Here is a 55074-nt window from a genome sequence, read left to right on the forward strand (position 1 = left end):
GCATGTATTAGGCACGCCGCCAGCGTTCGTCCTGAGCCAGGATCAAACTCTCCAAATTGGTGTTTGACTTGCTCAAAAACTTTTATCGCTTTTTTCGCTCATCCCGAAGGATTTGCGAGGCAGTTTGTTACTCGTTGTTCAGTTTTCAAAGAGCAATCTTTGTTGCTTGTTTTTCTCGTGTGCGCCGTGTGTCTCAGTGGCGACTTAAATAATATATCACAGGGGCCCAAATAAATGCAACCCCTTTTTAAAAGTTTTTTTAAAAAAGTTTTCAACGGTAAGAACGAGCGTTAAGTGTATACCGGGACAGCTCTTTCGGAGAGGCAATTCGGGCGTACATGCGGAAGATGGTTTTGTATCTTCTTGTGATGGCTTCCTTGATATCTCCATCTAATCTAGAGTCACTCAGATCAAGCAGCATTTCATCCAGTTCTTTGCGAAGGACGTAGTCGAGTTCTTTGCATTCTTTATCATTGAATAGTATTCCGAGCATAACAGTGAGCGACCTCCTTTTTATGTAAAGCGCAACTAGATCGTTTTAAAACGAACAAAAAAGCAACGTCTCACGCAAATGCGTTACGACACTGCTTTACTGTTATGCTCAAATATTGGAAATTTTATTACATCGAAAGCAGCCAACCTGTAATTGTGCTTTCAATTACAGACGCAATCAGCAATGTCACGGTTATAATGACCATCACCGGAACGCTCCTAATTATAAAGTGTTTGATTTCATAACCGATCTCATTAAGCTTTGATCTTGCAAATAGGGCAGAGAATAAACCTTTCGTTGTAAGTAAGCCAAACCGCATGCCATAAGCGCAAGCGATGACGATTGCAGGGATCTCAAGTATCCCGTGCGGCAGAAGCCCTTTAAAGATCAATTCTGCTACATAGGCCCCGCCTTGTGCCTCTCCGACATAAGTAAGCAGGAATCCAATAAGCATACCGTTCACAACCAAGAAGAATATAGGCATTAACCCAAAGAACGCGCCTATGTAAATAACGAGTATCGATTTTATCGCATTATTCATGAAAATAACGATGATCATGGTCAAGGTTGGATTTTTGGAATCATCAATAATAGAAGTAAGTCCCTTCAGCGCTTCCATTTGCCCTACAAGAAATTGTTTGAAAGCAGGGTTTGTACCTCCAATTACCATACCCGCAAAAAATAATATAAATCCAAAAATAATATAACCATTCATTTGTTTAAAATGATCCCCAATGGCTCTCCATTTAAACATCATATCTCCTCCTTTATTAGTAAGTTGTCAGCTTGGACGAATATCTTCGTTGTACGAGCATAGATTGTACTACAAGAGTAAATGGCTGTCGCCAAAACCCGTTTTCATTTAGAGAGGAGCGCCCTTCCCATGAACGTTTTTTATGTATTGAACGGTCGTAAGCTGAAAAGGTATTTTTTAATTGCTGTTGGAATTGTTTTTTCAATTGGTATTATTTACGCTGAACGCGACAACATCACCGTTTTCTCCCCACAGCAGCCGGCTGCGATCTACAGTGTGCCAACGAATAAGAATGTCGTCGCTCTAACATTCGATATTAGCTGGGGTGATAAAAGAACAGAACCTATCCTTAATGTACTAAAAGAAAAGAATGTGAAACAGGCCACTTTCTTCTTATCTTCGCCTTGGAGCCAATCACATCCTGAAATTGTTAAGAAAATTCAAGATGCAGGCTATGAAATTGGAAGTCACGGACATAAGCATGATAACTACAGCAAGCTGAGTGACGAAGAAATTCGCAAACAAATTACAACGGCTCATACCATCTTATCTGATATCACAGGAAAACAACCTAATTTAATTCGACTGCCTAACGGAGATTTTGATAAAAGAGTGCTGCGGATCGCAGAGGATCTTCAGTATAAGGTTATTCAGTGGGATACTGATTCTCTTGATTGGATGAACATCGGTACAGAAAAAATTATTAACCGCGTCGTAACAAGAGCTCATCCTGGAGATATTATTTTGTTCCATGCGAGCGACTCAGTCAAGCAGACGCATGAGGCACTTCCAGTCGTCATCGACCAGCTGCGGGCTAAAGGCTATGATTTCGTTACAGTAACCGATCTTATCACTCAAACGGAAATCGACGGCAAAGCCGTGCAGGATAAGGCAACATCTACCTTCCCGCAGCTGCATGCCGCCGATTTGGAGTATTAATTCATTTATACAACCGGCTTTGCAGCGATTGCTGACGAGTCGGTTGTTTCTTTTTTTACTATACGGTGCATCATCATAATTTGGTATGCATTGCAAACAAAGAGCGGAACCATCATAAATACGATTGCAGGTACGTTTGTGTCACCTTTCAGAGCAGGCCATGACTCAATGAATGTAATAACAAACATTAGGAACATCGTAGATACGAAAGCTGTTTTGTTTGTTTGTTTTACTTTTAGCCAAGTAATTAAACCTGAGAAAACGAGCAACAGCAGCGGTAACAACCAGAATAACCAATTGTTAATGCTCTTTTCATAAAGCAGATATCCAAAACCGAGTACAACAAAAATAGTTGTGTAGCCTTGCAGGGCGTTCCACAAATATTTTTTTCTAAATACACTTAAGGCAATGTAATTCAAAGTCAGATATGCAAAGAAGCCCATTTGACTAAAAGCTCCAATCATCAAACCAACCATCGCCATCATAAGCGCGTTAAAACCGACTGCCTCTAATCCCAAGAAACCGAATTCTGGGTCCACCCATGACATGATCGCTCCATTAACCACACATGTAAGTGCTCCCACGGCCATGCAACTCCAAAATAAGAAGAAGAACTTTTTTAAATTCACGCTTGATATCCTCCCGATAGTAATATTCTTTATCTTACCATGTTCGTAACAAAAAGCTAATAACTCTCCATGATAATACGGTGAACAATGTGCATAATAAGCTCATGAGTCATCATTCTCAAAAAATGAGCGGTTCATTTCCCATGACTAGATGAGTACTGACATAGAAGGGAGCAAGCCAAGAATGCGTAAGAAATGGGCTTTAATTATGGTTGCTGCAGCTTTAGTGCTTGTCATGACAGGCTGTGGCTCAGAGTCCTCAGGTGGCGGCAGCAATCAACAAGCGAGCTACAAAGACCTCAAGTCGATGGTCATTGATATTTTGAAAACGGAGGACGCTCAGAAGGCGCTTCAAGAGTCTTCACAAAGCCTATCCGGGTATAACGCACAATCCTCTAAGCTCCTATCCATTCAGGACCAAGAAGAGGTTCGCTTAGCTGTTAAGGATGTATTGATCTCTCCAGAATACGATAAGGTCATTAAGAAGCTTATGTCCGACACTCGCTTCGCTGGTGAATTCGCTAAGGCTGTTAATAAACAAAACAAAGAAATCCATAAAGAGCTCATCAAAGACCCTAGTTATCAAGCAGAAATGGTTAAAGTAATGAAAACACCAGAGATGGATAAAATGATCCTTGAGGTGCTTCAAAGCTCGCAATACCGCAAAGAGGTCATGTCGCTTATGCAGGAGTCTATGCAAAATCCATTATTCCGTTTAGAAGTGCTTGATCTCATGAAAACAGCGGTACAGGAAGAACTGAAACCAAAGCCAGATGAGAAAGTCGATAAAAAGAAAGACGATAAATCATCGGATGAGCAAGATAAATCCTCCGAGGAGGATAAATCATCTGAAGAAGACAGCTCAAGCGGGCAATAATTCACTTTTAAAGAGAGCTGCGTAGTATTTACTTTAATTAACATGAAAGCCCGAACAGATTCGTCTACAGAGGCAGCTTCACTGCTTCAACCGACAATTCGTTCGGGCTTTTGTTGTGTTGCTTTAATTAGTCATTAAAGATTTATTATATAAATCAATATTGTTCTTTAGTTAGCCTTCGCATTTGCTAAGAACACTGTCTGCCAGCTCTAAGTAAAGCTTGCCTGTCTCGGAATCCTCACTGTATACAGAAGGTGCAAAATCGGGATCTGTCGGCAGGTTGTCCGGCGCGCCAAGCGGAATTTGGGCCAGCAAATCAGCATGCAAGTTTTCTGCAAGGCGAGCGCCGCCTCCGCGTCCGAATACATATTCCTTCTCTCCCGTAGAGGTAGACACGTAATAGGACATATTTTCAACGATACCAATAATCTCATGTTCTGTTTTGATCGCCATTGCCCCTGCTCTTGCTGCTACGAAAGCTGCAGTTGCATGAGGCGTTGTTACGATGATTTCTTTGCTCTGAGGAATGATTTGATGCACATCAAGCGCTACATCCCCCGTGCCTGGCGGCAGATCAAGCAATAGGTAGTCCAGCTCGCCCCATTCAATCTCTTGGAAAAAGTTGCGAAGCATTTTGCCGAGCATAGGGCCGCGCCATACGATCGGACTGTTATCTTCAACGAAGAAGCCCATCGACATGACTTTTACACCGAATTTCTCAATTGGGATTACTCGTTCATTCACAACGTCAGGGCGCTCTTCAATGCCCATCATGTCAGGCACACTAAAGCCGTAAATATCAGCGTCGATAATGCCGACGCGCTTGCCTCTGCGGGCTAACGCGACCGCAAGATTGACGGTCACTGTCGATTTGCCGACGCCGCCCTTGCCGCTCGCGACGGCGATGAACTGCACGCCGCTGCTAGGATCCAGCAGCGGGTTTGCGAGCCCGGCCCCGTGGCCTTGCACGGGTGCGGGGCCGCCAGCTTTACCGGCACCGGCGCTAGCCGCAGCCGGTGCTGCAGCTGCCGCTGGCGTAGGCGAAGCCTCGCCTGCGGATGGCGCGCCCTCGGTACGAAACCGGCAATGCACGGTTTCGGCGCCTATGCGCGTCAGCGCCTCGCGAAGCGAGGCTTCAAGCGCGGGCTGCGCAGCCGCGCCAGCACCAAGGACCGTCATAGAAACTTGGCGGTCCCGAACCATAACATCGCGGATGGTGATTCCTTCCGCTTTATGTGCTGTCGTCACAGAATCGACGACCTCGATTACTTGTTCTCTTGTTAGCATTATATATGTCCCACCTTTATGTAATTACGATTATTTAATAGTTATTATAACACAGTCAGCATGGTGCCACTATTCAAATGCTCCCATTCAACTGTACGCATTCAAAGTTGCGCCTACTCTACATTCATTTCCTGAAGGACACCGCCGCTTAATTTTTCCCCTGAGCTAAAGCGCAAAATACCCTCATAAATGGATGCGGCAACCTGTCGTTGGTATTCCGTATCTGCAAGTCGCTTCGATTCCCCTTCATTCGATAGAAAGCCTACCTCAACGAGTGCAGTAGGAATATTCTCAATTTCCTTCAACAAATATACATTCGTAACAGTAGCAGCGACACGGGTTGTATTCTCTAAGTTACGTTTGATTTCGTCCTGAATAAAAGTTGCTAACATAAGATTATCTGCGTGAGTCGATGGATGATAAAAGGTTTGTGCGCCTGACCACTTGGCTGAAGGAATACTATTCATATGTATACTGATAAGCGCAGATGGATTGCTTGCTTCAATAACAGCTACACGCTTCTTGAGATCCTCTGTCTTGCGCTTGCTGTATGCTCTGGCGTCGCCTGTCGCAAGGTCATAATCCCCTTCTCTAGTCATAACGACGACAGCACCAGCCTGCTGTAAATAATCTCTCAAATATAGAGCGATTGCCAAGTTCAAATCCTTTTCAATAATACCCTGCTTACTGACTGCCCCTCCATCCACTCCCCCATGACCAGCATCAATCGCGATTGTCTTCCCCGAGAGCGGTGTCGACCAATAGGACCAAGCTCGCTTGGTGGGCATGGACTGTGTTAATAAAATACCGGTTAGCGTAATAACCATTAGACCAATTCCAATTCGAATTGCTCCTTTATACGTCATCCAAATGACAATATGCTTGCTAATTCGCCGCATAAAAAAACCACCCCGTCTTCCATCAAATGAATAAGCAGTTCAAATGGCTATTTGATCTTTAAGCCATATGCTCTCATTCATTTATATGGGACGAGATGGTTGTTTATGAGACAAACCTCTATTAAAGCTTTACGAACTAGCCTACGGGCTGTTCGGACATGCCTTCAATCAAGATTTTAGCAACCTCAGGACGAGAAAACTCAGGAGGCGGGCAAACGCCGTCACGCAGCAAGGCACGAACTTTTGTACCAGACAACGTCAAATGGTTCTCCTTATCATGTGGACATGTTTTGGAAGTCGCCATGTTGCCGCAAACCTTACAGAAGAAGCTATGCTCGAAGTATAGCGGTGTAATGCCTAGATCCTCTACAGGAATCGTTTTTAGCAGATCCTGTGCCTCATAGGTGCCATAATAATCGCCTACGCCAGCGTGATCACGGCCCACGATGAAATGCGAGCAGCCGTAGTTTTTGCGAACAAGTGCATGGAAAATCGCTTCACGAGGTCCCGCATAACGCATAGCGGCAGGGAATACACCAAGAAACACGCGATCCTTCGGATAGTAGTTTTCAAGCAAAGCCAGATAACTCTTCATCCGAACGTTGGCAGGAACATCATCGGATTTGGTTTCGCCAACAAGAGGATTGAGGAACAAAGCATCTACAATTTCCATTGCCGTTTTTTGAATATACTCATGTGCGCGATGAACAGGATTGCGAGTTTGGAAGCCAACAATGGTTTTCCAGCCGTTTTCTGCAAAGATACGACGAGTTTCAGATGGATCAAAATAGAAGTCTTGAAATTTCTCAGGCTGAGGACGGTTCAATACTATAATTTCTCCGCCGAACTGAATGGAAGAGCGTTCAAACAGCTTCTGAACACCCGGGTGCTCCACGTCATCGGTTTTGAATACATTAACAGCTTCAATCTTATGATCAACAGAATAAATGCTGTCAATTGAAATAACCGCATAGATAATACCATCTTCTCCAACAAGAGCTGCACGTTCACCTACAGCAAATTGCGAAGCCTTTTCTTCCTCAACAGCTAGTGTAATCGGAATGCTCCATACCGTCCCATTAGCCAAACGCATATTTTGAACGACGGATTGGTAATCCGACTCATTCATAAATCCTGTTAGCGGGGAGAATGCTCCCACACCTATTAGATCAAGATCAGAAATCGTCCAAGCGTTTATTGAGATGGATTTCAAGCTCTTTGCTTCTGTCAGTAATGCATCACGTTGTTCGCCGGTAGCGACACGGTTAATCAGCACGCCGCCGTGCGGTAAAATTTGACTCATAATGCTAGCAGCCTCCTATTTGTGCAATCCGCACTCTGTTTTCTCTTGACCAGACCAACGACCAGCACGAGGATCTTCACCCGGCATTACTTTACGAGTACATTGCTCACAGCCGATACTCGGATAGTTTTGGTCATGCAACGGGTTATAAATAACATCATTCTCACGAATATAGTTCCATACATCCTCAGTCGTCCAATGTGCAATAGGATTAAATTTTACTAAACCAAACTTCGTGTCGTACTCCACTTTTTTGGAATTAGCTCGTGTTGGTGCCTGGTCACGGCGAATACCTGTAATCCAAGCTTCATACTTTGTCAAAATATTTGTCAGCGGTTGTACTTTACGAATATTACAGCAAGCATTGGCATCCGATTTCCAAAGCTCTTCACCGAATTGAGCAGCTTGCTCCTCTGGTGTTATTTCAGGACTTACCTTTACGAAAGGAATCCCAGGGTAGCGTTCTTCCATGCGAGCCTTCGTTTCATACGTTTCTTTAAAGTGATAGTCTGTATCCAAATAGAAAATATCAGTTGTCGGGCTAATTTTCTGAAGCATATCGACTAGCACAACATCTTCTGCCCCAAAACTGCATGCAAAAGTTATGTTAGGAAATGTTTCTACTGCAAATGCGATTACTTCTTCCGGTGTCGCGTTTTCCAGTTCAACCGCTTTTTGTGCAATAAGCGCTTCTTTTTCAAAAAGGTTCATTATGATGGCCTCCATTTTTAATTCCAAGTAAATTGATCTGTATTATAATTATACGTCGTACTTGGTCATTGATCAAGAAAAGTTTTACCCAAACTGAAATAAAGTTTTTTAGTTTATGTAAACACAAAAAAATGCCTCCTCTGCAAACAGAGAAGGCATTTTGTAACGTAATATTAACGTTTCGAGAATTGTGGAGCGCGACGTGCAGCTTTAAGACCGTATTTTTTACGCTCTTTCATACGTGGATCACGTGTTAGGAAGCCAGCACGTTTCAAAGCAGGACGGAATTCAGGATCTGCTTTAAGCAGAGCGCGTGAAATACCGTGACGGATAGCGCCAGCTTGACCGGACATACCGCCGCCGTTAGCAATTACAAGTACATCGTATTTCGACAATGTATCAGTAAGGTTAAGCGGTTGTTTTACGATCAATTTAAGCGTTTCTAGACCGAAATATTCGTTAAGGTCGCGTTTGTTAATAATGATTCGTCCTTCACCCGGCACAAGACGTACACGTGCAACAGAGTGTTTACGACGACCGGTTCCATAGTATTGCACTTGAGCCATGAAACTTGTCCTCCTCTTTATTACCCGCGAAGTTCGTAAACTTCAGGGTTTTGTGCTTGATGTGGATGTTCCGCACCTGCGTATACTTTAAGTTTAAGCTTCATTTTGTCGCCAAGACGGTTCTTAGGCAACATACCGTGAACTGCGAATTCAATAACGCGCTCAGGTTTGTTTTTGATCATCTCGTTAGCTGGAGTTACTTTCAAACCACCAGAATACATCGAGTGACGGTAGTACATTTTGTCGGTAAATTTCTTACCTGTCAAATGGATTTTCTCAGCATTGATAACTACGACGAAATCGCCTGTATCAACATGTGGCGTAAAAGTGGGTTTGTGCTTGCCGCGAATTAGAGCAGCAACTTCACTAGCCAAACGGCCTAGTGTTTTGCCTTCTGCATCAACGACGAACCATTTACGCTCAACTTCATTTGACTTAGCCATATAAGTGGTACGCATGGATGATCCTCCTTAATTTCATACATTAATCATTTTTATAACAACGTAATCGTTGGTTTGTTAGTTCATTTTAATTCGCCAAGTTTGTGACAATCTCAGTCGGGGCTGTGGGTTAGCCACTTCGAAAGCACAAGTTATATTCTACTATAAAATATAAGTAAGTGCAAGTGATTTATAGTGAATTATCCCTGTTTTTAACTGGAATATTCAACATCTATAAGCGTCAATCCATGCGGCATAGCCGTAGGCCCTGCAAGCGATCGATTTCGACCTTCAAGAATGCCTTTTATCTCAGATGAAGCCAATTTTCCTTCACCGACCCATAGTAATGTTCCCATAATGACCCGAACCATATTGTATAGAAAACCATTGCCTGTCACGTACATATGTACGATCGGGCCTTCCTTTACAAAGTCTGCTTCGTAGATCGTTCGAATATGATGAGGCTTAGTTGAATGAATGGATGTGAAGGAAGTAAAGTCATGCTCGCCTACTAGACAAAGCAATCCTTCTCGCATCGCATCCACATCAAGCGGAGTCGGATGATGAAATCGATACTGCCTGCCAAAAACGTCCGGAAACTTCCCCGTATCAATCGTATAGCGATACGTCTTGCGCTTAGCAGATCTTCTAGCATGAAAATGTTCCGGCACATCGAATGCTTCAATAATGACGATGTCCTTCGGTAATCGCGTATTAAGCGCGATCGCCCATCTCTCTGTCGGAATCGTAGAATCCGTATAGAAATTGAACACCTGACCCTGTGCATGCACTCCCGCGTCTGTACGTCCCGAACCAATAATAATAGTCGTCTCGCCCGTTAGCTTCTTTATGGCCTTCTCTATTTCACCCTGAACCGTTCTGCCGTATGGCTGCGTTTGAAATCCGTTGAACCCGGCCCCGTCATAGCTGACTTTTACACAAATATTTCTCAACCGTTTCCCCCCTTAACTTAAGGGACTCCCAACTCCCTAAATCTCCTCGTAAAAGGAGATCGGGTTGCTTCACACTCCCATTACCTAAGAGGCGCCGCACAAGCTCATCTATCGCTCCTGGTGAGCCTCAATGATGAATAACAACCCAATTTAGCAAATAAAAAAAGGTGGCCGCAAGGGTCCACCCTTTTCCTAAGTATAAGCTTGAACAAGGTTTAACTCTGTGGACAAGCTTATAATAATCTCGTTTGTAGGGTTAACTACGCACGGTCAACCAATTCCAGGTAAACCATAGGCGCAGCATCGCCGCGACGGGGTCCTAGTTTTAGAATACGTGTGTAACCACCTGCACGCTCCGAGTAACGACCAGCTAGTTCTGAGAATAGTTTTTGGATTGCATCTTGCTCACCATCAACTGTTTCACGACGAACATAAGCTGCTACTTGACGACGAGCATGAAGATCACCTTTCTTAGCTTTAGTGATCAACTTCTCAGCGATAGAACGAACTTCTTTCGCCTTAGCTTCAGTCGTTTGAATACGCTCATAAAGGAACAAGTCAGTAACGAGGTCACGGAACAATGCTTTCCGTGCACTTGCGTCACGTCCTAATTTTTGATATGCCATCTTGTTTTCCCCTCCCTTGCTCTTTTGTCGACACTAGTTGAATACTACTCTTCCATGCGAAGGCCCAAACCGAGCTCTTCAAGCTTCTCTTGAACTTCCTCAAGTGATTTACGGCCCAAGTTACGAACCTTCATCATGTCCTCTTCGGATTTCGTGATAAGCTCTTGAACGGTGTTGATGCCAGCGCGTTTCAAGCAGTTGTAAGAACGGACAGAAAGATCAAGTTCCTCAATCGTCATCTCTAGAACTTTTTCTTTCTTGTCTTCTTCCTTCTCAACCATAATTTCCGCATCTTTGGCTTCATCGGTCAATCCAACGAACAAGTCCAAATGCTCGGTCAAGATTTTAGCGCCAAGGCTTACAGCCTCTTCCGGTCTAATACTGCCATCAGTCCATACTTCAAGTGTAAGCTTGTCGTAGTTAGTTACTTGACCAACGCGAGTATTTTCCACGCTATAATTGACACGAGTAATTGGCGTGTATATCGAATCAACGGGTATTACCCCAATTGGCTGTTCGTCCTTCTTGTTGCGGTCCGCTTGCACGTAACCACGACCCCGATTAGCAAAAACCCGCATATGGAGTCGCGCGCCTGAGGCCAAGGTTGCGATGTGAAGATCAGGGCTTAAAATCTCGACATCGCTGTCAGCTCGAATGTCGCCTGCTGTAATATTCCCTTCGCCATCCGCATCGATTTCCAAAACCTTTTCTTCATCGGAGTGGATTTTCAACGAGAGGCCTTTCAGGTTCAGAATGATTTCGGTAACATCCTCAATCACTCCGGGAACCGTAGAAAACTCGTGAAGCACTCCGTCGATTTGAACCGAGGTTACTGCTGCACCCGGCAACGACGACAACAAAATTCGGCGAAGCGAATTTCCAAGGGTCGTGCCGTATCCGCGTTCCAGCGGCTCGACGACGAAACGTCCGTAAGTTCCTTCGTCATTTAGTTCTACGGTTTCGATTTTCGGCTTTTCGATCTCAATCACTAATAGTACCCTCCTTCAAACGTCGCTCCGTTACTTACCGTTATTACAAGTCAAACCTTGTAGTATGCCAAACCTTCACAACCATTATTCACAAGTTGTTGCCATTTGATACCACAGCGGATCCAACTATACGCGACGACGTTTCGGAGGACGGCATCCGTTATGAGGAACTGGTGTTACGTCTTTAATGAGGTTAACTTCCAATCCAGCAGCTTGAAGCGAACGAATCGCAGCTTCACGGCCAGCGCCTGGTCCTTTAACCATCACTTCAACGGTTCTCATGCCATGCTCCATCGCTGCTTTAGCAGCTGTTTCAGCAGCCATTTGAGCTGCGAAAGGTGTGCTCTTACGGGATCCTCTGAATCCCATGTTACCTGAGCTCGCCCATGAAATAGCATTTCCGTGAGGATCCGTGATCGTAACGATCGTATTGTTGAATGTCGAGCGAATGTGCGCAACGCCAGTCTCAATATTTTTCCGGTCGCGACGTTTCGTACGAACGACTTTTTTTGGTTTAGCCATTGTCCATTATCCTCCCTTCTTATTTCTTCTTGTTAGCTACAGTCCGACGAGGACCTTTACGTGTACGGGCATTCGTTTTCGTACGTTGACCGCGAACAGGCAAGCCACGACGGTGACGAAGACCACGGTAGCATCCGATTTCAGTCAGACGCTTAATGTTAAGTGAGATTTCACGACGCAAGTCGCCTTCTACTTTAACAGATTTATCAATTGCTTCGCGCAAGCGAGCCAATTCATCTTCAGTCAAATCACGAACACGAGTGTCGTAACTAACTTCAGCAGTATTCAAAAGTTTATGCGACGTTGTTTTGCCGATACCGAAAATGTACGTCAGGGCGATTTCGACGCGTTTGTCACGCGGCAAGTCTACACCAGCTATACGTGCCATAGGCTATATTCCCCTCCTTCTATCCTTGTTTTTGTTTGTGTTTCGGATTTTCACAAATCACCATTACGTTGCCTTTGCGACGAATGACTTTGCACTTCTCGCAAATCGGCTTTACCGAAGGTCTAACCTTCATTGTGATTACCTCCCGAATCTTTCGTAAGCAGGCCGCTATAGGTCCTACTTCCGATAGGTGATGCGCCCTTTTGATAAATCATAAGGCGATAACTGTATAACCACCTTGTCTCCTGTCAGAATACGGATAAAATGCATTCTGAGCTTACCGGAAACGTGTGCGAGAATTTGATGACCGTTCTCCAGCTCCACCTTGAACGTGGCATTCGGCAACGGCTCAATAACCGTACCTTCGACCTCAATGATGTCTTCCTTAGCCAATCGTCATTCTCCTTTCACAAGTGCATACTTCTCAATAACATAACGTAACTTTGCATTGGTAACCCTGCCTGTCTCAAGCATGCTGCTTGAAACCTCTTGACTAATAACAGGCTGTAACTCGAGATGTAGAACGTTCTTTTTCTTCGGTTGATCAAATCGACGCTTGTTGCCATCCGCAATCATGACAAAACGTTCATCAACAATTGCTAGAATAACTGCAAAGCGCTCTTCATCTTTACCGCGAAGTACTTTGACGAACTGACCAATCTGGGGACGAGCATCCATCACTTATGCCTCCGGTTGCTGCGGCAAAATGGTCAATATTTCAAAGCCGTCCTCTGTTACGGCGACTGTATGCTCAAAATGAGCACACCATGAACCGTCTTCCGTTACAACTGTCCAATTGTCTTCGAGCGTACGGACATATCGTTCACCGATATTAACCATTGGTTCGATTGCAAGCACCATTCCAGTTTTCAGACGAGGTCCGCGATCTGGCATTCCGTAGTTCGGTATTTGTGGTTCCTCATGGAGGTCCGCGCCGATTCCGTGCCCTACGTATTCCCGTACAACGGAGAATCCTGCATCTTCAATTACCTTTTGAATAGCGTGGGATATTGTATATAAACGAGTATCAGGTTTAACTTGCTGAAGTCCCGCAAAAAGCGAAGCTTCCGTAACGTCAAGCAGTCTTTGAACTTCAGGTGTTACTTCTCCAACCGCATAGGTCCAAGCCGAGTCACCATGATAGCCTTCGTACTGCGCACCGATATCGATACTAATAATATCGCCTTCGTTTAACTTGCGTGACCCAGGGAAGCCGTGCACCAGCTCGTCATTTACAGAAGCGCAAATGCTGGAAGGAAAACCATTGTAACCTTTAAAGGATGGAAGCGCATTTTGACTTCTAATGTAAGTATCAGCGATTTGGTCAAGCTCACGAGTCGTGATGCCTGGTTTCACAGCCTCTTTCATTAGTCGGTGCGTTTCCGCAACGATGCGTCCAGCTTCTCTCATATATCGCAGTTCCGAATCGGATTTGCATATAATCATTACAATGAACCTCGCAAGCAGGATACGATATCGGATGTTACAACATCAATGTCCTTTTCGCCGTCGACTTCGCGCAGGAGATCTTTAGCGCTGTAGTAATCTAGAAGAAGCGAAGTTTTGGATAAATACTCATCCAAACGAGTTCCGACTTTCTCCTCTGTATCATCAGAACGTTGATACAGTTCTCCACCGTCTTTGTCGCAGATACCTTCGACCTTAGATGGATTAAAGATTACATGATAGGACGTACCACAAGTTCTACAGATGCGTCTACCCGTAAGACGAGCAAGCAGCAGTCCGCGGTCAACCTTTAAATTCACGACGTGGTCGATGCTGCGATTAAGTTCCGTCAACATGCTGTCAAGCGCTTCGGCTTGTTGCAGCGTGCGTGGGAAACCGTCGAGCAAGAAACCTTTTTTGCAATCATCCAGTTCTAGACGTTCCTTCACAATACCGTTCGTAATCTCATCGGGAACGAGCAGGCCTTGATCGACATACTCCTTCGCTTTGATTCCAAGTGCGGTTCCTTCTTTCATAGCTAGACGAAATGCATCGCCAGTAGAAATGTGGGGAATACCGAACTCTTCTACGATCCGTTCAGCTTGTGTACCTTTACCGGCACCCGGAGGGCCCATGAATAAAATGTTCATTGCTGAGTTCCTCGCTTTAAGCACAATAGGCTCGGGCGGGCCCATCGCCCCATCGAGTTGACGAACGCGAAAAGCCCGGTCAGAACCTATTGTTATTTATTGATAAACCCTTTGTAATGGCGTTTGATCAACTGGCTCTCGATTTGCTTCATCGTATCAAGCGCAACACCGATAACGATCAAGAGTGAGGTGCCGCCTAGCTGTACTGATTTCGGCAATCCAGCAATTGCTCCGAAGAACACAGGAAGAACAGAGATAAGAGCAAGGAAGATCGCACCCGACAACGTAATCCGCGACATAACGCGTGTTAGGTAAGACGAGGTTGGCTTTCCTGGACGAATACCAGGAATGTATCCACCATTTTTCTTCATCTGATCAGCCATTTGTACTGGATTGATTTGAACGAATGTATAGAAGAACGTAAACCCGATAATTAGCAATACGTACAATACCATACCAAGCGGCATAGTGATGTCCATATTTTTAATGATCCAGTCCGCCCAACCCTGAGTAGACCAGAACTGAGCAATCGTTCTTGGGAACATCACGAGCGATACCGCGAAAATAACCGGAATAACGCCTGCACCGTTTACTTTCATCGGAATGTGCGTGGATTGTCCACCGTACATTTTGCGTCCAACAACGCGTTTAGCGTATTGAACTGGAATCTTACGAATACCTTGTTGTACGAATATGACACCAACAATAATTGCGATAATCGCAATTACAATTAGGACCATTTTAATGATGTTAAGGAACAGTTGATCTTCCGCACCAACGAATTGATCTTGATAGATCGTACGAATATGTCCAGGAATGCCAGCTGCTATTGCTGCAAAGATCAGAATGGAAATACCATTTCCGATTCCTTTTTCCGTGATTTGCTCACCAAGCCACATCAAGAATGCAGTACCTGCAGTCAAGATAATAGCAATTAGCAAGTAATCAACGAACGATGCACCAACAATCATCTCATAACTGTATGAACGGTTAAATCCGATTGCCGTTGCAAAACCTTGGATCAAACCAAGGACAATCGTTCCGTAACGGGTAATTTGAGCGAGTTTACGTTTACCGTTCTCGCCTTCCTTTGCCCATTCCGCAAATTTAGGAATAACATCCATGGATAACAACTGTACGATAATCGAAGCAGTGATATATGGTGTGATACCAATTGCGAAGATGGAGAATTGGAACAATGCCCCGCCGGAAAACGTGTTAAGCAAGCCGAACAAGTCTGCACCTGCTGCGTCAACTTGCTTAAACACATCTTTGTTTACACCAGGTACCGGTATAAAAGCACCGATACGGTACACAAGTAGGATGAAAAGGGTGAAGAGGATCCTTGTACGAAGATCCGCCACTTTCCAAATGTTGGACACGGTCTTGAACAATTAGATCACCTCGGTTTTACCGCCGGCAGCCTGGATTTTCTCTACCGCAGATTGAGAGAACTTGCTTGCTTTTACAGTAAGTTGAACGCTAATTTCACCATTACCCAAAATCTTGATTCCAGCGAGCGGGTTTTTAATGATACCTTGCTCGATGAGAACTTCTGGAGTGACTTCAGTACCTGCTGCAAAGCTGTTAAGCTCTTCAATGTTGACGATCGCGTACTCTTTACGGAAGACGTTGTTGAATCCACGTTTCGGCACTCGACGATACAAAGGGTTTTGTCCACCCTCGAATCCAGGACGTGTACCGCCACCGGAACGAGCGTTTTGGCCTTTATGACCTTTACCGGCTGTTTTACCGTTACCGGAACCGATACCGCGGCCTTTGCGCTTTGGCGCTTGGGTCGATCCCGGTGCTGGTGCTAGCTCATGCAATTTCATCGTTCGTGCACCTCCTTATTTATTTCTTTAAATCCATATATTCTTATACTTCTTCGACTTTAACCAAGTGGCTTACAGTGTTGACCATGCCGCGGATAGCTGGGCTATCATTCAAAACAACTGCTTGACGAATCTTTTTAAGACCAAAAGATTCAACTGTAGCGCGTTGCTTTTCATTGCGACCGATCAAACTGCGAACGAGGGTGATTTGCAATTTAGCCATCGTAATTCCCTCCTTATCGTAACAGTTCTTCGACTGTTTTTCCACGTAGCTTTGCAACATCTTCCACACGTTTCAAACGGGAAAGACCTTCAAGCGTTGCGTTAACCATATTCATGGAGTTCGAAGAACCGAGCGATTTCGTTAAAATGTCGCCAACGCCAGCTAGTTCGAGTACTGCACGAACCGGGCCGCCGGCGATAACACCAGTACCTTCGGATGCTGGCTTCAGAAGAACTTCTCCTGCGCCAAAATGACCGAGGACTAGGTGAGGAATTGTTGTTCCAACGATTGGTACATGGATCAGGTTTTTCTTAGCATCTTCGATACCTTTGCGAATCGCGTCAGGTACTTCGCCTGCTTTACCGATCCCTGCGCCTACGTAGCCGTTACCGTCGCCAACTACTACAAGTGCACTAAAGCTGAAACGGCGTCCGCCTTTTACAACTTTGGATACGCGATTGATATTTACAACTTTTTCAGTCAGTTCTAATGTATTTGGATCTACACGCAAGTCGTTTAACCTCCTTATATATAAAGTCGATTAGAATTCTAGGCCAGCTTCGCGAGCTGCTGTAGCTAGCGCTTGAATTCTTCCGTGGTACAAGTAGCCGCCGCGATCAAATACTACTTGGGTAAACCCTTTCGCTTGAGCGCGTTTCGCAATCAATTCTCCGACCTTGCTTGCTGCATCGATGTTGCCACCGTTGCCAATTGCTTCAACCAATTCTTTATCCTGTGTGGATGCAGATACGATTGTTACGCCTGAAACATCGTCGATCAATTGTGCGTACATATGCTTGGAGGAACGGAATACAGATAGACGCGGACGTGCAGCTGTACCGTTAATTTTTTTACGAACACGAAGGTGTCTTTTTAGACGAGCCTTGTTCTTGTCGCTTTTCGTAATCATACAAAGTTCACTCCTTTCTTAATGCCTTAAGACGCTATCTTAAGCAAACGAACCGTTTGCTTATTTTTTCTTACCAGCTTTACCTTCTTTGCGGATGATGCGTTCGCCTTCATACTTGATACCTTTACCTTTATACGGCTCAGGCTCACGTACGGAACGAATTTTTGCTGCAGTAGCACCTACAAGCTCTTTATCGATACCGCGAACAGTAATCTTAGTGTTCGCTGGAACGTCGAACTCGATGCCGTTCTCAGGTGTGATCTCCACAGGGTGAGAGTAACCTACGTTAAGAACGATTTTATCCCCAGCTTTGTTAGCACGGTAACCTACGCCTACTAGCTCCAAGTTTTTGGAGAAGCCTTCAGTAACTCCGCTCACCATGTTATTGATGATGCTGCGAGTTGTTCCGTGCAGGGAACGATGCAATTTATTATCAGAAGGACGTTCGATTACGATTTCTGTTTCCGTAACGTTCACAATCATTTCTTTGTGAACTTCGCGGGAAAGCGTACCTTTCGGTCCTTTAACAGTAATAACTGTGTTGTCCAAGTTAATGCTTACGCCATTAGGCACTTGGATTGGTTTGCGACCAATACGGGACATTGTTACACCTCCTATCTTTGTGACTTGTTACTTACCAAACGTAGCAAACTACTTCGCCGCCAGATTTAACTTGACGAGCTTCTTTATCCGTCATAATACCTTTGGAAGTGGAAATGATAGCAATTCCAAGTCCTCCGAGTACGCGAGGGATTTCAGTTGATTGTGTGTAAACGCGCAATCCTGGTTTTGAAATACGTTTCAAACCTGTAATTACACGCTCTTGGTTAGGGCCGTATTTCAGGAAAATACGGATAATCCCTTGTTTGTTGTCTTCGATATATTCAGCGTCGCGGATAAAACCCTCGCGCTTCAAGATTTCAGCGATTTGCTTCTTCATTTTCGAAGCTGGCATTTCAACTTTTTCATGACGAACGACATTCGCATTACGAATGCGCGTCAACATATCTGCAACCGGATCAGACATAACCATTGTGTTAACCTCCTTCCCGAACTAGGCTTATTACCAGCTTGCTTTTTTAACGCCAGGAATCTGGCCCTTATGTGCTAGTTCGCGGAAACAAATCCGACAAACTTTAAACTTTTGCAAAACAGAATGCGGACGGCCGCAACGCTCACAGCGCGTATACGCACGCACTTTAAATTTCGGTGTGCGTTGTTGCTTCACTTTCATCGAAGTTTTTGCCACTGGGTATTACACCTCCTAAAAGTGGATTACTTCGTAAACGGCATGCCCATTTGGGTTAGCAGTTCACGAGATTCTTCGTCCGTTTTTGCCGTCGTGACGATGACGATGTCCATACCGCGCACTTTATCAACCTTGTCGTACTCGATCTCAGGGAATATCAATTGCTCTTTCAAGCCAAGCGTATAGTTACCGCGACCGTCAAAAGCTTTGTTTGATACGCCACGGAAGTCACGTACACGTGGAAGTGAAATGTTGAACAACTTGTCTAGGAAATGGTACATGCGCTCACCGCGCAATGTAACTTTAACCCCGATAGGCATGTTCTCACGAAGTTTGAAGCCTGCAATTGACTTCTTCGCACGAGTAACGACTGGTTTTTGACCGGAAATGATACGTAGTTCTTCAACAGCTACATCAAGGATTTTCGAATTGGAAACCGCTTCGCCTACCCCCATGTTGATAACTACCTTCTCAATTTTCGGCACTTGCATAACAGACGTATAGTTGAACTTCTGCATTAGAGCAGGAGTAATTTCGTTTAGAAAACGACCTTTCAATCTTGCTGCCATTGATCATGGACCTCCTTCCTACAGTAACAATTAGTCGATTACTTCGCCGGAACGTTTCGCGATCCGGACTTTCTTGCCGTTGTCTAGCACCTTGTATCCGATACGTGTTACTTTACCGCTTTTCGGATCGATATGCATAACGTTTGATACGTGAATTGGTGCTTCTTGTTCGATAATACCGCCCTGTGGATTAGCTTGGGATGGACGAGTATGTTTCTTAACATTGTTTACACCTTCTACGAGTACGCGGTTTTCACGCGGATACGCAGCGATGACACGGCCTTTTTTACCTTTATCTTTACCGGTAATAACGATAACCGTATCGTCTTTTTTCACGTGCAATTTATTGTTATGGGACTCAAGTACTTTTTTCAGCCTTGGCATGAGTTACACCTCCTGCAAGCTTGTGCTATCAAGCTCTTATTGGTTCTTAGATAACTTCTGGTGCTAGCGATACGATTTTCATGAAATCTTTATCGCGAAGCTCACGAGCAACAGGTCCAAAGATACGTGTGCCACGAGGGCTCTTATCTTCTTTTACGATTACAGCAGCATTTTCATCAAATGCAATGTACGAACCGTCTTTACGACGAACCGAACGTTTTGTACGAACGATAACCGCTTTAACAACGTCACCCTTTTTGACAACGCCGCCTGGTGTTGCTTGTTTTACTGAGCAAACGATCAAATCGCCGATGTGTCCAACGCGACGTCCCGTTCCGCCTAGTACACGGATACACATCAATTGTTTAGCGCCAGAGTTGTCAGCGACAGCTAAGCGCGAAAATGGTTGAATCATTTCAACGTCCTCCTTCCGGAAAAAATCCTTAGATACTGCATACGCTCATTAGATAACGATAGCTACTTCGACAATTTCAACTAGTCTGAAGCGTTTGTCTTTTGAAAGCGGACGAGTTTCCATGATTTTCACGATGTCACCAATTTTAGCTTGGTTGTCTTCATCGTGCGCTTTAAATTTTTTCGTAACTTTAATGCGTTTATGGTACAAATCGTGTTTTTTATATGTTTCAATAGCAACTACGATTGTTTTATCCATTTTGTCGCTTACCACTTTGCCGATTAATACTTTACGGGCATTGCGTTCACTCATGTTGTTCCTCCTTCCTTCAGCCGTGTTTATGCTTTCATGCAAGGTTATTACTAGCTGCTGATTCCGAGTTCTCTTTCACGCAAAATCGTTTTAGCACGAGCTATTCCCTTACGCACGTCACGGATCCGAGTCGGGTTATCCAATTGACCAGTAGCCAGTTGGAAACGAAGATTGAAAAGCTCTTCTTTAAAACCAGCGACCTGTTGTTCAAGCTCAGCAGAAGTTAGGTTGCGAAATTCACTAGCTTTCATTTGCTTCACCACCCACTTCTTCACGCTTCACGAATTTAGTCTTGATTGGCAATTTATGAGCCGCAAGACGCATCGCTTCACGAGCGGTTTCTTCGGATACGCCAGCCAATTCAAACAGGATTTTACCTGGTTTAACGACTGCTACCCATTTCTCAACGTTACCTTTACCACTACCCATACGCACTTCTAGAGGCTTTTGAGTGATTGGTTTTGCCGGGAAGATTTTGATCCAAACTTTACCGCCCCGTTTGATGTAACGAGTCATTGCGATACGAGCCGCTTCGATTTGACGGTTCGTGATCCATGATGGTTCAAGAGCTTGGAGGCCATATTCGCCGAATGCTACAGTTGTGCCGCCTTTAGCGCGGCCCTTCATATGTCCGCGTTGTTGTTTGCGGTGTTTGACACGTTTAGGTACCAACATGATTAGTTGCCTCCTTCCTGGGGAGCTTTCTTCTTAATCGGAAGGACTTCGCCGCGATAGATCCATACTTTAACGCCAATACGGCCGTATGTTGTTGCCGCTTCAGCCGTGCCGTAATCAATATCAGCGCGTAATGTATGAAGTGGAACTGTTCCTTCGCTGTAGCCTTCCGAACGTGCGATTTCCGCGCCGCCGAGACGTCCGCTAACTGCGGTTTTGATCCCTTTAGCACCTGAACGCATGGAGCGTTGAATTGCTTGCTTCAATGCGCGACGGAAAGATACACGACGCTCAAGTTGTTGTGCGATGCTTTCTGCTACTAGAATAGCGTCAAGATCAGCATGTTTGATTTCAGAGATATTGATGTGAACTTTCTTGCCTTTAGTGATTTTGCCAAGCTCCGTACGTAGGTTTTCTACCTCGGAACCGCCTTTACCGATTACCATACCTGGTTTAGCAGTTTGGATCGTTACGTTCACGCGGTTAGCTGCACGTTCGATCTCGATATGAGAAACTGCTGCATCTTTCAGCTTGGTTTTCAGGTATTCACGAATTCTAACGTCTTCCATAAGAAGATCGCCGAAATCTTTGCCTGCGAACCATTTAGATTCCCAATCACGGATAACTCCGACACGGAATCCTACTGGATTTACCTTTTGACCCACACGTAATCCCTCCTTTATTTTTCAGATACCACCAAGGTAATGTGGCTGGTTCTTTTGTTGATCCGGCTTGCACGACCCATCGCGCGAGGACGGAAACGTTTCATCGTTGGTCCTTGGTTTACGAAAGCTTGCGATATAACCAATTTGTTAACATCAAGCTGATAGTTGTGCTCCGCGTTAGCGATAGCAGAGTTAAGCAGCTTCTCCAAAATTGGGGATGCAGATTTAGGCGTATGACGCAGAATCGCGATTGCCTCACCAACTTGTTTACCGCGAATCAAATCCGCAACAAGCTGTGCTTTACGAGGAGCAATACGGATATGTCTAGCGTGCGCTTTAGCTTCTGTCATGTAGGAACCTCCTCTCATTCAGTTAGAGATTTTTAAGGGCAAATTAACGTCTGCCCGTTTTTTTGTCTTCGCCTGCATGGCCTTTATACGTACGAGTTGGTGCAAATTCACCAAGTTTGTGTCCTACCATATCTTCCGTTACATATACCGGTACGTGCTTGCGTCCGTCATATACTGCAAACGTGTGACCAATGAATTGCGGGAAAATGGTCGAGCGGCGGGACCAGGTTTTGATAACGACCTTCTTCTCAGCTTCGTTCAATACCTCGACTTTTTTAAGCAGGTAACCGTCAATAAACGGACCTTTCTTTAAACTGCGACCCATTTGAGTTCCTCCCTTCATATAAGCAGTAATGATACTTTCGTATCACGCGGTTCGTATCAAGCAACAATTACTTCGTACGACGACGAATAATGTATTGGCTTGATGCTTTTTTCTTCTTACGCGTTTTGTAACCAAGAGTTGGTTTACCCCAAGGTGACAATGGAGATTTACGTCCGATTGGAGCACGGCCTTCACCACCACCGTGTGGGTGATCGTTAGGGTTCATGACAACACCACGTACAGTTGGACGATTTCCGAGCCAACGATTACGACCGGCTTTACCGATTTTCACTAGTTCGTGATCACCGTTACCAACAGAACCGATTGTAGCACGGCAAGTGTTCAAAATACGACGAACTTCGCCAGATGTCAAACGAACGGATACATAGTTCTCTTCTTTACCAAGAAGTTGAGCACTTGTACCAGCTGCACGAACCAATTGTCCGCCTTTACCTGGTTTCAATTCGATGTTGTGGATAACTGTACCGACAGGAATATTAACAAGCGGCATTGCATTACCGATTTTAATATCAGAGCCTACTCCAGATACCACTTGATCTCCGACTTGCAAGCCTTTCGGAGCGATGATATATGCTTTTTCACCATCAAGGTAATGGATCAAAGCGATGTTGGATGAACGGTTCGGATCGTATTCGATCGTCGCTACGTTACCAACGATACCGTCTTTAGTACGTTTGAAGTCGATGATACGGTATTTACGTTTGTGTCCGCCGCCGTGGTGACGAACCGTAATTTTACCTTGGTTGTTACGTCCAGCTTTTTTGAAAAGCGGAGCAAGCAACGATTTCTCCGGTGTACTTGTCGTGATCTCTTCGAAAGTCGAGACGGACATGTTACGACGTGCAGGAGAGGTCGGTTTGTACTTTTTAATTGGCACTTTGATTTCCTCCTTTTCTAAACAGACGTTTCAAAGAACTCAAGTTCTTTGCTGTCAGCGCTCAGTTGAACGATCGCTTTTTTCCAATCCGGTCTGTATCCGCTATGTTTACCATAACGTTTTGGTTTACCCGCTACACGCATTGTGTTAACGCCGGTTACTTTTACTTTAAAGATTTGCTCAATAGCAAGTTTGATTTCGGTTTTGTTTGAACGAAGATCAACTTCAAAGACATACTTTTTGTCGACCATATAATCGCTCGTACGTTCCGTGATAACCGGGCGCTTGATAATATCGCGTGGATTTTTCATTACGCAAGCACCTCCTGTACTTTCGCTACTGCTTCTTTAGTGATAATTAGATTATCATGCACCAATACATCCAGAACATTAATGCCGTCAGCTGCAACGAATTTCACACCTGGGATGTTACGAGCAGACAATGCTACGTTATCTTCATAGTTAGCTGTTACAACTAGTGCTTTACGGCCAACTTTGAGGTTACTCAAGATAGCTGCGAATTCTTTCGTCTTAGGAGCTGACAATGTCAGTTGATCCAAAACGATAATTTCGTTTGCAATCACTTTTGATGACAATGCCGATTTAATCGCTAGACGACGAACTTTCTTAGGAAGCTTGAATCCGTATGAGCGTGGAGTCGGTCCAAATACTGTACCGCCGCCAACCCATTGCGGGGAGCGAATGCTACCTTGACGAGCACGGCCAGTACCTTTTTGTTTCCAAGGTTTACGACCGCCACCGCGTACTTCGGAGCGTCCTTTAGTTTTGTGATTACCGAAGCGTTCAGATGCTTGTTGATTAACAACAGCACTGTGCAGAACATGTGCATTTGGTTGAATTCCGAAAACCGTATCAGCCAATTCAAGTTCGCCCACTTGCGCGCCGCTCACGTTAAATACTGTTACTTTTGGCATTTCCTGTTCCTCCTTCCTCTAGTTCTTAACTGTTTGTTTCACTTTAACGAATCCGTTTTTCGGGCCCGGAATCGAACCTTTTATAAGAAGAACGTTACGTTCTACATCTACACGGATAACTTCAAGCTTTTGGATCGTAATTGTTGCATGACCCATGTGACCTGGAAGGCGTTTGCCTTTCGGTACACGGTTCGCTTGGATTGAACCCATCGAACCTGGTCCACGGTGATAACGAGAACCGTGAGACATAGGACCAGTACTTTGTCCCCAACGTTTGATAACGCCGGCAAAGCCTTTACCTTTAGAAATACCTGTTACGTCAACGAATTCGCCTTCTGTGAATAGGTCAGCTTTTACTTCTTGGCCAACTTCATAGTCACCTAAGTTAATTCCGCGAATTTCACGAACGTAGCGCTTAGGAGTAGTGTTAGCTTTTTTAGCGTGACCAGCTTCTGGCTTATTCGATCTGCTTTCTTTCTTATCAGAGAAACCGAATTGTACTGCTTCATAGCCATCGTTCTCTTGGTCTTTCTTTTGTAGAACTACACAAGGTCCAGCTTCGATAACCGTTACTGGAACGACAATACCATCAGCAGTAAACACTTGAGTCATACCAAGTTTTTTCCCTAAGATACCTTTCATGTTGACACCTCATTCCCTTTCTATAATCGCATATGCTTGTATTACAGTTTGATTTCGATATCTACACCGGATGGTAAATCCAAGCGCATCAACGCATCAACCGTTTGCGGCGTTGGGTTAACAATATCGATTAGACGCTTATGAGTGCGCATTTCGAATTGTTCCCTGGAATCCTTGTACTTGTGTACCGCACGGAGAACGGTGATGATTTGCTTTTCCGTAGGTAACGGAATCGGCCCGGACACGCTTGCACCCGAACGTTTTGCAGTTTCAACAATCTTCTCAGCGGATTGATCAAGAATTCTATGATCGTATGCTTTCAAGCGAATACGAATCTTTTGCTTTGCCATATAAGTCCCTCCTTCTATCGCCCAATTTATTATCGGACATACTCCGTAAGAAAACCCTTCACATGCCCCATGGCAAAGGGGCCGGGTGTGTCGGCAACCTCTCACATCATCGCAACGTCAGACCAACAGTCAATATTATACCTAAACTATTAGGCAATTGCAACCTATATGTTCAAGATATTTTTTACAGCTTCATTTCAACCACATTGTGGAGTATATAGCTGCATATGCTGCATCACAGCTGTCTTCTGTCACATCTACTAAGTACCCTCATGACTCTTTAAGTAAGTAAGAACCAAGATAATCCTCGAATATGAACAATGCATATATATAATAGAAGAAACACTACGAATCCATTTTCGCCCACATGGCTAACATTTAGAACATATATATAAAATATCATTCTTAATGAGCACTATCTGATTATAAACACCGAGCACAAGAAAAGACACCACCAAATAACGCCAACGCATTTTCAAGCAATATTTAAATGACTTTGACATCGCTCTTGTCTTTAAAAGAAGAAACGCAACGACCAATCGACGTTGCGTTTCTTCTATATATAACATTAGTTTGTAAAGGACAGAGAAAAACGAGCTGCCGAAGAGTTAACGTCATGCTTTTGAAGTCATATTCCATCCATAAAATATAATTGAAAGGAATATGTCTTCCATGCAAGCGCAGGCAGCTGTTTTTCTCGCAGTGTAGTTTGATCTGCATTCAGCTTACTCTGTCTTTCTTTCACATTCTGCAAAGCTGTCCCGTACAATCCACAATCAAACTACCCCAGTACGATACGATCGTCAGCCATTTTCTTACCGCTTATCCGTTCAAATTCACCCAGCAGCTGTTCAACAGTAAGATCTTTCTTACGCTCTTCAGGCACATCCAAAATAATACGTCCCTTATCCATCATGATAAGACGATTACCCAAACGAATGGCTTGCTCCATATTATGAGTAACCATTAAGGTCGTTAAATTCATGTCGCGTACAATATTTTCTGTGATTGTCGTTATAAGCTCTGCTCTAGCTGGGTCAAGCGCCGCTGTATGCTCATCTAATAGAAGAATTTGCGGTCTAGTGAAGGTAGCCATAAGCAAGCTTAGCGCTTGTCTCTCTCCGCCAGACAACAAACCTACTTTTGCACCCAAACGGTTTTCTAATCCTATGCCCAAACGCTGCAACTCTTTTTTGAATATTTCACGCTTCGCTTTTGTTACCCCTAGTGAAAAACCACGACTTTTACCACGTTTGTAGGCCATCGCTAAATTCTCTTCAATTGACATACGCGGTGCTGTACCAGCCATAGGATCCTGAAATACACGACCTATCCAACGACTGCGTTGATATTCCGTCAATTGGCTAATATTTTGACCGTCAATTTTTATTTCACCTGCATCGGGCTTCATCACACCGGATATGATATTCATTAAAGTCGATTTACCAGCACCGTTACTTCCGATCACTGTAACAAAATCACCAGGTTTCATGATGAGGTTAGCGCCAACAAGTGCTGTTTTCTCATCTACTGTACCAGGATTAAAGAGCTTGGACACTTTAGCGATCTCTAACATTAGCGTCCACCTCCTGGTTGTGTGTTATCAAAAGATGCAAGCATTTCCGCTGTTCTTTTCTTCGCTACCGCTTTTTGCTTCCAAGCGCTGCGTGCAGTAGGAACAATTAAAGCAAAGACGATAATGACGGCTGTTATCAATTTCATATCCGACGCTTCCAGCCATTCCACTCGAAGGGCAAGCGCATAAATAATCCGGTAGATAATGGAGCCCAAAACAACAGCTATAGTAGCTCTAAATATCGTTTTTGAACCAAAGATCGCTTCTCCAATAATGACTGATGCAAGACCAATAACAATCATTCCTATGCCCATGCTGTTATCTGCATATTTCTGATGCTGAGCTATCAATGCGCCAGAAGTAGCTACAAGTGAATTGGATAATGCAATACCAAAAATAGTAGTAATATCCGTGTTTGCACCGAAGCTGCGAATCATTCGTGCATTGTCTCCGGTAGCTCTCAAACTCAGTCCAAGATCAGTCTTAAAGAACAAATCAAGAATAACTTTTACAATAATAACTAAGATAATCATAATGATCAAAGGAGAAACGTTTGAAAAGAAATTATCAAGATTTCTTAAGGATACATTAGGCTTACCCATTATTCGAAGATTGATAGAATACAATGCGATCATCATAATGATACCCGATAACAACCCATTAACTTTACCTTTGGTATGAAGCAATCCTGTAAGAGTACCTGCAAGCGCTCCACCAATAAACGCGCAGATAACAGCAATCCATGGTGCAGTACCATTCACTGTCATGACAGTACCTATAGCTGCACCTGTTGTGAAGCTTCCATCTACAGTTAAATCAGGAAAATCTAAAATTCTAAACGTAATATAAACGCCAAGTGCCATTAGCGCATATATCAATCCGCTCTCAACGGCTCCTTGCATGGATATAAGCAAATGATTTTCCTCCTTTATCATAAGGAAGGGGGTGAACCAGTAAACTGGTCCCCCCCTTTAACTATTGTTATTGATATATAAACTACAAAAACAGAATTTACTCAATAATATTTGTTTCTGGGTCTTTAACAAAACTCTTCATTTCATCTGTGACCGTAATTCCTTGTTCTGCAGCTGCTTTCATATTAATAATAAGATCAAGTTTTTGAGGAACTGTAACGTCCATTTCTGCAGGCTTCTTACCATTTTTCAAAATTTCCACAGCCATTTGTCCCACTTCATAGCCATGATCATAATATTTAAAGCCGTATGCTGCAAATGCGCCTTTCTCAACTGTATCACGGTCATTCGAGAAGAATGGAATATCATTTTTGTTAGCAACTTCAATAATGGCATCTGCACCGCTTACTACCATGTTATCAAGTGTGATATAAATTGCATCAGCACGACCAACTAATGACTCTGCCGCTTGTTTTACATCAGAGGAGTTAGCAATTGTTGCTTTGATAAGCTTAATATCATGCTTAGCAAGAGCTTCTTCTGCAATTTTACCCATAATAACAGCATTGGATTCACCTTCATTAATGACAAGACCTACTGTTTTCACATTAGGGAACTGTGCTGCGATGAAATCCATTGTTTGTGTAATGGACGATGGATTCGTATCCGATGCACCGGTTACGTTACCGCCTGGAGCTTCAAGCTGAGTTACGATTCCTGCATCAACTGGATCTGTTACTGCTGCGAACAATACAGGCATATTCGTCACATCATCAACAAGACCTTGTGCTGATGGCGTAGCGATACCTAGAGCAAGATCGCTTTTACCTGACCCTATTTTCTGTGAGATCGTTTTCACATTTGAAAGATCATTTTGTGCATTGTTATAATCTATTTTCAGGTTTTTACCTTCTTCGATTCCTGCATCCTTAAGAGCTGCAATAAAACCCATCCGTGTTGCATCCAATGATGGATGCTCAACGATTTGTGAGATAGAGATTGTATAGGATTTTTCTTTCTCATCAGTGTTAGCTGTGTTGTTTGAAGTGTCTGAGCCTGTCTTACCTGTATTCGCACCACATGCTGCTGTTATAATCATGACTGATGCTAACGCAATACTGATCCAAAATTTTCTGTTCATTTTATTATACCCCTCTCAATTTGTAAATCGTCTAACTGCTTGTCTCATCCGAAACTAATCAGGCACAGTAAAGCTTGGTCGCTTTCTTGTATTAAAGCTTATGCGTATAATTAGAGACAAATAATAGTCGAGCTAAGACGACATTTATCTACTATTCCCTAATATTAAATGGGTGTAAGGTATGTAGTCAATCATTACTTCCATGTAAATTTAAGTATTTTGCTCTAGTAATTAAATATCCGTATAAAAAGAAAAAGCCCTCACCGAAGTGAGGGCTTTTTGCTATGCACAGCGGCTAAAGCCGCCGTTCATTATTTTTGGATAGAAGCTACTGCGCCAGCGCCTACTGTACGGCCGCCTTCACGAATAGAGAAACGAGTTCCATCTTCAACAGCGATTGGAGCGATAAGCTCAACTGTTACAGTGATGTTGTCGCCAGGCATAACCATTTCAGTACCTTCTGGCAAAGTGATGATACCAGTTACGTCAGTTGTACGGAAGTAGAACTGTGGACGGTAACCAGTGAAGAAAGGCTTGTGACGGCCACCCTCTTCTTTAGTAAGAACGTAGATTTGTGCAGTGAAGTTAGTGTGTGGTTTAACCGAACCCGGTTTAGCCAAAACTTGTCCACGCTCAATGTTGCTACGGTCTACACCACGAAGCAATGCGCCTACGTTGTCCCCAGCTTGAGCGGAGTCAAGCAATTTACGGAACATTTCAACGCCAGTTACTACGGATTTACGGGATTCTTCAGCAAGGCCGATAATTTCTACCTCGTCGCCTACTTTGATAATACCACGCTCTACACGACCTGTAGCAACTGTACCACGGCCAGTGATTGTGAATACATCCTCGACAGGCATAAGGAAAGGCTTAGCTGTGTCGCGCTCTGGAGTTGGGATATAAGTATCCACTTGCTCGAAGAGTTCGATGATTTTGTCAGCCCATTCGCCATCTGGGTTGGAAAGAGCTTCACGAGCTGAACCACGGATGATTGGAGTGTCGTCGCCTGGGAACTCATACTCAGAAAGAAGGTCACGAACTTCCATTTCTACCAATTCAAGAAGCTCTTCGTCTTCAACCATGTCGCATTTGTTCAAGAATACAACGATGTAAGGTACGCCTACTTGTTTCGAAAGCAAGATGTGCTCACGAGTTTGCGGCATAGGACCGTCAGTAGCGGATACTACAAGAATAGCTCCGTCCATTTGAGCAGCACCAGTGATCATGTTTTTTACATAGTCGGCGTGACCTGGGCAGTCAACGTGTGCGTAGTGACGTGTAGGTGTCTCATACTCAACGTGTGATGTAGAGATTGTGATACCGCGTTCGCGCTCTTCTGGAGCTTTATCGATTTGGTCGAATGCAATTGCTGCACCGCCGTATCTTTTTGAAAGAACAGTTGTGATAGCTGCAGTCAAAGTCGTTTTACCGTGATCGACGTGACCGATAGTACCGATATTAACGTGAGTTTTGTTACGTTCAAATTTCGCCTTAGCCATTGAACTTGAGCCTCCTCAATTTATCATCATTTTTTTATGTGTGGGCCGGCATATTATTTGCAAGCAAATGTCAATGACGGCCAAAAGCATATAGTAAATGCATTGCTTAAAAGCGATTACTCGCCTTTATGCTTAGCAATGATCTCTTCAGAGATCGATTTTGGAACTTCTTCATAGTGAGAAAGTTCCATGGAGAATACGCCACGTCCTTGTGTACCAGAACGTAGTGTTGTGGAATAACCGAACATCTCGGAGAGAGGTACCTTGGAACGGATAATTTGTGCACCTGCACGGGAATCCATACCTTCGATACGACCACGACGGGAGTTCAACATACCCATAACATCGCCCATGTACTCTTCAGGAACAGTAACTTCAACTTTCATGATAGGCTCAAGAAGAACTGGCTTACATTTTTCTTTAGCAGCTTTAAGCGCCATAGAACCTGCAATTTTAAACGCCATCTCCGAGGAGTCAACATCATGATAAGATCCGTCAACAACAACAGCTTTAACATCAACGAGCGGGAAGCCGGCTACTACACCGTTCTTCATTGACTCTTCGATACCAGCCTGGATAGGAGCGATAAATTCACGAGGAATTGATCCACCAACTGTTTTGTTTTCGAATATGAAGCCTGAACCTGGCTCAAGTGGTGAAAACTCAACCCAACAATGTCCGAATTGACCTTTACCACCGGATTGACGAACGAACTTACCTTCAACTTTCGCAGCTTGACGGAACGTTTCACGGTAAGCTACTTGTGGTTTACCAACGTTTGTCTCAACTTTGAATTCGCGGAACATACGGTCAACGAGAATCTCAAGGTGAAGCTCACCCATACCAGAAATAATCGTTTGGTTTGTTTCCTCGTCCGTGTGAGCACGGAAAGTTGGATCTTCCTCAGCAAGTTTGGAGATCGCGATACCTAGTTTGTCTTGGTCAGCTTTCGTTTTTGGTTCGATAGCAACCGAGATAACAGGCTCAGGGAAGTTCATTGATTCAAGAATAATAACGCTTTTCTCTTCGCAAAGAGTATCACCTGTAGTTGTATCTTTAAGACCAACTGCAGCAGCGATATCGCCAGAGTAAACTTCTGTTATTTCTTGACGGCTGTTTGCGTGCATTTGAAGAATACGTCCAATACGCTCACGTTTGCCCTTAGTTGAGTTAAGAACATACGAACCGGATTTTAGTACACCAGAATATACACGGAAGAATGTCAATCTACCAACATAAGGGTCCGTCATGATTTTGAATGCTAGTGCTGCAAACGGCGCAGAATCCGAAGATGGGCGCTCACCTTCTTCACCATCTTCAAGTGTACCTTTAATAGATGGTACATCAAGTGGTGAAGGTAGGTAGTCTACAACAGCATCCAACATCGGTTGAACACCTTTGTTACGGTATGAGGAGCCTGCAACAACTGGGAAGATCTTAACTTCACAAACACCTTTACGGAGTGCTGCTTTAATTTCTGGAACAGTGATTTCTTCACCCTCCAGATATTTCATTGTTAATTCTTCGTCCAATTCTGCTACTTTCTCAATCAATTCCGTACGAAGCGCTTCAACTTGTTCAGCGTACTCTGCAGGAATTTCAGATTTAACAGCTTCTTTACCCAGATCATCTGAGTAAACATATGCAACGCGTTCAACGATATCGATAACGCCTACGAAATCACTTTCAGCGCCCATCGGTATTTGAATGGCTACTGCATTGGCACCAAGACGCTCACGCATGTCTTTGATAACATTTAGATAGTCTGCACCAATGATATCCATTTTATTGACGTATGCAATACGAGGTACGTTGTAACGGTCAGCCTGACGCCATACAGTTTCAGACTGTGGCTCAACGCCTTCTTTTGCACTGAAAACCCCAACGGCCCCGTCCAATACACGTAGGGAACGTTCAACTTCAACAGTGAAGTCAACGTGTCCCGGGGTGTCGATAATATTAATGCGGTGTCCATGCCATTGAGCGGTAGTCGCGGCAGACGTAATTGTAATACCGCGCTCTTGTTCTTGTTCCATCCAGTCCATCGTAGCTGCACCTTCGTGCACCTCTCCGATTTTGTGAGTACGGCCTGTGAAGAACAAGATCCGTTCAGTTGTAGTGGTTTTACCGGCATCAATATGCGCCATAATCCCGATGTTACGTGTATTATTCAAGGAGAACTCTCTTGACATGATAATTTCTCCTTTCGATTGTAAAGATTCTACCAGCGATAATGAGCGAAAGCTTTGTTAGCTTCAGCCATTTTGTGAGTGTCTTCGCGCTTCTTAACAGCTGCGCCAGTGTTATTGGATGCATCTGTGATTTCAGCAGCTAAACGCTCTTCCATCGTTTTCTCACCGCGGTTACGTGAGTAGTTCACGAGCCAACGGAGACCAAGAGCAGTACGACGCTCTGGTTTAACTTCGATAGGTACTTGATAGTTAGCTCCACCTACACGGCGTGCTTTAACCTCAAGAACCGGCATAATATTTTTCAAAGCTGCTTCAAAAACTTCCATTGGATCTTTACCCGTGCGTTCTTGAATAAGTTTGAAAGCGTCATATAGTAGTGTAGCTGCTACACCTCTTTTACCGTCAAGCATAATACGGTTAATAAGGCGAGTTACCAGCTTGCTGTTGTACATCGGATCTGGAAGTACATCGCGTTTCGTTACAGGACCTTTGCGTGGCATGAGAAAGTCCCCCTTTCTTCTAATAGTCGCTATTTCTAGCATTTCAATAACCCGTTAGGGTTATAATTATGATTTTTTAACTTTCGGACGTTTCGTACCGTATTTCGAACGAGCTTGCATACGGTTGTTAACACCCGCAGTATCAAGTGCGCCGCGAACGATATGATAACGTACTCCTGCTAAATCTTTTACTTTACCACCACGGATCAAAACAACGCTATGCTCTTGCAAGTTGTGTCCGATACCCGGAATGTAAGCCGTAACCTCTAAGCGGTTCGTTAAACGAACACGAGCATATTTACGAAGTGCGGAGTTCGGTTTCCTTGGAGTCATTGTACCTACACGAGTGCACACACCGCGTTTTTGAGGAGCGCTGATGTTTGTAGCTTCACGTTTCAAAGCATTGAAACCTTTTTGCAAGGCTGGCGATTTCGATTTAACTACTTTCGCTTGACGTCCTTTACGGACTAGCTGGTTAATTGTTGGCATGTTGCCACCCCCTTCCTTATATTCATGTCTTTTAAAAATATAAGAATTTATAAATATGTGTTTATAAATCAGCTTATATTCCTTCGCGAAACGAGCTCTTCCAATCATAGGTCGGCATTAGCCGTTTACGCTTTATGTGGTAGACATTTTACCTAAATTTAAGCCCACAGATCCAGGCGGATCATAAAAGAACAAAGAAAAATTCTCGCCAGTCAATCATCGTTAAATAATCAACCAACAGGAACGCTTATTGCTTTATTCTTCATCGGTTACGAGCGCTGCCATTGCGGCCCCGACATCAATGCCACAGGTTTTCCCGAGGTTTTCCATTGTGTCGATCCATCTTATTGGAACTCCCGACCGTTCGCAAAGATGAACAATCTTCTCTTTCATCTGCGGATCTGCATTTCGTGCAACATGGACTTCAATGGCTTGCTGTAACTCGAGCATCTTCATTGTCTGCTTTGCGCCGACTTTGAACTGCATGAAATCACCTTCAATTCTTCCATTTAGCCATTTCACAATTAGGCACACTTCGATATAGTATCACCTAAGTTGTGCACATGTCAAGAGCCTTCTGAAATATTCATTCATATGCTTTATGAATCTAACGATTTACTATAAACATGCGAAAGAGCGGTCATCCACTGCTAGCAAATGAAGCAGTGGATGTAACGCTCCTTCGATGTATGTCAGAGTCAGACTTCAAAGAGTTTCACTTGTTACGATTAATTACTCAACCGCAACTGCTTCAGTCTCTAATTCGCCTTCCGCTACAGTAGTCGTTTCATCTTCCATTCCAGCAAATCGAATATTACGGTAACGTGCCATACCGGTACCAGCAGGAATCAACTTACCGATAATAACATTTTCCTTCAGTCCTAGCAACTGGTCAACTTTGCCTTTAATAGCCGCATCAGTCAATACACGAGTTGTTTCTTGGAAGGACGCCGCAGACAAGAATGAATCTGTCTCAAGCGATGCTTTCGTAATACCGAGCAATACAGGTTTTGCAACAGCAGGCTCTAGATCTGCGAAGATGGCAGTACGGTTCTGAGATTCATATTCATGAATGTCAACAAACGCGCCAGGCAGAAGTGTAGTGCCGCCAGCGTCTACGATACGGATTTTACGGAGCATCTGTTTAATCATGACCTCAACGTGCTTGTCATTGATTTCTACCCCTTGGTTCCGGTAAACGCGCTGTACTTCTTGTAGAATGTAGTTTTGTACGCCTCTGATACCCTTGATGCGCAGCATATCTTTAGGATCGATTGAACCATCAGTCAGCTCATCGCCGGCTTCGATATGTTGACCCTGCACAACGCGAATACGAGAACCGTAAGTAACCGCATATATTTTCGTTTCAGCTTCACCTTGAACCTCGATTTCACGACGGTCCTTAGCTTCGCGAATTTCTTTGATAACACCATCAAGCTCAGAAATGATCGCTTGACCTTTCGGATTACGCGCCTCAAACAACTCTTGAATACGCGGCAAACCTTGAGTGATATCATCGCCGGCAACGCCGCCCGTATGGAACGTACGCATCGTCAACTGTGTTCCTGGCTCACCGATTGATTGAGCTGCAATAATACCTACTGCTTCCCCAATCTCAACGTGTTTACCAGTAGCTAGATTACGTCCGTAACAAATTTTACATACGCCGTGACGAGCACGACAGCTGAGTACGGAACGAATTTGCAGCTTTTCAACACCAGCATCGATGATTGCATCGGCTTTGTGTGAATCGATGAGCTCACTGCGGTTAACAATGATTTCACCTGTTTTTGGATTACGAACAGTTTCAAAAGCATAGCGGCCTTCAATACGGTCATAAAGATCTTCAATAACCTCTTTACCGTCTTGAATTTTGCTAACGCTGAAGCCTTTGTCCGTACCGCAATCATCTTCACGAACGATTACGTCTTGTGCAACGTCAACTAGACGACGAGTCAAGTAACCGGAATCGGCTGTACGAAGTGCTGTATCGGCCAAACCTTTACGTGCTCCGTGAGTCGAGATAAAGTACTCGAGTACAGTAAGACCTTCGCGGAAGTTTGATTTGATTGGCAACTCGATGATACGACCGGATGGATTCGCCATCAGACCACGCATACCGCCAAGCTGTGTAATTTGAGATTTGTTACCCCGTGCTTTGGAGTCCACCATAAGCATGATGTTGTTATAACGATCCATCGATTTCATAAGAATCTCGGTGAGCTCGTCTTTACATTTACCCCAAATCGTGATGATACGGTCATAACGCTCTTCGTTCGTGATCAAACCTCGGCGGTATTGATTCATAACGGTTGCGACTTTTTCATCAGATCTTGCCAGGATTTCGGTTTTCTCTTTCGGAACGATAACATCGGCAACACCGATTGTAATACCGGCCTTAGTAGAGTAAGTGAAACCAAGCTGCTTAATACGATCAAGAAGCATCGCAGTAAGCGTTGTGTGGTATTTACGGAAACACTCAGCAATAACTAATGCGAGATAATCCTTGCCTACCGCACCCGGCGTTTCGATTGCATCCATGAATTTCGGAAGATCGGCGCCTTTTTCGTATACGAAATATTTATCAGGTGTACCGTGCAACAGATTCGTTTTTGTCGCTTCGTTGATATAAGGGAAATCTTCAGGGAAAATTTCGTTGAAGATTACTTTACCAACTGTAGTAACAAGCAATGAATTTTGTTGTTGCTCAGTGAAGTTTACTTTTTTAAGAACACGCACAGGAATAATAATTCTAGCATGCAAGGAAACAATTCCACGTTGGTAAGCAGAGATCGCTTCGTTAACCGTTCCGAATACAGAACCGCTTCCTTTAGCATCTTTGTTATCCATCGTTAAGTAGAAGCTTCCTAGTACCATATCCTGCGATGGTGTTACAACCGGTTTACCGTCTTTTGGATTCAAGATATTGCCTGATGCAAGCATGAGCAAACGAGCTTCCGCTTGTGCTTCAGCAGACAATGGAACGTGAACAGCCATTTGGTCACCATCGAAGTCAGCATTGTAAGCTGTACATACGAGAGGATGAAGCTTAATTGCACGGCCTTCAACCAAAATCGGTTCAAACGCTTGAATACCGAGTCTATGAAGCGTCGGAGCACGGTTGAGTAGAACCGGGTGTTCCTTGATAACTTCCTCAAGAACATCCCATACCTCAGGGCTCACACGCTCGACCTTACGCTTCGCGCTCTTAATGTTATGAGCTAAGCCTTTGTTGACAAGCTCTTTCATTACGAACGGTTTGAAGAGCTCTAGTGCCATTTCCTTAGGAAGACCGCACTGGAACATTTTCAAGTTAGGACCAACTACGATAACCGAACGACCAGAATAGTCAACCCGTTTACCGAGCAAGTTCTGACGGAAACGTCCTTGTTTACCTTTCAGCATGTGGCTGAGGGATTTAAGAGGACGGTTACCAGGACCCGTTACCGGGCGTCCGCGACGACCGTTATCGATCAAAGCATCAACAGCTTCCTGAAGCATCCGTTTTTCATTTTGAACGATAATGTCAGGCGCGCCAAGATCAAGAAGACGCTTCAGACGGTTGTTACGGTTAATAACACGACGATACAGGTCATTGAGGTCAGACGTTGCAAAACGTCCTCCATCTAGCTGTACCATTGGACGAAGCTCAGGAGGAATGACCGGAAGAACATCAAGAATCATCCATTCAGGCTCATTGCCGGAATTGCGGAATGCTTCGACTACTTCAAGACGTTTGATGGCGCGGTTGCGTCGTTGCCCTTGAGCAGTACGCAATTCTTCCTTCAATTGCTCTAGTTCTTTCTCTACATCGATATCCTGCAAAAGCTTCTTAACAGCCTCGGCGCCCATACCAGCATGGAAACCATACCCGTATTTCTCCCGGTAGCTGCGGTATTCTTTCTCCGAAAGAAGCTGTTTCTTCTCAAGAGGGGTATCACCTGGATCCGTTACAACATAGGATGCAAAGTAAATGATCTCCTCAAGTGAACGAGGGGACATATCCAGTGCAAGACCCATACGGCTTGGAATCCCTTTAAAGTACCAAATATGAGAAACAGGAGCTGCTAGCTCAATATGACCCATACGCTCACGACGAACTTTCGCACGTGTTACTTCAACACCACAGCGATCACAAACTACGCCTTTATAGCGAACACGTTTGTATTTACCGCAATGACATTCCCAATCTTTTGTAGGTCCAAAAATTTTCTCGCAGAAGAGTCCTTCCTTCTCCGGTTTTAAGGTCCTGTAGTTGATCGTCTCCGGTTTCTTAACTTCTCCGCGGGACCACGAGCGAATTTTATCCGGCGAAGCCAGACCGATTTTCATATACTCGAAGTTGTTCACGTCCAACAAGGAGCAACCCTCCTCCGTCATGTATGACAATGTCTTTCTAATCAGCTAGATTCCGTCAGAGGCGCGTGACCATCTGACGGAATCCAGAAACTAGTTTATTCAGCAGCGCCTGCTTCGGCACCTTCAATATTTAGATTAAGCTTGTCGCCAGTAGCCTCGTCTTCATCGTCCATTTCTTTCATCTCGATCTCTTCTTCATTCTCAGCTAGGATTTTGACATCCATACCTAAGCTTTGAAGCTCTTTGATCAATACTTTGAAGGACTCAGGAACACCTGGTTCTGGTACATTTTCACCTTTGACGATAGATTCGTACGTTTTCACACGACCAACCACGTCATCGGATTTAACGGTCAAGATTTCTTGAAGCGTATATGCAGCGCCGTAAGCCTCAAGCGCCCATACCTCCATCTCCCCGAAACGTTGTCCACCGAACTGCGCTTTACCACCCAGCGGCTGCTGAGTAACAAGTGAGTAAGGGCCAGTAGAACGGGCATGGATTTTGTCATCGACCATGTGCGCTAGTTTGATCATGTACATGACCCCAACTGTAACTTCACGTTCGAAATTCTCACCAGTCCGACCATCATACAGAACGGTTTTACCGTTACGTTGCATACCGGCTTCTTCCATAGTATCGAAAACGTCATTCTCACGAGCACCATCAAATACCGGTGTTGCTGCATGAATGCCGAGATGCTTACAAGCCATACCCAAGTGAACCTCAAGAGCCTGACCGATGTTCATCCGCGAAGGAACCCCTAGCGGGTTAAGAACAACTTCTACTGCAGTGCCGTCTGGAAGGAATGGCATATCTTCTTCCGGCATAATACGAGCGATAACCCCTTTGTTACCATGACGTCCGGCCATTTTATCGCCTTCGGAAATTTTCCGTTTTTGAGCGATATATGCACGAACCAATTGGTTAACGCCAGGTGGCAATTCATCACCATTCTCGCGAGTAAATACTTTAACGTCTACAACGATACCGTCTGTACCATGAGGTACGCGCAGTGATGTATCACGAACTTCACGAGCCTTCTCACCGAAGATAGCGTGCAGCAATCTTTCTTCCGCAGTCAGTTCAGTTACACCTTTAGGCGTTACTTTACCAACAAGGATATCGCCAGCGCCGATTTCAGCACCAACACGAATGATTCCGCGCTCATCAAGGTTGCGAAGAGCATCTTCACCGACATTAGGAATGTCGCGCGTGATTTCTTCTGGTCCAAGCTTCGTATCACGAGCTTCAGACTCATATTCTTCAATGTGAATAGATGTGTACACATCTTCTTTCACAAGTCTTTCGCTTAGCAAGATAGCATCCTCGTAGTTGTAGCCTTCCCACGTCATGAACGCAACGACAACGTTACGGCCAAGAGCTAATTCGCCTTTTTCAGTGGAAGGACCATCTGCAAGAATATCGCCTTTCTTGATAACGTCGCCTTTGCGTACAAGTGGACGTTGGTTGATGCACGTTCCTTGGTTAGAACGCATAAACTTGTGTAGTTTATGTTTTACCAAGTCGCCTGAAACGGACTTGCCGTCGATTTCCTCTACGCGACGCAGCCAAATTTCATTTGCAGATGAACGTTCGATAACTCCGTCATGCTTGGATACAATACATACACCAGAATCCTTAGCAGCCTTATGCTCCATTCCAGTACCAACAAGTGGTGATCTAGGAATAAGAAGAGGAACTGCTTGACGTTGCATGTTTGATCCCATGAGCGCACGGTTGGAGTCATCGTTTTCCAAGAATGGAATCAATGCTGTTGCAACCGACACAACTTGCTTCGGTGATACGTCCATGTAGTCAACGCGTTCACTTGGCATAGTTAGGATGTTATCTGCTTGTTTATTATAACGAACAATTGTGTTTTCCTCAGCGAAGGTATCATCTGGATTCAACCTAGCATTCGCTTGCGCGATTACGTAGTTATCTTCCTCATCGGCAGTCAAATAAGCAATTTGCTCTGTAACAATACCGGTTTTCGGATCCACCCAACGATACGGAGCTTCAATAAAGCCGTATTCATTGATGCGGGCGAAGGAAGACAAGGAGTTGATCAACCCGATGTTTGGTCCCTCTGGCGTCTCGATCGGACACATACGCCCGTAATGGGAGTGATGGACGTCACGGACTTCAAAGCCTGCGCGTTCCCTAGTCAAACCGCCGGGTCCGAGTGCAGATAGACGACGCTTATGCGTCAGCTCAGCAAGCGGATTCGTTTGGTCCATAAACTGGGAAAGCTGCGAGGAGCCGAAGAACTCTTTTATTGATGCAATTACCGGACGAATGTTAATTAACGCTTGCGGCGTAATCGCATTCGCATCTTGAATGGACATTCTCTCGCGAACAACGCGCTCCATACGAGACAAACCGATACGGAATTGGTTTTGAAGCAATTCACCTACTGAACGCAGACGACGGTTACCAAGATGATCGATATCATCCGTGCTGCCAACGCCATGCAACAAGTTAATGAAGTAGTTAATGGAAGAAATGATATCCGCAGGCGTAATATGCTTAACGGATTTATCAATAATGCCATTCGCAATTACTTTAATAACTTTAGTTTCATCGTAAGGTGAGAATACGCTAATGGTTTGTAGTGGAATACTATCAGCATCCAAAACACCGTTAGCTACATGATAAGTTTTGAAGCCTACATCCTTCTCAAGCTTCTCGAGAATTTCATCAAGCAAACGGCGGTCAATCATTTGACCGGACTCAGCGATAATTTCGCCAGTAGTCGGATCAACTAAGTTTTCCGCAAGACGCTGATTAAACAAACGATTCTTGATATGGAGCTTCTTGTTTATTTTGTAACGGCCAACGTTGGCCAAGTCATATCTTTTTGGATCAAAGAAACGTGCTACTAGCAAGCTCTTCGCATTATCCAAAGTCGGTGGCTCACCCGGACGGAGACGCTCATAAATTTCGATCAAAGCTTTCTCAGTTGAATCCGTGTTATCCTTGTCAAGCGTGTTACGAATGTACTCATCGTGGCCAAGAAGCTCAAGAATTTCAGCATCAGTACCGAATCCAAGTGAACGCAAAAGTACCGTTACCGGAATTTTCCGGGTGCGGTCAATACGAACATAGATGATATCCTTCGCATCAGTTTCAAGCTCAAGCCAAGCGCCACGGTTAGGAATAACCGTTGCTGTGTAGTTCTTTTTCCCGTTCTTATCGACCTTCGTGCTGAAGTACACACTTGGGGATCGAACCAATTGGCTGACAATAACACGTTCGGCTCCGTTTATAATAAACGTGCCCGTCTCTGTCATAAGCGGGAAATCCCCCATGAAAACTTCTTGTTCCTTTACTTCGCCGGTCTCCTTATTAAAAAGTCTTACCTTAACGCGTAAAGGAGCTGCATACGTCACGTCGCGCTCTTTTGATTCATCGACCGAATATTTCGGTTCGCCTAAGCTATAGTCGATAAACTCAAGCGATAGATTGCCCGTAAAGTCCGAAATCGGAGAAATATCTTGGAACAACTCAATTAAGTCGCTATCCAAAAACTTCTCATACGATTTTTGTTGGATTTCAATCAGGTTCGGGACTTCCAGCACCTCGTTGATTCGGGCGTAGCTTCTGCGCGCACGCCGACCATACTGAACAAGTTGTCCTGCCAACTTAACCTCACCCCTCATGTCTGTCTCACAGCATCGATATATACTGCGTCACCATAGACGGACCAGCCGTCCATATAGTCAAATAAAGAAAAGCCCTTATCGAATGGTTCGAAAAAAGAGCATGTTCCGGCAGTTAACAGTCGCAGCGCGGCGCGATAGTCTCATATCCAATAATTTTGCCCAAAACGTAAACATTATACGTCAAATGTGTAAATCTTATGCAATCCGCGCTTTAAAATCACACTTGACATTTTAGTTAACTAAAGAGATTGAGCCCAATTTAATGCTGACATTTAATAATAATACCATATTGAAAATGTCAAGTCAATTAATTTTATGCGTTTTTCGAAGGAATTTTAAAAACCAATTTTTGGGCAATCAATCATTCCTTTACTGCTCGAAAAATGCGATAGCCTTTATCCTTCGTAACTTCTTCCACATCACCAAAAAGCTGCTCTAATTTCGCTGCTGCCGATGGTGCTCCTTGCTTCTTCTGAATGACGACCCACATGCTGCCGCCTTGCTCTAGTAACTCAAAGCCTTCTTCAAAAATACGATGAACCGTTTCCTTACCTGCACGAATCGGCGGGTTAGTTACAATTGTATCGAATTTCTTTTCCTTAACTGCTTCATAGACATCACTTTGTAAAACAGTGACATTCGAAATGCCATTGAGCTTTGCATTTTCTTTTGCAAGTTCAACAGCTCTTTCATTAATATCAATCATCGTAACTTTAGCTTTCTCATCTAACTTAGCTATTGTTAATCCGATTGGTCCATAACCGCAGCCGACATCTAGCACTCTCGCGCTAGAGTCTAATTCTAGTGCATCTATTAATACCCTGCTCCCAAAATCAATACCTGATTTGGAGAAAACGCCGGCATCCGTCACAAATCGGAAAGGCATTCCTCGAAGAGACACCTCGTGAATATGACGATTATGCTTCACTTCCGGGTTCTGGGAGTAATAATGATTCGACATAAGCCATTCTCTCCCGTCTTCTCTTCACGATTCTGTAGAAAGATAAGAATGTATAAGGTCGAACCTTATACATTCTTATCATTTAACATAGAACGAACCCCTTGAAACCTGACGGTTCAAGGGGCTCGTCAGCCGATCCGTTGTAAGTTCACATGACCAGCTGTATTTTTTTAAAGAAAAATTACTTAACTTCTACAGAAGCGCCTGCTTCAGTAAGTTTAGCTGCAACAGCTTCAGCTTCTTCTTTTGCAACTTTTTCTTTAACAGCTTTAGGAGCATTGTCAACCAAGTCTTTCGCTTCTTTCAGGCCAAGACCTGTGATTTCGCGAACAACTTTGATTACGTTGATTTTTGAAGCGCCAGCGCCGTTAAGGATAACGTCAAATTCAGTTTGCTCAGCAACAGCTGCTGCTGCGCCGCCGCCAGCTGCTACAGGAGCTGCAGCAGTAACGCCGAATTCTTCTTCAATTGCTTTAACAAGTTCGTTCAGTTCAAGAACGTTCATAACTTTAATCGCTTCTAAGATTTGTTCTTTAGACATGGTTATACCTCCAGGTATTTGGTTTATTTTTTTGGTTTATGATACATCCGACATTCGCCGGTTCATTGCAATAAGAATTAAATTCTTAAGCTTCTTGTGCTTCTTGTTTCTCACCGACTGCTTTAACCGCAAGCGCGAAGTTGCGCATAGGGGCTTGCAATACGCTGAGGAGCATTGAAAGCAAACCGTCGCGGGACGGAAGTTCCGCAAGTGCTTGGATCTCTTCCATGCTTACGACTTTACCTTCAACAATGCCGCCTTTAAGTTTCAAAGCGTCATTTTTCTTAGCAAAATCGTTCAAAATTTTTGCTGGAGCAACAGCATCTTCATTACCGAATGCAATAGCGGTAGGACCTGTTAGAATATTGTTCAATTCCACATAATCTGTACCTTCAGTTGCGCGGCGAACGAGCGAGTTTTTAAGAACTTGGAATTCGATACCTGCTTCACGAAGCTGTTTCCGAAGTTCTGTTACTTGCGCAACGTTCAATCCACGATAGTCAGCAACAACAGTACTGGAGCTAGCAGCAATTTTCGCTGCAATAACAGCAACTGCCTCTTGTTTCTCTTGGATGATATTTGCGTTAGCCAAACTGTACACCTCCCGTAATAGTATACATTCCGTTAATACGACGGGCTTTCCACGCCTCGATGCATGAGAAAGGCCTTCGCAAAAGACTGCGAAGGCCATGATGTCGTTATCGCGCATCAACCCATGGGGTCGAATATTGCTCACAAACGTTTTATCATAACACCTCGGTAGGAAATTAAGCCTTAAGGCACCTACTGTCTACGGTATGCGTATTCGAATTTAATTTCCGTTCTTCTTAACGGTATGATGCAGATGAAACGCGTGCACCAGGACCCATTGTCGAAGCAACGGCGATGTTTTTCAGGTAAACCCCTTTAGCTGCAGCCGGTTTTGCACGGTTTAGAGCGTCGATCAATGCTTTAAGATTCTCATTGAGTTTCACAGCATCAAAAGATACTTTACCGATTGGCGCATGGATTTGACCTGCTTTGTCAAGACGGTACTCGATTTTACCAGCTTTGATTTCTTGAACGGCTTTAGCAACGTCAAACGTTACTGTACCAGCTTTAGGGTTCGGCATCAAGCCCTTACCACCAAGAATACGTCCAAGTTTACCAACCTCAGCCATCATGTCCGGCGTTGCTACGCAAACGTCGAATTCGAACCAGCCTTGTTGAATTTTGTTGATCATGTCTGCATCGCCAACAAAGTCAGCACCCGCAGCTTCCGCTTCTTTCACTTTTTCGCCTTTTGCGAAAACGAGAACGCGTTTTGTTTTACCAGTACCGTGTGGAAGTACTACTACGCCACGAACGGCTTGGTCTTGTTTACGAGGGTCTACACCCAAACGAACAGCTACTTCAACGGACTCGTCGAATTTAGCAGTCGCAGCCTTTTTAACAAGCTCAATCGCTTCTAAAGGCTCGTATGTTGCTTCGCTATCAATAAGCTTAGCAGCTTCTACATATTTTTTACCATGTTTAGCCATTGTAATTTCCTCCTCATGTGGTTGTAGCGGAACATCCTCCTAGGGATGATCCTCCCACTTGCAAAAGCCGAAGCTATGCAAAGCGAGCTGCCTAGTTACTTGCGCTAGGCAAGTCTACGCAATCGTTCAAAATGAACGAAGCGAATTAGTCGACGATAGTTACGCCCATGCTGCGAGCAGTACCTTCAACCATACGCATAGCCGATTCCACGGATGCTGCGTTTAGATCGGGCATTTTTTGCTCAGCGATTTCGCGAACTTTGTCACGTTTTACAGTAGCGACCTTTTTCTTGTTAGGTTCGCCTGAACCTTTTTCGATTCCAGCTGCGACGCGAAGCAATACTGCTGCCGGCGGCGTTTTAGTTTCGAATGTAAAGGAACGGTCTTCAAATACTGTAATAACGACTGGAATAATCAAGCCTGCTTGATCTGCGGTACGAGCATTAAACTCTTTACAAAACGCCATGATGTTAACGCCTGCTTGACCTAGTGCTGGACCGATCGGCGGCGCTGGGTTTGCTTTACCAGCAGAAACTTGCAATTTAACCATTTTAATGACTTTTTTTGCCATGCCTGACACACCTCCTTACCCTGTATTCCATACGTAAGCAATAGAATTCGCCGAAACGATTTAATCACTCCGCGATCAAACATCCATCGGATAACTCCAATGAATTGAGACTCAGATATTAAATTTTCTCCACCTGAGTGTAATCCAGCTCAACTGGGGTTTCCCTGCCAAACATGTTGACATGGACCTTCAACTTCGCTTTGTCCAGTAAAATTTCTTCTACTGTACCAACAAAATCTGCGAAAGGACCTACTTTGACGCGAACTGTTTCTTTCAGTTCAAACTCGATTTTCGGCTTCGGTTCTTCCATGCCCATGTGTTTCAGAATCTGCTCCACTTCATCAGGCAATAGAGGAATCGGCTTTGAGCCGGATCCAGTTGATCCTACAAATCCAGTTACACCTGGCGTATTACGAACAACGTACCAAGAATCATCTGTTTGTACCATTTCCACAAGAACATATCCGGGGTAGACTTTACGTTGAACAGTCTTTTTCTTACCGTCCTTTTCTACCACTTCTTCTTCCATAGGAACAAGCACACGGAAGATTTTGTCTTCCATGCCCATCGATTCAACACGACGCTCCAAATTGGCTTTTACTTTGTTCTCATAGCCGGAGTAGGTATGCACGACGTACCATCTTTTTTCCATCACAAATCCACCTTTGGACCCTTCTTAAACAATGAGTTCAACCAGAGACGAGATCCCGATGTCAAGAAGCCAGAAGTAAACAGTCACAAGCGTAATCGTAAGCAAAACAACGATCGAATAGCTTGTCAACTCTTTACGGCTTGGCCAGCGAACCTTCTTAAGTTCTGCCCAGCTGTCGGCAAAAAAACTAAACGTTGTACCAAAGCTTTGCTTTAGTTTAGCCAAAAATGCCACGGTCACACCTCCATTTGACTATCTCGTCTCGCGATGAGGAGTCTGCTCGTTACAGAACTTGCAAAACTTCTTCAACTCGATGCGGTCGGGGTGATTGCGTTTGTTCTTGCTGCTCGCATAGTTTCTCTGTTTGCAGTTTGTGCATGCCAACGTGATAATAACCCGCATTGAATTACACCTCCCGAACTGCTACAAAATACGAATCATGAAGCTCTATGTGAAAGTTCATTGATTCCGACGTCAAAACGAAAAAAACCTCGAATTAAGGCCTACCTAAACACTTTATCACAGCGTAATTTCCGTGTCAATGTAAAAGATAGACGGTTGGTATACAAAAAATTGTCAAAAGCTATAACATCGGGTTCGTCCCTACCAGTATAGTCTAGTTAAACCCTTTTTAAAACAGAAAAAGCTGTTTATCCTCTTGGACACCGCCAATTAGAAGACAGCCCTTCATATATTTATAAACGTATGAATGCGGCTATCCGCTAATGTCTCTGACTTCCAAGTAACGTTCAAGCTTACGCTTTACACGTTGCAGCGCGTTGTCGATTGATTTGACATGCCTGTCCAAATCGACAGCAATCTCCTGATAAGACCTTCCATCCAAATACAGCATAAGCACCTTGCGTTCAAGATCACTTAATATTTCGGACATCTTGTCTTCCAGACCAATAAACTCTTCTTGATTAATGATTAATTCTTCTGGGTCAGAAACCCGTGTTCCACAAATGACATCAAGTAGTGTACGATCCGAATCTTCATCGTAGATAGGCTTATCGAGCGATACGTAGGAATTAAGTGGGATATGTTTCTGACGCGTGGCTGTCTTGATAGCGGTAATAATCTGCCTAGTTATACACAATTCTGCAAAGGCTTTAAAGCTCGCAAGCTTGTCTCCTTTAAAATCACGAATTGCTTTGTAGAGGCCAATCATACCCTCCTGCACGATGTCTTCACGATCCGCACCTATAAGAAAATAGGAGCGCGCTTTTGCTCTCACAAAATTCTTATATTTATTAATTAAATATTCCAGTGCCATGCTGTCGCCATTGCGGACCGCCTCGACGATATCCTCGTCCGTACTGCTGTCATACTCAAGCGTACTCCATTCTTTGAGGTCGATACTCACGAACTATCCCTCCGGCCTGCAAGGCGTACACCGCTAGATTCTTCTTCACGTAAACCGTTCAGTCAGTTGCCTCTATTTAGCGTTCTGCATCATTTCGCGATATAAGATAGCATCTTAGAATCTCGAAAAGTGATACTCTCTGCACCTAATAATAGAGCTAGTATACATTATGTAACCTTACAACGTCAACCAATCGGCCCACCGAAAACCATCGATTTACTAGAAAAAATGTAACTTTGTGCCATTCAAATGTAACATGCTCATAACACCTGTCACAAACTTCATTAGAAATGTTACCCTTATTTTTCTCCGCGGCGCCACTTCTCAAGTTGAGACAGCACCTCAGAACTGACTATTCCATCCACTGTATTTCTTTTTAAAGGCTTGTCGTCACGCAATGTTTGTTCCATATCTTTGCGATTTTGATTGATATTTATAAGAAGCTCGCGCGCTGAAAGACGCAGCGCACCTTTGCCAAATGCTACATGCTGCTCCACCATATCAGACGTTGCTACATATATATTTCTGCGCCTGGCAAATAACTCAGAGCAAAGTCGTTCGATACACTCATCTGCCGTTTCCTTTTCTTTCGTATATACTATTGTCAGCTTGTGATGTCGATAAGTCGCACCAAGCCCAGGTACCTGATGAGCATCAAATACGACATATACGATCATCCCCGTGTAGCCTTGATAGTCGGCAAGCATATTAAGAAGCTTATCACGCGCTTCCTCCAAATCGTATTCCTTTAACTTCTCGAGCATAGGCCAAGCGCCAATGATATTGTAGCCGTCGACTAATAAAATATCGTCGCGCCGATTCATGTACTAGACGCTCCGACGCTGCCGCACTACCTCATACATCAATACACCTGCCGCAACAGAAGCATTCAGTGAATTTAATTGACCAAGCATAGGCAGCTTCACCAGGAAATCGCATTTTTCTTTGATCAGTCTGCCCATTCCTTTGCTTTCATTACCAATAACGACAACAAGCGGCATATCAAACTTCATTTTATATACATCTTGCTTTGCACTCAGGTCAGTACCCGCTACCCAAACGCCAGCTTCCTTGAGCTTGTCTATTGTTTGCGCTAAGTTTGTTACCCGTGCCACAGGCACGTGCTCAGCTGCACCCGCTGATATTTTCGAAACAGTAGCCGTCAGTCCTGCCGAACGACGTTTTGGAATAATAACGCCATGCACACCCGTACACTCCGCTGTCCGCAAAATGGATCCCAAATTATGAGGATCCTCAATTTCATCCAAAAGTAGAATAAAAGGAACCTCTTCCCGCTTCTTAGCGATTTCTAGGATTTCTTCTACATCCACATAAGCAAATGCTGCTGCTTGTGCAACTACTCCTTGATGAGTAACACCCGGCACCAAGCCGTCCAGTTTTCTTTTATCAACAAATTGTACAACGATACCTTGTCCCTTGGCTTCTGCCACAATCGGTTGCGTCAAGCTCTTTTGAGCACCGTCAGCAATCCATATCTTATTAATTTCTCTACCGGAACGCAGTGCTTCAAGCACGGGATGCTTTCCGGCGATCATTTCCTCTTGATTCATTTCCTCAGTCATTAGTACCCTCCTATAATATTTTTTAGTTACACGTTAATCTATCTATTCCGTTCCTATTCCCCTTGTTTACCGAAAGCCACTGCAAACAAATGCTCCAGCCTATCGATACGGCCTTCATAGTATAAATATCCGACCAAGCTCTCCAGAGCAGTTGCGAGACGATAATCGGCAAGATCTGCATTTTTCGGTGCAGATCCAGATTTGGCATTGCGGCCTCGGCGGACGACGTCCGCCTCCTCTTCCGTCAAATGAGGCTGCCATAGCTCTAAAATTCTCTTTTGGCCTTTCGCAGAAACAAATTTTGTCGCTTCACGGTGCAGATGATGTGATTTCTGATTAGGCTGCGAAATTAAATACTGCCTTACCAAAAGTTCAAATACAGCATCACCTATATACGCTAGTACGATAGGACTCATTAACTGCGGTTTTTTGGCCGGTAAATGAAAGAGCAATTGGTTTGAATCTACTCCCCCGCTCATTTGCGCCGCCAGCGAATACCTTGCGGGGTATCTTCAAGAACAATATTTTTTTCAATGAGCAGGTCGCGAATTTCATCGGCTCTTGCCCAATTTTTCGTTTGGCGAGCTTCAGTACGCTCTACTATAAGCTGCTCAATGTCTGAATCCAGCAGCTCAGCATCTTCTTTTTGTTGAGGAAGAATACCAAGTACAGCATCCATTCGCTCCAATAATGTAAGCAGAGCACTCAGTCCCGCAGCGGTTGCATCGTCACGATTCATATATTGATTTGCTTCTGCTACAAGATCAAAAATAGACGTAATCGCATCAGGTGTATTAAAATCATCACTCATTTTGGCATGGAATTGCTCGTATATCGCCTTCAATTTCTCATCAAGACCCGCTTCGCCGGAAGCTACAAGACCCGAGTTGCTTTCTATTGAAAGCTTCTCTTCGCTTACCGTTGAAAGTCTATGCTTGAGATTGGCTGCGCAATTCGCAATCCTCTCTACGCTCTTCTCAGCTTGTGCAACCGTCTCCTCATTGAAGTTCAACGGGCTGCGGTAATGCGTAGCGAGCATGAAATACCGAATAGCATGCGGCTTAACCCGCTTCACCAGCTCATGCACGGAGATGCCATTACCTAGTGATTTGGACATTTTCTCATTATTGATGTGGATATATCCATTATGCATCCAATAGTTAGCAAGAGGTTTGCCCGTCAATGCTTCAGACTGCGCAACTTCACACTCATGATGAGGGAATTGCAGATCATGTCCGCCTCCATGAATATCAAGCGTATCGCCAAGGTAAGCGCGAGCCATAGCCGAGCATTCAATATGCCAGCCCGGGCGCCCTTCTCCAAATGGACTCTCCCACTTAATCTCTCCAGGTTTCGCACCTTTCCATAGTACAAAGTCCTGCTGATCCGCTTTGCGATCGCCAACCTCGATCCGAATGCCAAATTGAAGCTCATCAATATTTTGATGCGACAGCTTTCCATAATCAGCAAAGGCAGAGGTACGGAAATATACATCCCCTTCACTCTCATAAGCATAACCTTTATCTATTAAGCCTTGAATAAACGTAATGATTTGCGGGATATGATCCGTCACGCGCGGGTTAAGTGTAGCTTTATGAATGCCTAGTGATTCAATATCCTCAAAAAAAGCGGCAATATAGGTTTCAGCTACCTCTTGCACGGTTGTTCCAGATTGCTCAGCTTTACGAATGAGTCGATCGTCTACATCTGTAAAATTCACAACGTAGTTTACTTCATTTCCGATATCCTCTAAATAGCGGCGAACCACATCGAAGAAAATAGCCGGTCTTGCATTGCCAATATGAATATAGTCGTATACGGTCGGACCGCAAACGTACATTTTAACTTTGCCCGGTTCCTGAGATTTAAACGGCTCTTTCAAACGAGTTAATGTATTATACAGCATCACTGTCATTTTCTAATTTCTCCTCCAGCTATAGGTTCTCTAAGCTCCTGAAGCTCAGATTTTAATTCATCTATTTCCTTCTGCATTGTACGGAACATCTCTATTATTGGATCCGGCAGCTGCTTATGATCAAGACGGTCGCCCACTCGCTCACCGTTACGCTTAACAACGCGACCAGGATTCCCAACCACTGTACTGTTAGTTGGCACTTCACGCAGCACTACAGCATTCGATCCAATATTGGAAAAGTCGCCTACCTGAAAAGAACCAAGAACTTTAGCACCCGAGCCTATAACTACATTATTGCCAATAGTCGGGTGACGTTTACCTTTTTCTTTCCCCGTTCCTCCGAGAGTGACGCCTTGATAGATGACCACATCGGAGCCAATCTCGCATGTTTCTCCAATGACAACACCCATTCCATGATCTATAAACAGACGGTCTCCTATTTGAGCGCCTGGGTGTATTTCAATGCCTGTCATAAACCTGCTTACCTGCGAAATCATACGGGCCAGCGTGAACCAGCCACTTCGATAAAGCGGGTGGGCAAGGCGATGAGCCCATATGGCGTGCAAGCCTGAATAAGTGAATACAACCTCGAACCGACTGCGCGCAGCAGGATCATTTTCAAAAACAGCCTGTATGTCCGATCGGAAATGGTGAAACATCGTCATGACTCCTTTTTCGTCCACTCTTATATTTCTAAATAAAAGAAAAGCCCCTGCAGCATTAAATGCTGCAGAGGCGTGTAAACTCGCGGTTCCACTCTGCTTGAACAGACCTACGACAGGTGTCGGCGGTTGTCCGTCTCGAGGTCTTTAACGCAGACGATACGTTGTTGCCTACCCCGCTCAGCTAAAATGTCTTCCCACAATCGTGATACTGCGTTGCCGCATATCCTCATGGTTATATCCATCTTACTGTAGCAGCTCGGAACAAAGCTCCCAGGTGCATATTCCGTTCCGTGGACCAGACAACTTGCAGCCACATTCTTATTCGTAAAGTCGTTTGAAATACGACATTGATTCGAATGACGGTTGTCCTCTCTGCGAATCCACAGGCAAACGTACTTCTCCTGTTCATGGCCGTTCAATTCATTCATTTATTAGTCATAGTATACCGAATACCCAAAAATGTGACAAGGACATTATTAAGAAGGTATACGAACAAGCCTTAAATCGTCTATACGCTATAGCTTTCCAGACGACTGCGTAAGCGATCCATTACTTTTTCCTTACCTAGCAGCGCCAGCGATTGATTCAAGTCAGGACCATGAGTCTGACCCGTAAGAGCTGCTCGAATCGGCATAAACAGCTGCTTACCCTTGAAGCCTGTATCCTTTTGTACCTTCTTAATCATTTCTTTGATTCCATCCAATTGGAAAGGTGTTTCTCCCGCTTCAATTAGAGCCAAGAAAGCTTGAAGAACAACAGGAACCTGCTCCTCTGCAAGAACAACCGCTGCTTCCTCTTCGTCCGTAACGGTGTCACTGAAGAATAGCGCAGTCATAGGCACAATTTCAGAAGCATAACGCAGCTTGTCCTGATGAAGAGCAACAAGATCCGTCACCCATGCATGACCAGCTGCATCTAAATCATTCGCAACAAGCTCTGCTTTTTGAAGATGCGGCAGACACATATCAACAACACGTGAAAGGTCTGCTTTTTTCAAATATTCATTATTCATCCAGCTCAGCTTCTGTGTGTCGAACACAGCAGGGCTTTTGCTCAGACGATCCGGATTAAATACTTGCACCAATTCTTCCAGCGTAAACATCTCTTGCTCACCTTCTGGCGACCAGCCAAGCAAAGCAATGAAGTTAAACAAAGCTTCTGGCAAATAGCCAAGCTCGTCATATTGCGAGATGAACTGAATAATAGACTCATCACGTTTGCTCAATTTTTTGCGCTGCTCATTAACGATTAGTGTCATATGTCCAAACTTAGGAGGCTCCCAGCCAAACGCTTCATATATCATCAGTTGACGAGGCGTATTGGAAACATGATCTTCTCCGCGCAATACATGACTGATTTTCATTAAGTAATCATCAAGTACGACCGCAAAGTTATAGGTCGGTATGCCATCCTTCTTCACGATAACGAAATCGCCCATCTCCTTAGTATCAAAGCTGATCGTCCCTTTGACAATGTCATCAAACGTATAAGTGCGATCCTCTGGTACACGGAATCGTATGCTTGGAATACGACCTTCTGCTTCAAAAGCAAGGCGCTGCTCTTCCGTCAAATTACGGTGCTGTCCGGAATAACGAGGTGTCTCATTACGCACGGTTTGCGCTTCCCGCTCCTGTTCCAGCTCTTCCTCTGTACAATAACAGCGGTATGCCAGACCCTTATCAATTAGCTCCTGCCAATACTTTTTGTATATATCAAGGCGCTCTGTCTGGCGATAAGGTCCATAACCGCCTCCGATATCAATGCTCTCATCCCAATCCATTCCGAGCCATTTCAAATATTTGAGCTGGCTTTCTTCCCCGCCCTCTACATTGCGCTTCACATCTGTATCTTCAATACGGACGATTAGCTTACCACCTTGGTTCCTTGCAAATAAAAAATTAAATAAGGCCGTTCTAGCATTACCGATATGTAAATGTCCCGTTGGAGACGGAGCATAACGTACGCGAACCTCTTGTGCCATTTTATTACCTCCTTAAAGTTTTGCGAAGCAAAAGCTTACTTCGAAAGCATCTACTAATAAAGCTTTGCGAAGCAAAGACTTGCTTCGAAAGTATGAGAACGATTATAGCACTTCTTTAATTAAGCAAACAACAGATTGTGCTGCAATTCCTTCACCGCGACCAGCAAAACCAAGTTGCTCTGTTGTCGTAGCTTTCACATTCACCTGTGACACATCCGCTTCCAATGCTTTTGCAATAATTTCCGCCATTTGCGGAATATAAGGAAGCATTTTTGGACGCTGCGCAATGATAGTGGAATCGATATTGCCTAGCTTATATCCACGTTCCTTCACAAGTTCCCAAACCCGCTCCAGAAGCACTAAGCTGTCCGCATCTTTATAGGCAGCATCCGTATCCGGAAAATGCTTGCCGATATCGCCAAGACCAAGCGCCCCAAGTATCGCATCCGTTACAGCATGAAGCAATACATCTGCATCTGAATGTCCGAGAAGTCCCTTCTCGTAAGGAATCGTTACGCCTCCGATAATACATGGACGTCCTTCTACTAATTGATGCACATCAAATCCTTGTCCTACTCGAATCATTCTTACACACCGTTCCCCTCTGCCTTAGCGGCATGACGCTTTGCGAGCAAAAACTCTGCCCACGGTAAATCTTCAGGCGTCGTAATTTTTATATTGGTATACTCACCTTCTGCAACCGTTACTGCAACACCCATTCGTTCGACGACCATGGCATCATCTGTGCCAAGAAACTCTTCAGCGAGAGCGCACTCATGCGCCTCGAGCAATAGAACACGTCGAAAAGCTTGCGGCGTTTGTATCGCCCACAAGCTTCGCCGATCTGGTGTTGAAACAATCACACCTGCTTCATTAACTTGTTTAATCGTATCTTTAACAGGTACAGCAAGCACCGAAGCACCACTTTGCTCAGCTGCATCACAACAAGCTCGTACAGCATCAGCCGTTACAAGAGGCCTAACACCGTCATGCACCATTACCCATTCCGTAGTCAGCTCTTGCAGTCCGATATGGACAGAATGTTGACGCTCCTTGCCTCCGGCCACTACAGCCTTCACCTTAGACAGCGCATATTGACCTACCCATTCTCGACATCTCTGTACATCATCGCTCCCAACAACAAGCACAGCTTCCTTAACGGTATCCATCGACTGGAAAAGCTCTAAGGTATGTACGAGAATAGGTTTGTCCCCTAGCTGCAAATATTGCTTACTCTCTTTCGTTCCCATGCGCGTGCCGCGTCCGGCTGCCACGATAACGACTCCCCAATCAGCTCTCATGCATTCAACCTGCCTCATACGGTGTTCATCCGTAAACCACTATTGCCGCTTACGCGATGAGATATAAGTATCATTGAACAAATTGAAACTTATACATCCTTATTTTAATCACTATCTCTATCATACCTTGTTAGAGCGCTTTTTCCAACAGCTTCGGCTTAGCGAATATCATTCTACCGGCAGATGTTTGCAATACGCTTGTCACAAGAACCTCCATTGTCATACCGATGTATTCACGTCCGCCTTCCACAACGATCATCGTTCCATCATCCAAATAGGCAACGCCTTGACCGTGTTCTTTCCCATCCTTAATCACTTGAACAATAATTTCTTCACCCGGCAGCACTACTGGCTTAACCGCATTAGCCAAATCATTAATATTCAGTACAGATACACCTTGAAGCTCGCAAACCTTATTTAAGTTGAAATCATTCGTTACCACTTTACCGTGCAGCGCTTTTGCCAGCTTGAC

The 55074-nt window shown here is 44.3% G+C and carries 72 protein-coding genes and 1 other annotated feature (1 of these 73 only partly in view); of the genes, 2 read left to right on the top strand and 70 right to left on the bottom strand.

From position 1 onward, the window contains the following. Window positions 1-271: 271 nt before the first annotated feature. Both AC0YOD_RS28025 and AC0YOD_RS28030 read right to left on the bottom strand, forming a co-directional pair. On the bottom strand, window positions 272-493 hold the full coding sequence (locus AC0YOD_RS28025; protein WP_475802639.1) for a hypothetical protein: 222 nt from the start codon (window positions 491-493) through the stop codon (window positions 272-274). A gap of 127 nt (window positions 494-620) precedes the next feature. Further along, window positions 621-1247, bottom strand: coding sequence for a stage II sporulation protein M (locus AC0YOD_RS28030; protein ID WP_475802640.1), 627 nt, complete (start codon window positions 1245-1247; stop codon window positions 621-623). A 129-nt stretch (window positions 1248-1376) separates the two neighbouring features. Here AC0YOD_RS28030 and pdaB point away from each other — a divergent pair, with 129 nt between their 5' ends. Next, on the top strand, window positions 1377-2186 hold the full coding sequence (gene pdaB, locus AC0YOD_RS28035) for a polysaccharide deacetylase family sporulation protein PdaB (protein ID WP_475802641.1): 810 nt from the start codon (window positions 1377-1379) through the stop codon (window positions 2184-2186). A gap of 5 nt (window positions 2187-2191) precedes the next feature. On the opposite strand, the gene AC0YOD_RS28040 is transcribed toward pdaB, so the two are convergent. Continuing rightward, a complete protein-coding gene (locus AC0YOD_RS28040; protein ID WP_475802642.1) occupies window positions 2192-2815 on the bottom strand; it encodes a KinB-signaling pathway activation protein in 624 nt (207 codons plus the stop codon). Between the two features lie 184 nt (window positions 2816-2999). Between AC0YOD_RS28040 and gerD the strand changes: the two genes are divergently transcribed. After that, window positions 3000-3692: a spore germination lipoprotein GerD gene (gerD, locus tag AC0YOD_RS28045; protein WP_475802643.1), complete on the top strand. Its 693-nt coding sequence runs from the start codon at window positions 3000-3002 to the stop codon at window positions 3690-3692. A gap of 171 nt (window positions 3693-3863) precedes the next feature. Here gerD and AC0YOD_RS28050 read toward each other — a convergent pair whose 3' ends face one another. The 67 genes from AC0YOD_RS28050 to AC0YOD_RS28380 form a co-directional block, all read right to left on the bottom strand. Then, the gene (locus AC0YOD_RS28050) at window positions 3864-4979 is read right to left on the bottom strand and encodes an Mrp/NBP35 family ATP-binding protein (protein WP_475802644.1); all 1116 of its coding nucleotides are present in this window, start codon (window positions 4977-4979) and stop codon (window positions 3864-3866) included. 113 nt (window positions 4980-5092) lie between these two features. Further along, window positions 5093-5878 carry an N-acetylmuramoyl-L-alanine amidase CwlD gene (gene cwlD / locus AC0YOD_RS28055; protein ID WP_475802645.1) on the bottom strand — a complete coding sequence of 262 codons (786 nt, stop codon included), beginning with the start codon at window positions 5876-5878 and terminating at the stop codon, window positions 5093-5095. A 136-nt stretch (window positions 5879-6014) separates the two neighbouring features. Further along, a complete protein-coding gene (sat, locus tag AC0YOD_RS28060; protein ID WP_475802646.1) occupies window positions 6015-7181 on the bottom strand; it encodes a sulfate adenylyltransferase in 1167 nt (388 codons plus the stop codon). Between the two features lie 15 nt (window positions 7182-7196). Next, entirely contained in the window at window positions 7197-7892 is a 696-nt protein-coding gene (locus tag AC0YOD_RS28065) for a phosphoadenylyl-sulfate reductase (protein WP_475802647.1), read from the bottom strand. Between the two features lie 173 nt (window positions 7893-8065). Then, window positions 8066-8458 carry a 30S ribosomal protein S9 gene (rpsI, locus tag AC0YOD_RS28070; RefSeq protein WP_056635921.1) on the bottom strand — a complete coding sequence of 131 codons (393 nt, stop codon included), beginning with the start codon at window positions 8456-8458 and terminating at the stop codon, window positions 8066-8068. 20 nt (window positions 8459-8478) lie between these two features. Beyond that, complete coding sequence (gene rplM / locus AC0YOD_RS28075) at window positions 8479-8916, bottom strand: 50S ribosomal protein L13 (RefSeq protein ID WP_235240409.1); 438 nt, start codon at window positions 8914-8916, stop codon at window positions 8479-8481. A gap of 194 nt (window positions 8917-9110) precedes the next feature. After that, window positions 9111-9851 (bottom strand): tRNA pseudouridine(38-40) synthase TruA, encoded by a 741-nt coding sequence (gene truA, locus AC0YOD_RS28080; RefSeq protein ID WP_475802648.1) that lies wholly within the window; start codon window positions 9849-9851, stop codon window positions 9111-9113. Between the two features lie 260 nt (window positions 9852-10111). Then, the gene (gene rplQ / locus AC0YOD_RS28085; RefSeq protein WP_475802649.1) at window positions 10112-10477 is read right to left on the bottom strand and encodes a 50S ribosomal protein L17; all 366 of its coding nucleotides are present in this window, start codon (window positions 10475-10477) and stop codon (window positions 10112-10114) included. A gap of 44 nt (window positions 10478-10521) precedes the next feature. Next, window positions 10522-11466 (bottom strand): DNA-directed RNA polymerase subunit alpha, encoded by a 945-nt coding sequence (locus AC0YOD_RS28090; protein ID WP_053373922.1) that lies wholly within the window; start codon window positions 11464-11466, stop codon window positions 10522-10524. Between the two features lie 126 nt (window positions 11467-11592). After that, window positions 11593-11988, bottom strand: a complete 396-nt coding sequence (gene rpsK / locus AC0YOD_RS28095) for a 30S ribosomal protein S11 (protein WP_054025307.1) — start codon at window positions 11986-11988, stop codon at window positions 11593-11595. Window positions 11989-12007: 19 nt separating this feature from the next. Next, the gene (rpsM, locus tag AC0YOD_RS28100) at window positions 12008-12376 is read right to left on the bottom strand and encodes a 30S ribosomal protein S13 (RefSeq protein ID WP_475802650.1); all 369 of its coding nucleotides are present in this window, start codon (window positions 12374-12376) and stop codon (window positions 12008-12010) included. A gap of 19 nt (window positions 12377-12395) precedes the next feature. After that, window positions 12396-12509 carry a 50S ribosomal protein L36 gene (rpmJ, locus tag AC0YOD_RS28105; protein ID WP_003333770.1) on the bottom strand — a complete coding sequence of 38 codons (114 nt, stop codon included), beginning with the start codon at window positions 12507-12509 and terminating at the stop codon, window positions 12396-12398. Window positions 12510-12553: 44 nt separating this feature from the next. After that, window positions 12554-12769, bottom strand: coding sequence for a translation initiation factor IF-1 (infA, locus tag AC0YOD_RS28110; protein ID WP_053373919.1), 216 nt, complete (start codon window positions 12767-12769; stop codon window positions 12554-12556). 3 nt (window positions 12770-12772) lie between these two features. Next, window positions 12773-13054 carry a hypothetical protein gene (locus AC0YOD_RS28115; RefSeq protein ID WP_475802651.1) on the bottom strand — a complete coding sequence of 94 codons (282 nt, stop codon included), beginning with the start codon at window positions 13052-13054 and terminating at the stop codon, window positions 12773-12775. Window positions 13055-13057: 3 nt separating this feature from the next. Continuing rightward, window positions 13058-13822, bottom strand: a complete 765-nt coding sequence (gene map / locus AC0YOD_RS28120) for a type I methionyl aminopeptidase (RefSeq protein ID WP_475802652.1) — start codon at window positions 13820-13822, stop codon at window positions 13058-13060. Then, the gene (locus tag AC0YOD_RS28125; protein WP_475802653.1) at window positions 13822-14472 is read right to left on the bottom strand and encodes an adenylate kinase; all 651 of its coding nucleotides are present in this window, start codon (window positions 14470-14472) and stop codon (window positions 13822-13824) included. Before AC0YOD_RS28125 ends, map begins: the two co-directional genes overlap by 1 nt. A gap of 92 nt (window positions 14473-14564) precedes the next feature. Then, entirely contained in the window at window positions 14565-15866 is a 1302-nt protein-coding gene (gene secY, locus AC0YOD_RS28130) for a preprotein translocase subunit SecY (protein ID WP_475802654.1), read from the bottom strand. Then, the gene (gene rplO, locus AC0YOD_RS28135) at window positions 15867-16307 is read right to left on the bottom strand and encodes a 50S ribosomal protein L15 (RefSeq protein ID WP_475802655.1); all 441 of its coding nucleotides are present in this window, start codon (window positions 16305-16307) and stop codon (window positions 15867-15869) included. It abuts the gene before it with no gap. 43 nt (window positions 16308-16350) lie between these two features. Beyond that, window positions 16351-16530 carry a 50S ribosomal protein L30 gene (gene rpmD, locus AC0YOD_RS28140; RefSeq protein WP_056635953.1) on the bottom strand — a complete coding sequence of 60 codons (180 nt, stop codon included), beginning with the start codon at window positions 16528-16530 and terminating at the stop codon, window positions 16351-16353. A 13-nt stretch (window positions 16531-16543) separates the two neighbouring features. Further along, the gene (rpsE, locus tag AC0YOD_RS28145) at window positions 16544-17041 is read right to left on the bottom strand and encodes a 30S ribosomal protein S5 (RefSeq protein WP_102715321.1); all 498 of its coding nucleotides are present in this window, start codon (window positions 17039-17041) and stop codon (window positions 16544-16546) included. A 30-nt stretch (window positions 17042-17071) separates the two neighbouring features. Beyond that, window positions 17072-17440: a 50S ribosomal protein L18 gene (gene rplR / locus AC0YOD_RS28150; RefSeq protein WP_475802656.1), complete on the bottom strand. Its 369-nt coding sequence runs from the start codon at window positions 17438-17440 to the stop codon at window positions 17072-17074. A gap of 60 nt (window positions 17441-17500) precedes the next feature. Then, a complete protein-coding gene (gene rplF, locus AC0YOD_RS28155) occupies window positions 17501-18043 on the bottom strand; it encodes a 50S ribosomal protein L6 (RefSeq protein ID WP_475802657.1) in 543 nt (180 codons plus the stop codon). Window positions 18044-18074: 31 nt separating this feature from the next. Beyond that, window positions 18075-18473 carry a 30S ribosomal protein S8 gene (gene rpsH, locus AC0YOD_RS28160; RefSeq protein WP_475802658.1) on the bottom strand — a complete coding sequence of 133 codons (399 nt, stop codon included), beginning with the start codon at window positions 18471-18473 and terminating at the stop codon, window positions 18075-18077. Window positions 18474-18503: 30 nt separating this feature from the next. Next, window positions 18504-18689 carry a type Z 30S ribosomal protein S14 gene (locus tag AC0YOD_RS28165; RefSeq protein ID WP_054025317.1) on the bottom strand — a complete coding sequence of 62 codons (186 nt, stop codon included), beginning with the start codon at window positions 18687-18689 and terminating at the stop codon, window positions 18504-18506. Window positions 18690-18715: 26 nt separating this feature from the next. Next, complete coding sequence (gene rplE / locus AC0YOD_RS28170; protein WP_053373908.1) at window positions 18716-19258, bottom strand: 50S ribosomal protein L5; 543 nt, start codon at window positions 19256-19258, stop codon at window positions 18716-18718. A 30-nt stretch (window positions 19259-19288) separates the two neighbouring features. After that, a complete protein-coding gene (gene rplX, locus AC0YOD_RS28175) occupies window positions 19289-19642 on the bottom strand; it encodes a 50S ribosomal protein L24 (RefSeq protein WP_475802659.1) in 354 nt (117 codons plus the stop codon). Window positions 19643-19688: 46 nt separating this feature from the next. Next, complete coding sequence (gene rplN / locus AC0YOD_RS28180; protein WP_054025318.1) at window positions 19689-20057, bottom strand: 50S ribosomal protein L14; 369 nt, start codon at window positions 20055-20057, stop codon at window positions 19689-19691. A gap of 48 nt (window positions 20058-20105) precedes the next feature. Next, a complete protein-coding gene (gene rpsQ / locus AC0YOD_RS28185) occupies window positions 20106-20369 on the bottom strand; it encodes a 30S ribosomal protein S17 (protein WP_475802660.1) in 264 nt (87 codons plus the stop codon). A gap of 50 nt (window positions 20370-20419) precedes the next feature. After that, window positions 20420-20620, bottom strand: a complete 201-nt coding sequence (gene rpmC / locus AC0YOD_RS28190) for a 50S ribosomal protein L29 (RefSeq protein ID WP_053373905.1) — start codon at window positions 20618-20620, stop codon at window positions 20420-20422. Continuing rightward, window positions 20610-21044: a 50S ribosomal protein L16 gene (gene rplP, locus AC0YOD_RS28195; RefSeq protein WP_054025320.1), complete on the bottom strand. Its 435-nt coding sequence runs from the start codon at window positions 21042-21044 to the stop codon at window positions 20610-20612. The genes rpmC and rplP overlap by 11 nt, the downstream gene beginning before the upstream one ends. A gap of 2 nt (window positions 21045-21046) precedes the next feature. After that, window positions 21047-21709 (bottom strand): 30S ribosomal protein S3, encoded by a 663-nt coding sequence (rpsC, locus tag AC0YOD_RS28200; protein ID WP_475802661.1) that lies wholly within the window; start codon window positions 21707-21709, stop codon window positions 21047-21049. Window positions 21710-21723: 14 nt separating this feature from the next. Beyond that, a complete protein-coding gene (gene rplV, locus AC0YOD_RS28205) occupies window positions 21724-22059 on the bottom strand; it encodes a 50S ribosomal protein L22 (RefSeq protein WP_102715339.1) in 336 nt (111 codons plus the stop codon). A 43-nt stretch (window positions 22060-22102) separates the two neighbouring features. Beyond that, on the bottom strand, window positions 22103-22384 hold the full coding sequence (rpsS, locus tag AC0YOD_RS28210; protein ID WP_053373902.1) for a 30S ribosomal protein S19: 282 nt from the start codon (window positions 22382-22384) through the stop codon (window positions 22103-22105). Window positions 22385-22451: 67 nt separating this feature from the next. Further along, window positions 22452-23282, bottom strand: a complete 831-nt coding sequence (gene rplB, locus AC0YOD_RS28215) for a 50S ribosomal protein L2 (RefSeq protein ID WP_475802662.1) — start codon at window positions 23280-23282, stop codon at window positions 22452-22454. Between the two features lie 17 nt (window positions 23283-23299). Then, the gene (rplW, locus tag AC0YOD_RS28220) at window positions 23300-23593 is read right to left on the bottom strand and encodes a 50S ribosomal protein L23 (RefSeq protein ID WP_053373900.1); all 294 of its coding nucleotides are present in this window, start codon (window positions 23591-23593) and stop codon (window positions 23300-23302) included. Next, window positions 23593-24216, bottom strand: a complete 624-nt coding sequence (gene rplD, locus AC0YOD_RS28225) for a 50S ribosomal protein L4 (RefSeq protein ID WP_475802663.1) — start codon at window positions 24214-24216, stop codon at window positions 23593-23595. The genes rplW and rplD overlap by 1 nt, the downstream gene beginning before the upstream one ends. A gap of 18 nt (window positions 24217-24234) precedes the next feature. Further along, complete coding sequence (rplC, locus tag AC0YOD_RS28230) at window positions 24235-24858, bottom strand: 50S ribosomal protein L3 (RefSeq protein ID WP_475802664.1); 624 nt, start codon at window positions 24856-24858, stop codon at window positions 24235-24237. 41 nt (window positions 24859-24899) lie between these two features. Beyond that, window positions 24900-25208, bottom strand: a complete 309-nt coding sequence (gene rpsJ, locus AC0YOD_RS28235; protein WP_197938307.1) for a 30S ribosomal protein S10 — start codon at window positions 25206-25208, stop codon at window positions 24900-24902. Window positions 25209-25989: 781 nt separating this feature from the next. Continuing rightward, complete coding sequence (locus AC0YOD_RS28240) at window positions 25990-26784, bottom strand: ABC transporter ATP-binding protein (RefSeq protein WP_475802665.1); 795 nt, start codon at window positions 26782-26784, stop codon at window positions 25990-25992. Then, complete coding sequence (locus AC0YOD_RS28245) at window positions 26784-27719, bottom strand: ABC transporter permease (protein WP_475802666.1); 936 nt, start codon at window positions 27717-27719, stop codon at window positions 26784-26786. Before AC0YOD_RS28245 ends, AC0YOD_RS28240 begins: the two co-directional genes overlap by 1 nt. Before the next feature lie 76 nt (window positions 27720-27795). Continuing rightward, the gene (locus AC0YOD_RS28250) at window positions 27796-28839 is read right to left on the bottom strand and encodes an ABC transporter substrate-binding protein (RefSeq protein WP_475802667.1); all 1044 of its coding nucleotides are present in this window, start codon (window positions 28837-28839) and stop codon (window positions 27796-27798) included. Window positions 28840-29150: 311 nt separating this feature from the next. Next, a complete protein-coding gene (tuf, locus tag AC0YOD_RS28255) occupies window positions 29151-30341 on the bottom strand; it encodes an elongation factor Tu (protein WP_475802668.1) in 1191 nt (396 codons plus the stop codon). Between the two features lie 116 nt (window positions 30342-30457). Beyond that, window positions 30458-32533: an elongation factor G gene (gene fusA / locus AC0YOD_RS28260; protein WP_475802669.1), complete on the bottom strand. Its 2076-nt coding sequence runs from the start codon at window positions 32531-32533 to the stop codon at window positions 30458-30460. A gap of 29 nt (window positions 32534-32562) precedes the next feature. After that, window positions 32563-33033 carry a 30S ribosomal protein S7 gene (gene rpsG, locus AC0YOD_RS28265; protein WP_475802670.1) on the bottom strand — a complete coding sequence of 157 codons (471 nt, stop codon included), beginning with the start codon at window positions 33031-33033 and terminating at the stop codon, window positions 32563-32565. A 66-nt stretch (window positions 33034-33099) separates the two neighbouring features. Continuing rightward, window positions 33100-33522 carry a 30S ribosomal protein S12 gene (rpsL, locus tag AC0YOD_RS28270; protein WP_054025332.1) on the bottom strand — a complete coding sequence of 141 codons (423 nt, stop codon included), beginning with the start codon at window positions 33520-33522 and terminating at the stop codon, window positions 33100-33102. 255 nt (window positions 33523-33777) lie between these two features. Further along, complete coding sequence (locus AC0YOD_RS28275) at window positions 33778-34008, bottom strand: ribosomal L7Ae/L30e/S12e/Gadd45 family protein (protein WP_475802697.1); 231 nt, start codon at window positions 34006-34008, stop codon at window positions 33778-33780. Between the two features lie 246 nt (window positions 34009-34254). After that, a complete protein-coding gene (gene rpoC / locus AC0YOD_RS28280) occupies window positions 34255-37881 on the bottom strand; it encodes a DNA-directed RNA polymerase subunit beta' (RefSeq protein ID WP_475802671.1) in 3627 nt (1208 codons plus the stop codon). 95 nt (window positions 37882-37976) lie between these two features. Next, window positions 37977-41525: a DNA-directed RNA polymerase subunit beta gene (gene rpoB, locus AC0YOD_RS28285; RefSeq protein WP_475802672.1), complete on the bottom strand. Its 3549-nt coding sequence runs from the start codon at window positions 41523-41525 to the stop codon at window positions 37977-37979. Between the two features lie 382 nt (window positions 41526-41907). Further along, window positions 41908-42507, bottom strand: coding sequence for a class I SAM-dependent methyltransferase (locus tag AC0YOD_RS28290; RefSeq protein ID WP_475802673.1), 600 nt, complete (start codon window positions 42505-42507; stop codon window positions 41908-41910). A 181-nt stretch (window positions 42508-42688) separates the two neighbouring features. After that, the gene (gene rplL, locus AC0YOD_RS28295) at window positions 42689-43048 is read right to left on the bottom strand and encodes a 50S ribosomal protein L7/L12 (protein ID WP_475802674.1); all 360 of its coding nucleotides are present in this window, start codon (window positions 43046-43048) and stop codon (window positions 42689-42691) included. Between the two features lie 85 nt (window positions 43049-43133). Next, entirely contained in the window at window positions 43134-43640 is a 507-nt protein-coding gene (gene rplJ, locus AC0YOD_RS28300; RefSeq protein ID WP_475802675.1) for a 50S ribosomal protein L10, read from the bottom strand. Window positions 43641-43697: 57 nt separating this feature from the next. Further along, window positions 43698-43862, bottom strand: a sequence feature (ribosomal protein L10 leader region). 13 nt (window positions 43863-43875) lie between these two features. Further along, window positions 43876-44568 (bottom strand): 50S ribosomal protein L1, encoded by a 693-nt coding sequence (gene rplA / locus AC0YOD_RS28305; protein ID WP_475802676.1) that lies wholly within the window; start codon window positions 44566-44568, stop codon window positions 43876-43878. A 145-nt stretch (window positions 44569-44713) separates the two neighbouring features. Next, window positions 44714-45139: a 50S ribosomal protein L11 gene (gene rplK, locus AC0YOD_RS28310; RefSeq protein WP_102715371.1), complete on the bottom strand. Its 426-nt coding sequence runs from the start codon at window positions 45137-45139 to the stop codon at window positions 44714-44716. A gap of 118 nt (window positions 45140-45257) precedes the next feature. Then, entirely contained in the window at window positions 45258-45791 is a 534-nt protein-coding gene (nusG, locus tag AC0YOD_RS28315; protein WP_475802677.1) for a transcription termination/antitermination protein NusG, read from the bottom strand. Window positions 45792-45815: 24 nt separating this feature from the next. Next, window positions 45816-46025 carry a preprotein translocase subunit SecE gene (gene secE / locus AC0YOD_RS28320; RefSeq protein WP_475802678.1) on the bottom strand — a complete coding sequence of 70 codons (210 nt, stop codon included), beginning with the start codon at window positions 46023-46025 and terminating at the stop codon, window positions 45816-45818. 18 nt (window positions 46026-46043) lie between these two features. Beyond that, window positions 46044-46193, bottom strand: a complete 150-nt coding sequence (gene rpmG, locus AC0YOD_RS28325) for a 50S ribosomal protein L33 (RefSeq protein ID WP_015847242.1) — start codon at window positions 46191-46193, stop codon at window positions 46044-46046. 313 nt (window positions 46194-46506) lie between these two features. Further along, complete coding sequence (gene sigH / locus AC0YOD_RS28330; protein ID WP_054025342.1) at window positions 46507-47157, bottom strand: RNA polymerase sporulation sigma factor SigH; 651 nt, start codon at window positions 47155-47157, stop codon at window positions 46507-46509. 299 nt (window positions 47158-47456) lie between these two features. After that, complete coding sequence (locus AC0YOD_RS28335) at window positions 47457-47981, bottom strand: NYN domain-containing protein (RefSeq protein ID WP_475802679.1); 525 nt, start codon at window positions 47979-47981, stop codon at window positions 47457-47459. A 3-nt stretch (window positions 47982-47984) separates the two neighbouring features. Continuing rightward, complete coding sequence (gene rlmB / locus AC0YOD_RS28340) at window positions 47985-48740, bottom strand: 23S rRNA (guanosine(2251)-2'-O)-methyltransferase RlmB (protein WP_475802680.1); 756 nt, start codon at window positions 48738-48740, stop codon at window positions 47985-47987. Window positions 48741-48793: 53 nt separating this feature from the next. Continuing rightward, on the bottom strand, window positions 48794-49219 hold the full coding sequence (locus AC0YOD_RS28345; RefSeq protein WP_475802681.1) for a Mini-ribonuclease 3: 426 nt from the start codon (window positions 49217-49219) through the stop codon (window positions 48794-48796). Then, window positions 49216-50655: a cysteine--tRNA ligase gene (gene cysS, locus AC0YOD_RS28350; protein WP_475802682.1), complete on the bottom strand. Its 1440-nt coding sequence runs from the start codon at window positions 50653-50655 to the stop codon at window positions 49216-49218. Before cysS ends, AC0YOD_RS28345 begins: the two co-directional genes overlap by 4 nt. Beyond that, window positions 50652-51314, bottom strand: coding sequence for a serine O-acetyltransferase (gene cysE / locus AC0YOD_RS28355; RefSeq protein ID WP_475802683.1), 663 nt, complete (start codon window positions 51312-51314; stop codon window positions 50652-50654). Before cysE ends, cysS begins: the two co-directional genes overlap by 4 nt. A gap of 238 nt (window positions 51315-51552) precedes the next feature. Further along, the gene (locus tag AC0YOD_RS28360) at window positions 51553-51729 is read right to left on the bottom strand and encodes a hypothetical protein (protein ID WP_475802684.1); all 177 of its coding nucleotides are present in this window, start codon (window positions 51727-51729) and stop codon (window positions 51553-51555) included. Window positions 51730-51828: 99 nt separating this feature from the next. After that, window positions 51829-53301 carry a glutamate--tRNA ligase gene (gene gltX, locus AC0YOD_RS28365; protein ID WP_475802685.1) on the bottom strand — a complete coding sequence of 491 codons (1473 nt, stop codon included), beginning with the start codon at window positions 53299-53301 and terminating at the stop codon, window positions 51829-51831. Between the two features lie 102 nt (window positions 53302-53403). Then, on the bottom strand, window positions 53404-53886 hold the full coding sequence (gene ispF / locus AC0YOD_RS28370; RefSeq protein WP_475802686.1) for a 2-C-methyl-D-erythritol 2,4-cyclodiphosphate synthase: 483 nt from the start codon (window positions 53884-53886) through the stop codon (window positions 53404-53406). A gap of 2 nt (window positions 53887-53888) precedes the next feature. Continuing rightward, the gene (gene ispD, locus AC0YOD_RS28375) at window positions 53889-54602 is read right to left on the bottom strand and encodes a 2-C-methyl-D-erythritol 4-phosphate cytidylyltransferase (RefSeq protein ID WP_475802687.1); all 714 of its coding nucleotides are present in this window, start codon (window positions 54600-54602) and stop codon (window positions 53889-53891) included. 130 nt (window positions 54603-54732) lie between these two features. Continuing rightward, window positions 54733-55074, bottom strand: partial view of a PIN/TRAM domain-containing protein gene (locus tag AC0YOD_RS28380; protein WP_475802688.1) — the final stretch only. Its footprint extends 756 nt past the window's final position; 342 of the gene's 1098 nt are visible here — the last part of the coding sequence; its start codon lies beyond the right edge, outside the window; the stop codon is at window positions 54733-54735.

This window comes from Paenibacillus sp. J31P13, from assembly GCF_056269295.1.

What these genes read in the sequence shown, in the direction of transcription:
- AC0YOD_RS28025 (WP_475802639.1), bottom strand. Translation starts at nt 493, where the DNA reads ATGCTCGGAATACTATTCAATGATAAAGAATGCAAAGAACTCGACTAC.
- AC0YOD_RS28030 (WP_475802640.1), bottom strand. Translation starts at nt 1,247, where the DNA reads ATGTTTAAATGGAGAGCCATTGGGGATCATTTTAAACAAATGAATGGT.
- pdaB (WP_475802641.1), top strand. Translation starts at nt 1,377, where the DNA reads ATGAACGTTTTTTATGTATTGAACGGTCGTAAGCTGAAAAGGTATTTT.
- gerD (WP_475802643.1), top strand. Translation starts at nt 3,000, where the DNA reads ATGCGTAAGAAATGGGCTTTAATTATGGTTGCTGCAGCTTTAGTGCTT.
- AC0YOD_RS28050 (WP_475802644.1), bottom strand. Translation starts at nt 4,979, where the DNA reads ATGCTAACAAGAGAACAAGTAATCGAGGTCGTCGATTCTGTGACGACA.
- cwlD (WP_475802645.1), bottom strand. Translation starts at nt 5,878, where the DNA reads ATGCGGCGAATTAGCAAGCATATTGTCATTTGGATGACGTATAAAGGA.
- sat (WP_475802646.1), bottom strand. Translation starts at nt 7,181, where the DNA reads ATGAGTCAAATTTTACCGCACGGCGGCGTGCTGATTAACCGTGTCGCT.
- AC0YOD_RS28065 (WP_475802647.1), bottom strand. Translation starts at nt 7,892, where the DNA reads ATGAACCTTTTTGAAAAAGAAGCGCTTATTGCACAAAAAGCGGTTGAA.
- rpsI (WP_056635921.1), bottom strand. Translation starts at nt 8,458, where the DNA reads ATGGCTCAAGTGCAATACTATGGAACCGGTCGTCGTAAACACTCTGTT.
- rplM (WP_235240409.1), bottom strand. Translation starts at nt 8,916, where the DNA reads ATGCGTACCACTTATATGGCTAAGTCAAATGAAGTTGAGCGTAAATGG.
- rplQ (WP_475802649.1), bottom strand. Translation starts at nt 10,477, where the DNA reads ATGGCATATCAAAAATTAGGACGTGACGCAAGTGCACGGAAAGCATTG.
- rpsK (WP_054025307.1), bottom strand. Translation starts at nt 11,988, where the DNA reads ATGGCTAAACCAAAAAAAGTCGTTCGTACGAAACGTCGCGACCGGAAA.
- rpsM (WP_475802650.1), bottom strand. Translation starts at nt 12,376, where the DNA reads ATGGCACGTATAGCTGGTGTAGACTTGCCGCGTGACAAACGCGTCGAA.
- rpmJ (WP_003333770.1), bottom strand. Translation starts at nt 12,509, where the DNA reads ATGAAGGTTAGACCTTCGGTAAAGCCGATTTGCGAGAAGTGCAAAGTC.
- AC0YOD_RS28115 (WP_475802651.1), bottom strand. Translation starts at nt 13,054, where the DNA reads ATGGATGCTCGTCCCCAGATTGGTCAGTTCGTCAAAGTACTTCGCGGT.
- map (WP_475802652.1), bottom strand. Translation starts at nt 13,822, where the DNA reads ATGATTATATGCAAATCCGATTCGGAACTGCGATATATGAGAGAAGCT.
- AC0YOD_RS28125 (WP_475802653.1), bottom strand. Translation starts at nt 14,472, where the DNA reads ATGAACATTTTATTCATGGGCCCTCCGGGTGCCGGTAAAGGTACACAA.
- rplO (WP_475802655.1), bottom strand. Translation starts at nt 16,307, where the DNA reads ATGAAATTGCATGAGCTAGCACCAGCACCGGGATCGACCCAAGCGCCA.
- rpmD (WP_056635953.1), bottom strand. Translation starts at nt 16,530, where the DNA reads ATGGCTAAATTGCAAATCACCCTCGTTCGCAGTTTGATCGGTCGCAAT.
- rplR (WP_475802656.1), bottom strand. Translation starts at nt 17,440, where the DNA reads ATGATTACGAAAAGCGACAAGAACAAGGCTCGTCTAAAAAGACACCTT.
- rplF (WP_475802657.1), bottom strand. Translation starts at nt 18,043, where the DNA reads ATGTCCCGTATTGGTCGCAAACCAATCCAAGTGCCTAATGGCGTAAGC.
- rpsH (WP_475802658.1), bottom strand. Translation starts at nt 18,473, where the DNA reads ATGGTTATGTCTGATCCGGTTGCAGATATGTTGACGCGCATTCGTAAT.
- rplE (WP_053373908.1), bottom strand. Translation starts at nt 19,258, where the DNA reads ATGGCAGCAAGATTGAAAGGTCGTTTTCTAAACGAAATTACTCCTGCT.
- rplX (WP_475802659.1), bottom strand. Translation starts at nt 19,642, where the DNA reads ATGCCAAGGCTGAAAAAAGTACTTGAGTCCCATAACAATAAATTGCAC.
- rplN (WP_054025318.1), bottom strand. Translation starts at nt 20,057, where the DNA reads ATGATTCAACCATTTTCGCGCTTAGCTGTCGCTGACAACTCTGGCGCT.
- rpsQ (WP_475802660.1), bottom strand. Translation starts at nt 20,369, where the DNA reads ATGAGTGAACGCAATGCCCGTAAAGTATTAATCGGCAAAGTGGTAAGC.
- rpmC (WP_053373905.1), bottom strand. Translation starts at nt 20,620, where the DNA reads ATGAAAGCTAGTGAATTTCGCAACCTAACTTCTGCTGAGCTTGAACAA.
- rplP (WP_054025320.1), bottom strand. Translation starts at nt 21,044, where the DNA reads ATGTTGGTACCTAAACGTGTCAAACACCGCAAACAACAACGCGGACAT.
- rplV (WP_102715339.1), bottom strand. Translation starts at nt 22,059, where the DNA reads ATGACAGAAGCTAAAGCGCACGCTAGACATATCCGTATTGCTCCTCGT.
- rpsS (WP_053373902.1), bottom strand. Translation starts at nt 22,384, where the DNA reads ATGGGTCGCAGTTTAAAGAAAGGTCCGTTTATTGACGGTTACCTGCTT.
- rplW (WP_053373900.1), bottom strand. Translation starts at nt 23,593, where the DNA reads ATGAAAAATCCACGCGATATTATCAAGCGCCCGGTTATCACGGAACGT.
- rplD (WP_475802663.1), bottom strand. Translation starts at nt 24,216, where the DNA reads ATGCCAAAAGTAACAGTATTTAACGTGAGCGGCGCGCAAGTGGGCGAA.
- rplC (WP_475802664.1), bottom strand. Translation starts at nt 24,858, where the DNA reads ATGAAAGGTATCTTAGGGAAAAAACTTGGTATGACTCAAGTGTTTACT.
- rpsJ (WP_197938307.1), bottom strand. Translation starts at nt 25,208, where the DNA reads ATGGCAAAGCAAAAGATTCGTATTCGCTTGAAAGCATACGATCATAGA.
- AC0YOD_RS28240 (WP_475802665.1), bottom strand. Translation starts at nt 26,784, where the DNA reads ATGTTAGAGATCGCTAAAGTGTCCAAGCTCTTTAATCCTGGTACAGTA.
- AC0YOD_RS28245 (WP_475802666.1), bottom strand. Translation starts at nt 27,719, where the DNA reads ATGATAAAGGAGGAAAATCATTTGCTTATATCCATGCAAGGAGCCGTT.
- AC0YOD_RS28250 (WP_475802667.1), bottom strand. Translation starts at nt 28,839, where the DNA reads ATGAACAGAAAATTTTGGATCAGTATTGCGTTAGCATCAGTCATGATT.
- tuf (WP_475802668.1), bottom strand. Translation starts at nt 30,341, where the DNA reads ATGGCTAAGGCGAAATTTGAACGTAACAAAACTCACGTTAATATCGGT.
- fusA (WP_475802669.1), bottom strand. Translation starts at nt 32,533, where the DNA reads ATGTCAAGAGAGTTCTCCTTGAATAATACACGTAACATCGGGATTATG.
- rpsG (WP_475802670.1), bottom strand. Translation starts at nt 33,033, where the DNA reads ATGCCACGCAAAGGTCCTGTAACGAAACGCGATGTACTTCCAGATCCG.
- rpsL (WP_054025332.1), bottom strand. Translation starts at nt 33,522, where the DNA reads ATGCCAACAATTAACCAGCTAGTCCGTAAAGGACGTCAAGCGAAAGTA.
- AC0YOD_RS28275 (WP_475802697.1), bottom strand. Translation starts at nt 34,008, where the DNA reads ATGCAGTTCAAAGTCGGCGCAAAGCAGACAATGAAGATGCTCGAGTTA.
- AC0YOD_RS28290 (WP_475802673.1), bottom strand. Translation starts at nt 42,507, where the DNA reads ATGTCGAATCATTATTACTCCCAGAACCCGGAAGTGAAGCATAATCGT.
- rplL (WP_475802674.1), bottom strand. Translation starts at nt 43,048, where the DNA reads ATGTCTAAAGAACAAATCTTAGAAGCGATTAAAGTTATGAACGTTCTT.
- rplA (WP_475802676.1), bottom strand. Translation starts at nt 44,568, where the DNA reads ATGGCTAAACATGGTAAAAAATATGTAGAAGCTGCTAAGCTTATTGAT.
- rplK (WP_102715371.1), bottom strand. Translation starts at nt 45,139, where the DNA reads ATGGCAAAAAAAGTCATTAAAATGGTTAAATTGCAAGTTTCTGCTGGT.
- nusG (WP_475802677.1), bottom strand. Translation starts at nt 45,791, where the DNA reads ATGGAAAAAAGATGGTACGTCGTGCATACCTACTCCGGCTATGAGAAC.
- rpmG (WP_015847242.1), bottom strand. Translation starts at nt 46,193, where the DNA reads ATGCGGGTTATTATCACGTTGGCATGCACAAACTGCAAACAGAGAAAC.
- AC0YOD_RS28335 (WP_475802679.1), bottom strand. Translation starts at nt 47,981, where the DNA reads ATGAATCGGCGCGACGATATTTTATTAGTCGACGGCTACAATATCATT.
- rlmB (WP_475802680.1), bottom strand. Translation starts at nt 48,740, where the DNA reads ATGACTGAGGAAATGAATCAAGAGGAAATGATCGCCGGAAAGCATCCC.
- AC0YOD_RS28345 (WP_475802681.1), bottom strand. Translation starts at nt 49,219, where the DNA reads ATGAGCGGGGGAGTAGATTCAAACCAATTGCTCTTTCATTTACCGGCC.
- cysS (WP_475802682.1), bottom strand. Translation starts at nt 50,655, where the DNA reads ATGACAGTGATGCTGTATAATACATTAACTCGTTTGAAAGAGCCGTTT.
- cysE (WP_475802683.1), bottom strand. Translation starts at nt 51,314, where the DNA reads ATGTTTCACCATTTCCGATCGGACATACAGGCTGTTTTTGAAAATGAT.
- AC0YOD_RS28360 (WP_475802684.1), bottom strand. Translation starts at nt 51,729, where the DNA reads ATGAACAGGAGAAGTACGTTTGCCTGTGGATTCGCAGAGAGGACAACC.
- gltX (WP_475802685.1), bottom strand. Translation starts at nt 53,301, where the DNA reads ATGGCACAAGAGGTTCGCGTACGTTATGCTCCGTCTCCAACGGGACAT.
- ispF (WP_475802686.1), bottom strand. Translation starts at nt 53,886, where the DNA reads ATGATTCGAGTAGGACAAGGATTTGATGTGCATCAATTAGTAGAAGGA.
- ispD (WP_475802687.1), bottom strand. Translation starts at nt 54,602, where the DNA reads ATGAGAGCTGATTGGGGAGTCGTTATCGTGGCAGCCGGACGCGGCACG.